The sequence below is a fragment of the Leptolyngbya sp. NK1-12 genome (assembly GCF_032598965.1).
Taxonomy (GTDB): domain Bacteria; phylum Cyanobacteriota; class Cyanobacteriia; order Elainellales; family Elainellaceae; genus Elainella.
On the sequence record NZ_CP053586.1, the window covers coordinates 346,029 to 403,699 of the forward strand.

Below are 57,671 nucleotides of genomic sequence, written 5' to 3' on the forward strand. Positions count from 1 at the left end.
GGAATTACTTCATTGGGGGAACGTGCACCAAGCTGAGCGCATTCTAGATGTGGGCTGTGGGATTGGCGGTAGTTCGCTCTACTTGGCCGAAAAATTCAACGCCAGTGCTGCCGGAATTACCCTCAGTCCAGTCCAGGCGCAGCGAGCGCAGGAACGGGCAACTGCAGCGGGTTTGGCGAATCGCGTGACGTTTCAGGTGGCCGATGCCTTGGCGATGCCGTTTCCCGATGCTGCTTTTGATTTGGTCTGGTCGTTGGAAAGCGGCGAACATATGCCGGATAAGCCGCAGTTCTTGCAGGAGTGCTACCGGGTTTTGCAACCAGGCGGCACCTTGTTGATGGCAACCTGGTGTCACCGTCCTACCGACTCTCAGCCCCTTACCCCAGAAGAACAGCAGCATTTGCAGAAAATCTACGATGTCTACTGTTTACCCTACGTGATCTCGTTGCCCGAATATGCGGAAATTGCTCAAACAATCGGGTTTCAATCGATTCGCACGGCTGACTGGTCAGAGGCGGTAGCCCCCTTTTGGAACGTGGTGATCGACTCAGCCTTAACGCCAACCGCAATTGTGGGACTGATTCAGTCCGGCTGGACTACGATTCAGGCTGCTCTATCGCTGGGGTTAATGAGCCGAGGCTATCAGCGGGGTTTGGTCAAATTTGGTGTCCTCAGGGCCACGAAATCCTAGCAACATCAAACCTTGGCGGGATTGCGGACACGCTCCTCGATGTCTTCCAGGGTTCTCAGCACGAGTCGCTTGGCTTCTAGCTTCCAGCCCCATTTTTGAATCCTGATTGCCAGGGCTGTGCCGATAATAGTGGCGAGGAAGTCAACCGGCTGCATAAAGGAAATTCCTAACAGCAGGCCCAAACCCGCAATGCCCCAAAACGGCAGGGCCACTGTTTGACGCTGGGTTTCTACCAGTTTGGCCAAGCCGCCATCGGGTAATTCAGCCTGCAACTGGGCTTTGATTTGTTTTTGTTCGGCAGCACTGACCGAGAGGCCAATCTTCTGCCGCAGCTTTTCGATTTTGCGGGCATCGGTGCTGTATTGGGTGAGTTCGTCTTCTGCCATTAAAATCAACCGTTCATACTGACCCACTGAATTTTTACCTCCTGGTAATGTGAAATTGCCTGAATTGTCCCCATATCGGTTTTGACGTAACGTTTTGGTGGTTCAGGAGACGTTCTGACAGAACGTCTGTAACAGAACGTCTGTAACAGAACGTCTGTAACAGAACGTCTGTAACAGAATGCGTTTGGGGGGATGATGGGCAATCCGGTGGATGTGCGTTTACTTGCGCTGTTCTTACCATAAACCACTAAGATCAACCCGAAAACCTTAAATAGATTTGCTATGAGCCAATTTTCGTCGTCTCAGCCTTCGCTTGCGCCCAATCACGCTTCACCAGCCAATCTAATTCAGCGTCGCTTTCCGTGGCTCTATGCGTTTTGGAAGTTTTCTCGCCCTCATACAATCATCGGAACCAGTTTGAGCGTCTTGGGACTGGCCTTGATTGCTTGGGCCGAAAGTCGGGGTACTCAGGTTAGCTTCTGGGTGCTGGTTTGGGCTGGTTTGGGAGCATTGGTTACCTGTTTATGCGGCAATATCTACATCGTTGGCTTAAACCAGCTCGAAGATGTGGCAATTGACCGGGTCAACAAGCCCCATCTACCGCTGGCCTCCGGCGAATTTTCCCGCCAGCAAGGATGGACAATTGTCTTGATCACCGGCAGCTTGGCGCTTGTGCTCTCGGCTCTGCAAGGTCAGTTTCTGGTGGCTACCGTCTGGACGAGTGTGTTGATTGGTACGGCCTATTCCCTGCCGCCAATTCGCCTGAAGCGGTTTCCCATCTGGGCCGCGCTTTGCATCTTCTCGGTGCGGGGTGGGATAGTGAATCTGGGCTTGTTTTTGCACTTTAATCAGCAGCTCGGCGGAAATTTTGGTGTTCCAGCTACCGTCTGGGCGCTAACGCTGTTTGTACTGGTCTTTACCTTCGCCATTGCCATTTTCAAAGACATTCCCGACATTGAGGGCGACCGCCGCTATCACATCAGTACCTTTACGATTCGTCTGGGAGCCGCTGCGGTGTTTAAGCTGGCCCGACTGGTGCTGACGCTTTGCTATCTGGGGATGATCGCCGCTGGCTTCTTCTTAACAGGCGTCAATCCGGTGTTCTTAGTGACAAGCCATGCCCTGCTGCTGCTGCTGCTTTGGTGGCGCAGTATGAGGGTTGATCTGCAAGCCAAATCCGAGGTAGCTCGGTTTTATCAGTTCATCTGGAAGCTGTTTTTCTTGGAGTATTTGCTGTTTCCACTGGCTTGTTTACTGCACGGATGAAGCTGGAATTGAGAACATTGCCTGAGGGAGAGGTGTTAGCGGCTCCAACCGCTCACCTTTCCCGCCAACTAACTTGCTTGCCAACTAACTTGCTTGCCAACTAAATCGGGATGAGTTGAAAAATTATCGAATGCTAGCGGTTTTGAACTCAACGCCTCAGACCGCAATGGACATGCATGAAGCTACTTCGCGTTTATAGGCATCATCAGCTTAAATATAAGCTCGTCTTTACAAAACGCAATAACTTTCTAAGCAAAACCAGTAAATGATAAATTGGCAAACTATAGGAGGATAAAGGATTTGAGCTTAAGAGGTAAAAATTTGATCTCCTCATAAATAAAGAATCTAACGAAGAAATGTTGAACGGGCTTTAATAAAAGCAACGATCAGCTAAGCTTCTGAATAGGTTTAGATTTTCTTAAGACTTCTAAAAAGCTGGCAAGCAGCTCGGATGGGCTGTGATGCTGGGCGTCTCTGCTGGATTCATTTCTTTCCTTAACTCTCATTCTCACTTGATAAGCACCTATGTCTATTGTTCCAGGTACTCTTGTTAAGCTTCCCGATGGTCGGAATGGTACGGTGATTCCTGCTCCCATGCGGGCGAAAGGGCGGGTATTGGTCAAAGTGCAAAAGGGCCGCAAGCGCTGGTTTAAGGTTGACGAATGCGTTCCGGTTCTGGTGCGGTATTAGTAAGGGCGAAGCATTTGCTGATAGAATCTGTCCGCTTGCACTCTAGACTACTTAGCAAATGCTTCGCCCTTACAAATCACGCCACATGAAAGACATCTGTCATAGCGTCAGCGCGAGAGTCAGGTGTCTCTTCCGGTGAGGATCTGGCGGCTTGGGCCAGGAAATGGGAAATTTGGCGACAGTATTCGTTAAACAGTGGCGAGGTGCGAAACTCTTCGGTACGGGGGTAGGCGGCCTCAATCGCCACATCCGCCACTACTCGCCCCGGACGGGCCGCCATCACCACGACGCGATTCGACAAATAAACCGCTTCGTAGATATTGTGGGTGACAAACACCACCGTCCATTGCTTTTGCTGCCACAGATCGAGTAAATCGCTGTTGAGCTTGCTGCGAGTCATTTCATCGAGGGCACCAAACGGCTCATCCATCAGCAGCAGTTCAGGCTTGGTGACGAGGGCGCGGGCAATCGAGACTCGCATTTTCATGCCGCCCGACAGTTCGCGGGGGTAGCAGTGTTCAAATTCCTGTAGCTCTACGAGCTGGAGTGTTTCAGCCACCGCTTTTTCGGCATCCCGCTTGGGAACACCTGCCAGCTTCAGCGGCAGCCAAACATTGTCCTGCACCGTGGCCCAGGGCATCAACGCCGCTTCTTGAAACACAAACGCCAAACGCTGCTTGGTTTGACTGTGGCCCCAGTAAAGATTGCCGCTGCTCATTTTGCCTAACCCAGCAATCAGACGCAAGACGGTGCTCTTACCGCAGCCCGAAGGCCCTAACAAGCTGACGAACTGCCCTTCGCCAATCGTCAGGTTCAAGTCTTGCAGCGCTACGGTGCCATTGCGGTAGACTTTGCTGACGTTGCTAAGGGTGATGGCAGGAATCATGCAGACAAGCTCCAACTAGGGTGATCAGGCAATTAGCTCTTGTAGGCGTCAGGTCCTTTGTTGATGAATTGCAGCGTGTAGGCCTGCTTGTAGTCTATGTCTTTGCCAAACACGCCTTGGGCAGACATGGTATCAAAGAAGGACTGCCAGCGTTCGTCGGTCATGGCACCGATACCTTTAGTTTCGGCATCGCCAGAAACCACAATCCCGTACTCTTTCATCTTCTCGATGCCGTATTTGATCTGATCATCGGTCATCTCAGGATTATCTTTTTTGATCAGTTCGTTGCCGGGAGTGGGGTCATCATTCAGGTAGCTATACCAGCCCTTGATCGAGGCATCGACGAAGCGCTGCACCAGATCGGGATCTTGCTCGACCAGTTCTCGCTTGCATTCGATGGTGGTGGAGTACGGCTCATAGCCATAATCAGCAAGCAGAAATACCAGCGGCTCAAAGCCTCCCTCTTTGCGGATGGCCAGCGGCTCGGAGCTAAGGTAGCCTTGCTGTACTGATTCTTTGTCGGCCAGGAACGGACCCGGATTGAAGTTGTAGGGCCGCTTTTGGTCGTCAGTGAAGCCGTATCTCGCCTTTAGGAAGGGCCAGTAGGTGTTGTTGGCGGCTGCCGAGATGAATATGGGCTTGCCCTTCAAATCCTCTAGCGACTTGGCTCCGGTTTCGGGATGGGCCAGCAGTACCTGGGGATCTTTTTGGAAGATAGCGGCCACGGTGATTTTGGGAATCTCCTCCTGGATAGCCTTGATCGCATCGGAGGCGTAGCCCATAAAGAAGTCAACGGCACCACCCATCAGCAATTGGGTGCCATTGACCTGAGGCCCGCCCATTTTGATCGTCACATCGAGGCCATGATCTCTATAGATCCCAGTAGCAACGGCCTGGTAGAAGCCGCCGTGCTCGGCTTGGGCATACCAGTTGGTGCCATAGGTGATTTTGGTGAGTTCGGTAGAAGCGGGGCTGGCTGCTGGGGATGCCTGCTGCTCACCGGACTGGTTAGACTGATTCGCTTGATTAGAAGCACAGGCCGCGAGAAGACCACTACCAACGGCTAACCCACCATACTGGATAAATCGACGGCGATTCATCAGGTCAATTTTCCGCCACAGTTCACGCGACTGACTCATCCGATTTCCTTTAAGCTTAGAGAACTTGACAAATTTAACAATAAATTTAGCTTTTAGTTTACGACATCAAGTCAGCGGATCTGCTGAACCTCTACGAAGCTACTAAAAACCAAACGCCCAGATTGTATTATCTGCTACGAATTAACCGCTACAAAAACCGTTGCAGAATCGCTACAACAGGCTCAGCGAAGGCGATGTGCGCGTTTTGGTTGCCGCTTCGACCCATTGGATCACTCGCTGCCCCAACCGCGCCTGATCGAGGCGATCGATTTCGCGAATCCCGGTTGGGCTGGTGACATTTACCTCGGTCAGGTAGCCGCCAATCACATCGATGCCGACAAAGTACAGCCCATCTCGCTGTAGGGTAGGAGCCACGCGCTCGCAGATCAGCCGGTCCCGTTCGGTGAGTTCGGTTTTGACGGCCTTGCCGCCTACGGCCATGTTGCCGCGAAATTCTTTGCCGGTCGGCACTCGGTTTACCGCTCCAATCGGTTCGCCGTTGAGCAGAATGATGCGCTTGTCGCCTTCTTGGGCCGCCGGTAGAAACGCCTGCACCATAATCGGCGTTCGCCCCTGGGTGCTGATTTCAATCAGCGAGTTGAAGTTGCGATCCTCTGGCGTAATCAGCAGAATCCCTTCGCCCGCTTTGCCGCCCAAGGGCTTGATCACGGCGGCTCCCTGCCGCTCCACAAACTCCCGAATGATCTGCTTGTCTTGCGTAACGATAGTTTCGGGCATCACGTCGGTAAACTGGAGGGCATACATTTTTTCGTTGGCTGCCCGGATGCCGCGGGGGGAGTTGATCACCAGAGTTTTGGCAGGATCAATATAGTCGAGAATATAGGTGGCATAGAGGTAGGGAATTGTGACCGGCGGGTCGGTTCGCATGAAAACCGCGTCCATAGCCTCCAGACACAGCAGAGTTGGGGCCTTGTCTACCCTAAACCACGGGTCTTGGATCACCCAACGCCCCTCGACCAACTCGACTGGCTCTAGATGGACGGGTTCTGCTATAGCCCAAGCTTTGCCCTCAGCCACACTCAACCGATGCGCTTCAGTAATCCAGACTTCATGACCCAACTCCTGAGCCGCTTCCATCAAGGCCACACTGGTATCGTGTCCCGGATCGAGCTTGGCGATCGGATCAATAATGAATGCAAATTTCACCCAGTTTTTCTCCCGCTTTTGCTTGTGCCGCTAAACTTGCTCCAGACTCGCTTCCACTTTGCTTCCACTTTGCTTCAACTGCCTGCCAGCAAGGGATCTAGTCCGCCTCGCGCATTCAGAGCATAGAGATCATCACAGCCGCCAACATGTTGGTCATCAATGAAAATTTGCGGCACCGACCGTCTCCCATTGGCCCGCTTGGCCATTTCCCGCCGACCAGGTTCGTCGCCATCTAGACAGTATTCGGTATATTCAACGCCTTTTTTATCGAGCAGTGCTTTGGCACGAATGCAAAAGGGACAGGTACTCCAGGTGTAAATTTCAACTTTGGCCGCCATAGGTGTTTGGGTAGTAATCTTTCTTAATCTAGTTTAAAGGATTTGGGGGATGGGAGTGGGGAGTGGGGAGTGGGGAGTGGGGAGGTGGAAATCTAAATTCTTCAGGAGTAGGGGCAGGCATGCCAAAATTAATGAGGCATAATTGACGAACGCTTGTTATCCTGACGGGGTACTGCTGTTTCGATATGTGAGGAACCCTTTGGTGTCTAAGTTCAGCTTTCCTTTACTGGCCCCAGCGACCGCGCTGGCAATTGGCTTGGGTGCACTGTCAGCAAATGCCCAATCTCCGCTCTACAACCCGATTCCGCTGCCAGATGGCAACGAGGTATCCGATAGCTTAACAGATAAGGATATCCCAACGGGTAGCGGTGGCTTTGCGAGAGACTATTTAGTCACGTTTGAGGAAGGCGAACAGGTAGTGATGGACCTCACCTCGGAGGAGTTCGATACCATCATTACTCTGATTGCGCCCGATGGAGCAGCAGTTGCTGAAAATGATGATGCACCGGATGGCTCCACGAATTCCATGCTGTTTGCCCGCATTACCCGACCCGGCAGCTATATCATTCGGGTCAGCCCCTATGCAGGACAGGGTATAGGTAGCTTCAAGCTGAAGGTGACTCGGCTCCAGCCCGCGGAGTAGAATCAGATTCGGCCTGAACGGTTTGCCACTTATTTTGCTGATTATCAAGTGATGGGGGAATGGCTAGGAAGTCTTGCAATGGGCAAGGGTTTTGGCTTTCCCCGTTTGGTATTGGTGAATAAATTTGGTGGATGGGCTTCGCCGTGAGCGGCTCAGCCGAACAGTGGATGGGTGATGTGTGCTATGAGGTGCTGTGGCTAAGTTAGGTCAACCGAATGATTTTTGAGTGGGATATCTTGATCGCCCCGGTTGAATTCTTAGTAGGCTGATTTAGAACTCGTAGAAGCAACCTTGTCTATGCTTGAATCAATATCAGTGTAAATATTAACTCTGTCACTAACTTGAATATCTACTAAGCAGTAACTATTTCATTACCGATAGAGCAGTGATGACTCCAGTACCAGACAATGCAATCCACCCCATGACTCGCGCTGAGTGGCGGGCTTGGCTAGAGCAAAACCATACCCGCATGCAAGGGATTTGGCTGATTAGCTACAAGAAAGGTGCTGGCAAACCTCGCTTTGAAACCGATGAAGCTGTGGAAGAGGCACTGTGCTTTGGCTGGATCGATAGTAAACCCAACAAGCTGGATCAGGAGCGCTCGATGCTGTGGTTTGCACCCAGAAAACGGGGAACGGGCTGGTCCAAACTGAATAAAACCAGAGTCGAACGGTTGATGGCGCAAGGGCTGATGATGCCCGCTGGCTTAGCGAAGGTGGAAGCCGCTAAACAGGATGGCTCTTGGCAGGCGCTGGATGCGGTTGAGGCGCTGGAAATTCCGCCGGATCTGACCGCAGCACTGGACGCCTACCCGGCAGCCAAGCAAAATTTTGCGGCGTTTCCCCGCTCGGTGAAGCGAGGCATTTTGGAATGGATTGCGGCTGCAAAGAAGCCAGAGACTCGAGCCAAACGCATTCAGGAAACGGCCCAGTTGGCAGATCAAAATCTGCGGGCGAATCAGTGGCGTTCAAGCAAATAGAGCACTCATGCATACCGTTGCCCTTCGTCTGAAACCGCAGCAAGACCTGAGAGCTGAACTCGATCAGTTTGTCTGTCAGCAGGGTTGGGAGGCAGCCTGTGTTGTCACCTGTGTTGGCAGCCTAACGGAGGCGAGGTTGCGGTTGGCGGGTCAGTCGGAGGCGACAGTCTATACTGGCAAGTTTGAGATTGTCTCGTTGACCGGGGTGATGTCGAAGTATGGTTCCCACTATCACATTGCGCTTGCTGACCGCAGCGGTCAAGTTTGGGGCGGTCATTTGCTGACGGGCTGCCTGATCTACACCACCGCTGAAATTGTGATCGGCGTTCTCCCCCACCTGTGCTTTCAACGCGAATATGATGCAGCAACTGGTTTCAAGGAATTGAGGATTGATACGATTGAGTAAGTAGGTGGGCGCAATGATTGAGAAGACGCATTTCGACTCCGCTCAATGCGCAACGTTTCGGGAAGCAGAGGGTTGAGCGGAGTCGAGACCCGGCATTGTGGAGCGAAGATTAATTTAGCCTACCTACTTAATGACTACTTGCAGACCACTTCGCCTAGAGCAGGCGTTTACTTTACTGGCCAGTATCAATTTGCGGGTGGGAGTAATACCAATTGCTCAAGTAAGAACTACAGAAGATGAAGATGGGTGAGGTTTGAATCTGTAGCCAGACTTTAGTTTCTCACTTCAACTGGTAAATCACCCCTAAATACTCTCGGTAAGCGCAAATCTTGCCATCTTTGACGTCAAAGGCAATAGCTGCCTGATTTTGATAAGCGTGGCTCTGCATCATTCCCTCTGAACGCACCTCGAAGACAACGGTTGTGTCATTGCTAGTCACTTGTTCGATTGTTAGAGTCAGCCCTTGGGGAAAGACTCGTGACACAGAGTGCAGAAATTCGCTCGCTCTGTCTTTGCCCTGATTCCAGCCTTGGTAGGGTCCTGCTGGAAACCAAAAAGTAAAGTCTTCACTCAACCAATTCAAGAAGGCCGACCAATCGCCGTGGGCTATGCCGCTGGCAAATGCCGCAAATGCCTGATTGGCAATGTTAAGTGTCTCAGAGTGGGGAATCATCATTTTTTATTCACCCGTATTTATAAAGATATTGTAAAAAACATTACATCTTCCCTCTACTCAATATTCGCTCCATGCTCTCTACTCAGTAAATAGAGCTGGCTGGGCTGGCTGGGCTGACACATAGTTGCTGGAAACCACAGATTTGTAAAGACTCTGCAATCTGACCAGTTTAAAACAAAACATAATTTCTCAATTTCATCCGGATTTGGCTCAAACAGGGCGCTTGATTCTTATAAGTCAAAGTCTTTTCAGTCTTGTTGCTGTTGCAACTAAGTCACTTATCATCTATGACAAGCTATGTTAGACGGTACTGTATCAGTAAACCCCTATGTTCCTTGGACTGGCTCTGAGACAAATTTAGGAGCCGGCTGGCCAGAAAATCAGACTTTCAAAGGGCTGATCAATGATAGCTCTAAGACAATAGCTCAGACTGGTTTCAGTGAACAAACCAGGATCGTTCGGCTTTTTGAGCAATTGGTGCAACGTTTGGCTTGGTCAGATTCAGACTTTGCTTCCCTGTCTGACCGGCGCACTCGCGCCATTTCAGCACCAACCCATGCTAGACGCTCCCAGAGCCACAAAGATTCACTAACAGGTAATTCTCTGACTGAGGTCTGGGTTAATAAGACGATTGACCGATTGCTAAGCAATCGCAAACTAGCCAATTAATCAATTGGCAGAGCAGTTATTCACAGCACTGTTAGAAAATTCATCTCTAAAAAAATCATCTTCAAAGTCATCAAAATATCATACAAAACCTCAAGCTGCTGGACTTTCCCAATCAACGACTAAATCCAGAACGATTGCCAGGTGGGCCTTCCGAAGCCTATCTCAATCTACTCAATCTCTCCGCCTACCGAGACACGTTCCGTCAGGGAGTGCTGGAACAGCGCCTGTTGCTAGAAGCTTTGGAAAACCTAGTCATTCCCCAATCGGTGTTTACTGGACATAGTGCGCCCCCCTTGCCCATGGGTAAAACGAGCTATCAGCTCCAAATTGAACCCACGGTGGTATTGGGCCAATCGCATGGGGCACAGTATGCCAATATGATGGCGGCTGTAGAGCCAAAGATTCGAGGAGGCGTGCCTACCGGATCACCCGGTTTTTGGTCACTGCTGCTGGCAGAAAATGAGCTTGCTCCTGTGATTGGGTTACTTTTGGGCACCTTGCAACCGTTGAATTTCCTCTATCCTGGATTGCAACTGTTACAGACGGCCTGGGAAGCGGCTGACCCGATTGCCTATGCGCCGCGAGTTGCCAAAAATCCTCTGCCCAATCATCCTGCCCGCTCGGTCTATCAACCCGTTGGCCAAGGCGATACGGAAGTGCCTCAAGCTGTATTTGATGCCCTGGCATTGGCGACCGGCGTGGAACAAGCCGGTCCAATCCTCTGGTCTACCATGCAAACCTCCTTGCCCTTGGAGAACCTGGATGGGATTGTTCCTTACGATGTCTCCCGCAATCGGGTATCTCGTAATGGCAGTCTCTATACCGGAGTGGTAGTGCAGTTTGCTGGGGACGGAATTGCCGACCCCCACACAATTTTTTCTCAACTCGATGCCGTCAAGTACCAATATCGTCAGTTCTTCAAATCACTGTTGAGCACCGGCACTGCCGTTGTCCCCGATCCCCTGACTGCGCAGGAAGATGGGTTCAACTTGTTTGGCTTGTTGGCCTTGAAAAATCCAAATACTCAGTGAACTATCCGACGCTGACCTTACGATACAGCGCGGGCTTCTGTTCTCAACGGAGAGTGCCTTATTGGACTTGCGTCCCACCTTTGGTCTTACCTCCTCTCCAACAGCAGAGACGGCTGTTCCATCCGCCTGTAGCAAATCTAAAGTTTTACGCTAATGAGTAATTGATCGAGTCATGTTAAATATTCCTCCATCGTTTTTCTAAAATCATCTTGAGCTTCATCACTGACGGCTCGATTAAACAGACAGACAAAGTCAATACCGTTATTTTTTGAAACGGCGATACTGGTCGTGCCAGCTAATTTCCCGTATCGCACAGCAGGGCGACGCACATCAAGAATTTCCCCGGTTGGGGTTTCGCTCATCCACACCGCATGGCGGGAGATAAACCGGGCAATTGTGGAAGCCGATGTAACCAATCCACCGCTGCCTTCAATGGTTTCCAATCTGAAATCACCCCCATAGGCCGTGGGAGCCATGATGGTTGTCCCTGGATGGAGCAAAGAGGGGCCAACTGTGGAGGCATCATAGGTAACTTCGCCAGTCAGACGAGCATGAGCAGGCGTATGACCCACCCAGACATCCTGTAACCCTTCGGGGTGGAGTAGGGCTTGATTGAGATAGTCTAGGTAGGGAAGTCCGGCGGCTGTTTCAATCAGTGAGGTGAGCAGGATGTAGCCCAGGTTGGAGTACATCGTTTGGTGTCCAGGTGGAAACGCCAGCGGTTCCCCGTACATGAATCGGATCATCTGGTCACGAGAGACTGGTTCCGTCAGATTGAGGCGATCGCCAATCTCCCAGGGGTTGGCATCTCGCACCAGCCCACTGGTATGCAGGAGTAATTGCCTGACTGTAATGGTAGGCGTAGCGGGGTCAGGAGCCTGGTCAGGCAGGGTGGTGGCGGTGATGCCAAGAAAAGGGTAGGCTGGCGTGTCCCAGTGCAGTTGACCGGACTCCACCAGTCGGGCGAGCGCCGCAGTGGTAAACAGCTTACTCAGGCTGGCAATGCGGAATAGGCTATTGGGTTGGGTGATGGGATAGGTCGATTCTGCCCAGGTGTAGCCACGACTGACTAGAAGCTCACCCTGCCGGACAATTGCCACTGATCCGGCTCGAATGCCCTGTTGCGTCATGAACGCCTGCACTCGGTCGTCCAACTGGGGAAACTCACAAATTGCGTTGCCCACAGCCGTCCATTGGCGAGGCTGGGGCGATCGCGTGTGGGCGAAAAGAGATGCATAGCGGGTGTTCAGGCCTGAGCCTCCAGCTTGCACCCAGAGGGGCATCAGACCGGCTGCAACACGGGTATCAAACTCCGCCTGATATTGATCGGCGGTCAGCCCATGCCGCGCCCACCAAGTGCCAATCTGGTCATCTCGAAACACAGACAGTAGCCAGCCATCCGGAGCAACAGATACCCAAGCGGGACGCACTCCCGCCTCGACCAGGGCATCAAAAAAGCGCTGGTAGGCATCCGGCGAAATCAACCACCACGACCACGCCACTGCCGCCTCATTCTGGAGCCAGATGCCCGCAAATTGTCGTGCTTCTGGAGTGCCATAGATCGTCAAACAGTGCGGCATTAACCCAGCGGTAAATGCCCGGTTATTTTCATGCTGAATTGTGTCAGGATCAGTTTCTGGTCCCCATCGCAAGCTATGACGGGAAAACCAGGGGCGGTTGACGCCCTGCTCAAAGAGAGCCGTGAAACTGGCGTGTTCTGCTGCACCCGTCGCACTGATGAGAACGGGAACGTAGCCTGCCGCCGTGAGTTCGTCAAACTTTGCCTGATACCCACTGGCGGATAAGCCATGCACCGCAACCCAGGCTGAACCCGGTTCCTGAACCCACACAGCGGCATATCGGGCATCTTCGGGCACACCTGACACATTCAATGAGATGGGCCGGAACCCCCGCGAGGATAGGTTATCCACACGGGCTTGGTGGCTTTGGGCTGTCAAGCCATGATAAGCAATAAATTGAGACATAGGGGCAACTCAAGTGCGATCGCATGCAGTGTATCGTATTTACAATCATTGACTCATGTAGAATTGATTATTTTAGATGCTTCTTGGCAAATTGAATTTATTGAGGCTGTTTCCAAGATGACGGAGTTTGCGATGATTCTTTCGGAGATGCTGCGTAGCCATTTGGCTAGGATCACACGAGGTGATTTATGATCAGAGAAGAAGGGCAAGAGGTTCTATGCAGTCTAAAATCACCAATTCAGTTCGCTGGACAATTGCCGATCTAACGATCTTTGAAGGCGATCGTGCCAATCGCTACGAAATCATTGATGGGGAATTGTTTGTGACCAGAGCGCCGGATTGGAAGCATCAGGAAGTGTGTGGCAGAATCATTACACGGTTGATTTTTTGGTCTGATGAAACCAATTTAGGAAGAGCTGCCATCAATCCTGGCATTATTTTCTCAGAATCAGATAATGTCATCCCCGATGTCGTTTGGGCAAGCCACGAACGCCTAGAGCGATTGCTCGATGATGCAGGTCATCTCACGGCGGCCCCTGAACTCGTGGTTGAGGTGCTGTCTCCAGGGAAACCGAACGAAAGACGAGACCGAGAAGCAAAGCTAAAATTATATTCTGTCCGGGGAGTACTTGAATATTGGATTGTGAATTTTAGGGAACAAAGCGTTGAAGTGTATCGCCGTGAGAACGCAATGCTGAAACTCGTCGCAACACTTTATTCTCAAGATGAAATTACCAGCCCAATTTTGCCTGGTTTTAGCTGTTTGGTGAGTAAATTGTTTTAGGTCAACAACTCTAAGCTCTTGAATCCGATCGCTGGCAGAGTGAATTGGCAACGTATACACTGTGCGATTGCTCAAGCTGCCCCATAAACAGGTGCTTCTAATCTCCGGAAATGAGTGGCACTGAGCTGTTGATCGATAAGGAACTGCTCAACTGATCAATTGAACCCTATGAATTCAAAACGAAACCTTTGCTCAACGAGAAGGCTAGGGTTTGGAAATTGTTTGCAAATTATGACAATTACCGGGATCGGTTGAAAATTACGAGTTTGAATAGATGTAGTTTCGAGTTTACGCTGAGCTAAACAATCATGGCACGTAAAATTAGGCATCGCACTGGCCGAGGCACCAAGAATCGCTACGATGGTCGGCTGGATTATGGTCTGCCAGCTCCGTGGAACTTGAACGAAAATAATCTTTATGTTGCTGATGCAGACATTCTAGCTACGGTGGGTGATACCGACACCGCCATTCCGCTGCAAATTCGCGATGATGGTGATCCCACGACGCCCGATCGGGATGACGATAACGATGGCAGCCCCTATGACTTCCTATTTTGGGATATCGACAGCACTGATTCGCTTGGCTTTACTCAGGAAGTGGCTATTTTCCGGGAACAGCCTGCGCCTAATTCGCCCTACACCGCCACAGTTCCACTCAGCGATAGCAGTGAGATCAAATCGTTGGTGATCGTTATCGAGGATGTGAATAGCGCACCAGTCAAGCAGGGAGTTTCAACAGGTCGCCCAATTGCAGAAACCAGTGCTGATGACATCGTGGTTTATAGTGCTGTTGCTGACGATCTGATTGTCGGCTTGGAAGGTGCAGATGCACTGCTGAGCGGTGCTGGAAACGATATGGTAGATGGCGGTTCGGGCAACGACCGAATTATAGGTAACAGCGGCGATGATTTGCTGTATGGCGAAGCGGGAGATGATTCGCTGCATGGTCTGGATGGTCAAGATATCCTCTACGGCGGTTCAGGCAACGACCAGGCGTTTGGTAATGAAGGAGATGATATTCTCTACGGCGGTTCGGGCAACGATAAATTGGCTGGAGATAGCGGAGCCGACATCTTAATTGGCGGTCCAGGCAACGACCTGTATCAACTGATTAGCGACACGTCAGACATCATCATAGAACAGCCTGGTGAAGGCATCGATGTTGTTGAAACCGAGCTGAGCTACACGCTGCCCGATAACGTTGAGCGGTTGATTTTGCGGGGAGTTGATGCCATTGTTGGCAATGGCAATGGGCTAGATAACGTGATTGAAGAAAGGCCCTACAGCGGCAGTACCGGCCCGATTCCTGTGGTCAACAACACAATAGCAGCCGGAGGTGGCAATGATATTGTCAATGCAGGCGAAGGCGATGACCTGATCGATGGCGGAGCGGGGAACGATCAGATCGGCGGATTAGATGGCAACGACACGTTGACCGGCGGTAGTGGTGCCGATCAGTTTGTATTTGATTCGACGAGCGCCAGCTTTAGTGACTACGGCACAGACACCATCACCGATTTCCAGCTAGCTGAAGGTGATAAACTGGTTGCTACTTTACGGGCCTTCAATAATCAATCTGGTTTCTCAAACTTATCAGTGGGCCAATTACCGGCTACTCAGTTTCACCTGGGCACTCAGGCACAAACGCTCGATCATCGGTTTATTTACGATCCGGCTACGGGTGCCTTATTCTATGACCCGGACGGTACCCGCACCTACACTTTTTCTGGCTCAATTCCCAAAACCCAAATTGCCAAACTGGCTCCTGGTTTACCGCTGACCCATACGGCGATTCAGATCGTTGAGCGGTTTGTAATTCCTGAAATTCCCGATGCGGCTAATCCACCGCCAACGGGTACGGTGCCCCCTGCTACCGGAGGCGACGACCGGCTATTTGGCAGTGAAGGCAGCGATATCTTCAATCTGTTGGCAGGCAATGATGTTGGCATTGGACAAGAGGGCGACGATAGTCTCAATGGCGGTAGTGGGCAAGATTTCCTCAACGGCGGTTCTGGCAATGATCAACTAGCAGGACAGGCTGCTAGCGATCGCCTGTTTGGTGAGGCGGGTGACGATCGGCTGGATGGCGGCAGCGAAAATGACACCGTCTACGGCGGCTCTGGCAACGATACGCTGAGCGGCGGTGGCGGTCAGGATCGCTTCAATTTCTACAATCCTGCTAGCGATGGCGTTGATCAAATCACTGACTTTAATGGGGCTGAAGATACCATCGGCCTGTATGTAGGAAATAGTATAGGCAACACTACAGGCAACAGTGGGGTTTCTGGCTTTGCCAATGCGGGATTGGCCGTGAATGCAATCCTTAGCATCGATCAGTTTCATATCGGCCCCAACGCGACCACCAGCAACCATCGCTTGATTTACAATAGCGGCACCGGGGCGCTGCTGTTTGACCCAGACGGTAGTGGAGCTGTCGCCCCCGTTCAAATCGCCGCTCTTTCGCCTGGATTGGCCCTGACTCGTAGCAATTTCTTCGCCTTTGACGACACCCGCGTCTACGCCCTCGAATCGACCACGCCCACCAGCGACAGCATTGATGGCACCGCCGGTCCAGATAACCTGAATGGCGGAGCTGGGAATGATATCCTCAATGGCTATGCCGGCAACGATACGCTCACCGGAGGAGCGGGCAATGATTGGCTGAGGGGTGGCCCTGGTAAAGACACCCTGTTGGGCGTAGGCGGTAGTGATATCCTCAGCGGCGAAGCGGGCAGCGATCGGCTCGAGGGCGGCAATGGTAAGGATACGCTGTTTGGTGGACGCGGAGGCGACAAGCTGATTGGCGGCAAGGGACGTGATATTTTTGTGCTGGAGCCAGGTCCAGGCCGAGACCGGATCGAAGACTTCCGCAACGGGCAAGACCGACTGGGGCTACTGCCAGATTTGCGGTTCCGCCAACTGACAATCCAGCAAAAAGGCGACAACACATTGATCCGCTTGGGGACCGATCCGCTGGCGCTTCTAATTGATGTATCGGCCAGACAAATCACAAAAGCTGATTTTGTCTCGGTGCAGCCGCTTCTGTGAGGTGCAGGATGAGACGCATGGAGTGGCCGTTTCTGCTTTTGAGCCTAGTTGCAATTGGGTACGGTCAGCCGAGTCTGGCCCAAATTCGCGCAGATAGTTCCTTGCCTACCAATTCCAGAGTCCGACGTCAGGGCAACACCACCATCATCACCGAGGGGACACGCACCGGAAACAACCTGTTTCATAGCTTTGAGGACTTTTCGATTCTGCGCAATCAGACCGCTTCGTTTCGCAATATTGACTCAAGTGTGACCCACATTTTCTCGCGGGTGACGGGTGGCTCAGCGTCGCGTATCAACGGTCTACTGGAGGCGCTGCAAGCGAACGGTCAGGTGAGTTCGGCCAACTTTTTCCTGATCAATCCCAGGGGAGTGCTGTTTGGTCGCCATGCCGCTTTGAATTTAGGCGGATCGTTTTTGGCAAGCACAGCAGAGAGTATTCGCTTCGCCGATGGTGTGGAATTTAGCGCCGTCAATCTCCAACAATCGCCGCTGCTGACGGTGAGTGTACCAGTTGGGCTACAGTTTGGTCGGCCTAGATTGCTGCGTAATGAGTCGCGCAGTAATCTGGTGCGGCCGTTTGGCGAACCAATTGCCGGCGGCCTCCAAGTGGCTCCCGGTGAGACGCTGGCTCTGGTTGGCGGACAGGTTGATGTCTCTGGCGGTTATCTAACGGCTCCGGGCGGTCGGGTTGAGTTGGGCAGCGTTGCCAGTGGGGAAGTCGCGATTCGGGAAACTCCGCTAGGGTGGGAACTGAATTATCCTGCGGCAGCACAGTTTGGCACGATTAACTTTTCCAACCAGGCCACGGTGAACGCGACGGATCTAACCGGCAATCGTCCTGGCGGCAGTATCCAGATTCGGGCTGACCAACTGAACATAATGGGCAGCACGGTGATTGTTTCCGATACCCTGGCAGGCAACCGTCCGGGGCAGCCGCTGGTGATCCGAGCCGAGCAGGTTAACCTATCTGAGTTTTCGTTACTTAGCACCGCTACTTTTGCAAACAGCAACACTGGCAACAGTGGCTCGATTCGCCTCCAAACAGAGCGGCTGGCGATGCAGTCTGGAAGTCAGATCACGACGGTGACGGCTGGCGCGGGCAACGCTGGGCACCTCTCGATTGTGGCTGAGGCGATCGAGTTGAATGGTAGAGGTGGAGCTATCATCAGCCCAACGGCCCTCTTGTCAACGGCCCTTGAGGGATCCTCTGGTCGGGGTGGCAATCTCACTCTCTCAACCCGCTCCCTCCGCTTAGCCGCCGGAGCCGAAATTGCAGCCGATACCTCCGGGGCTGGCCGAGCTGGAGCACTGCGCATTCGAGCCACAACTATTGACCTGGATGGGGTATTGCGCAACTCCAGGGGCAGGGTAGTGGTGCGAGAGGGGCGGCCTTTCTCTACTGGCATCTTTGCCGACAGTAACGAAACCGCGACTGGGCGCGGCGGCTCGATTCAGATCAGCACCAAACGGTTGCGCCTCAGCAATGGAGCCGTGATCCAAACCAACTCGGAGGGAGTGGGCGATGCAGGCAATCTGACGATTCGGGCAGCGGAGTCGGTTGAACTGACGGGCGCGGCTGGACCAGGGCTACCACCCACTACAATTTTTGCGGCATCGGGCGGTCTACCAAGCATTCAGGGTGGCGGCGAGCCAACGGCTACGGGGCGGGGCGGTACCCTGACCATTCAAACTCCCAACCTAGAGGTGCAGAATGGAGCGGTGATCGCAGTGAGTAGCCTCAATCCAGATGAACTGGCTGCTGGAGCAGGCAGCCTCAACATCCAAGCCGAACAGATTCGCCTGGACCGGCGCGGTAGACTAGTGGCCGAAAGTGCGTCTGGTCAGGGCGGAGATATTGATCTGCGGATTCAGGAGGCGCTGGTGTTGCGCCGCAACAGTCAGGTCTCAACCAGTGCGGGCGTAGAAAGCCGAGGCGGAGACGGAGGCAATCTCACCATCGACACTGGCTTTATCCTGGCGGCTCCGGTGGAAGATAGCGATATCCGCGCCAATGCGTTTACGGGCAGGGGAGGCCGAGTCACCATTACCGCCGACGCGATCCTGGGAACTACGCCCCAACCCCAGCCCACCAACCTTAGCGATATCACTGCCAGCTCTACCTTTGGCACCCCCGGAGAGGTGATTATCCGCAGTCCCAACGTCAATCCCGGCACGACTACGCCAGCCCTGGCCTCAGTTCCCCTCAGCGATCGTCCGGCGCAAGGCTGTGAGGTGGTGCAATCCAGTTCGAGGGCCGAGTTTTTTACAACGGGCCGCAGTGGGCTATCTCCAACGCCCTACGAACCCTTGAGCGACAGTGAGATTTTGGCCGATCTGCGATTCCCCCAAGCTGAAACTGCACCTGCGGATGCCGCACCCATTGTCGAAGCAGCAGGATGGCAGATGAATGAAGGCATAATCGTTTTAGTTGCAAATACTCCAGTATCTTCCCAGCATTGTCACTTACGTTAACTGGAACGATCCAGTAGCAACGCCATCTCGATTTACCATTCTCAACAAACTGCGTTTACAGAATCTTGTGGCTAACAAAATACTGCCGGTATAGCTCACAGCTAGGAATGACTTGATTACCTTTCAGGGTGACTAAACCGATGCTGTGTAGCTTAAATGTCAATAACTGATCCAATTCAACTGGAATAGTTGCCTGAATCACCTGATTAAAGGCCATTGCCAATTCAGGGTGTTCCTGGAGATGGCGTAGATGTCGATGCAGATGATTATGATAAATCCCAGCGTCAGTAGCAGATGTTTGAAGTAACTCGTCTAGCATTAAATCCTGACGCGCCAAATGATAGAACGCCTGTTGAATCAGGTAAGGATGTCCGCCAATCAAGGCCATTAACTGAGACTGTTCAGATTCAGTCAATTTTAATCCATACCGTTGGGCTAACTCATGTACCTGATCTGGAGTAAATTCGTGCAGATTGATTGCCAATCCCACATTGAAGGGAGACTTGTTGATATCAAGCGGAATATAAACCTCGGTTGAGTGAACAATAATCAGTCGCAGGTTCTGCCAGAGCGGATTGCCACTCTCTCCATAGGCGGCTTCTTCATACCAGGAGCGCAGTAAGGTAAAAAAATCGTCGGCAATTTCGGGATGAAGAAACACTTCATCGACTTGGTCCAGTGCAATTATTAAAGGCCCGTTCAGGCTAGACAAAATGCAGTCTTCGAAGTAGGCCGTACAATTACCTTTGCTGCCAAACGTCTCGCTCCAAAACTGATCGACTTGATGCGAGAGCTGGAGTTTGCGAGTAATCGCCGCGCAAAACCACCGCAATAGTTTATCCAGATTTGTAAATACTGCCTTATCTGCTCGTTGAAAGCTTAAGGCAACAATCTGTACAGTTTCTGCATCCGGAAAACCGGATTGCCGTTTGGCCTGGTCCAAAATCCTCACCATCAGTGAGGTCTTACCCATCTGGCTAGGTGCCTTAATCCGAATCAATGCACCTGGTTTAAGAATCTCCTCATAGCAACACGATTCGACAAAGGGACGCTCTAAATAAAATCTAGATCCCAGCGGCACCAGCCCTACAACTGCCTCCCCAACAGATGGAGCATCGGCAGCTTGAGTAGGAGTGACTGACTGCGTGTCAGGTACACCTTGAAGCCGATCGCTACTATCAGCTTGCTGGGCAATCACCGCTACCAAATTGGTCTTACTCACCTTTTCCCCAAAACTGGACGACAGTAGTTGCCATAGTTTAGGACCGACATCATGTTTGATATATTCAGGAGCATAGCCTTGTGCTTCGGCAATTTGGTCATAGGTTTGCCCTTGCCACGCTCCACGAAGCACCGCAATTTCAATATTTTTCAGGTGTCTTCCAAATTTTGTTAAAACCCCATGATCTGCAACTCTTAAAGCAGCATCAAACGAGATCAGTTGGTCACCTTTGCTTCCATGCATGGGTTTTCTGGGTCTCGAAGGTTACACTCATTAGTCTAGGGCAATGTTTGATTTGATCTCGCTAAAACTACAATTCATTACGTTTTGCCCACCCAAATTTGGGTAGGCAAGTTTGGGTAGGCAAGTTTGGGTAGGCAGGGGATTGAGTTGATCCAGCTTAACTAAACCAATTGCAGTCGATCAGGGAAATACCATCAGACAAATATATCTCGGGTAATTAAGCCAGGATTTACCCCTAAGAGACGGGCTAACTGGTCGCTGCCATCGCTAATGATGGTGTTTCTGCCTTGTCTTGCAATAGTTAGATCATCAAAGTTGGGTGCTCCTCGCAGTTGCAATCGATCCTCTCTTGTAAAGTCTCTAACCGTTACTCGTCCTGGGCCTTTGGATAACACAAACACATCTTCACCTGCACCGCCCACAGCCACATCGTTGCCCCGTCCGCCGTCTAGAGTGTCATTACCATCGCCACCAAACAGACGATCGTTGCCATTGCCACCCAGCAGGCGATCATTGCCCGCTTCGCCAAACAGGCGATCGTTACCACCCAGTCCTCGAATTTGATCATCGCCGGGTCCACCAAACAAGATATCGTTATTGGGAGTTCCTATGAGCCTTTGTCCAGGTACTTCACCAGGCGAGATTTCACCCTGTCGCAGTTGTCCCCGGATTTCTCCACCTGGGTTCCCAACAGTATGAACATTCCAGTAAAGCCCAATATCCTCACCCGGTTCAGCGTTGCGAATTTCGCTGACAAAGCGGCTCAGCGGAGATCCGGTATTATCTGTCTGCTCCCATATACCTGAGAGGGTGATAGAGCCATCTCGATTTTCGATGATCCGAAAATCATCAGCATCTTGATTATTGACTGCTGGTGCAACCAGATCAATCAGTCCAATCGCAACATCACCATTTTCTCCCCGATCGCCCACGTGAATGTGAACTCGAGTCACATCATCAGCGGTTGTGGCAGTTCGAGGTCCTGTGCCCAAAAATTGTCCAAAATCCAGTCCGTAGACCGTCAAATTATAGTCAAGCGCCGTTCCCGTCTCGTTTAGCCTCAGATTCGACAAACCAAACGAAGTTGTTTCAATCGGCTGTGGTACTTCCTGTGCACCAGTTAGCACAGATGACAATGTAACTGGAGGAAGAGTGGGGAAGACGGGATTTTCGGCAAATACACGAATGCGCGCCACTTGGAAGCCAGGAGTCGTAAAGTCTGCGTTAGCAAAACGTGGATCGCTTAAGATATTGCCACCTGGTATAAATCCGTTCGCTAATTGCACTACTCCGTTTTCCGGTGTTCCAGTGTTGGGATTTTGCTGCCCGAAAAAGGCCGTATTCTCCGGAATTTCATCGTTTATCTCTGATCCAGCATCCAGAACACTGCTTCCCATCACAATGAAATCGGCACCAATAAAGTTGCCTTGTTCGTCAAAAATCGGATGAGCCAGTTCATTCCCGTTAGCGATGAAAAAGTCATTACTAGGAATGATCATAGAAGCATAATTGAAAAAACGGCTGGTAGGAGCGCTACCGTCAAGTGTTACAGTAAATCTGGCGGTTTCCCCTGGATCGATCGGTCCGGGTGTGCCGTTAGGTCCAGTAATGGTGCCTTGAATGGTACCAAATCGGGCTAAGTCAAATTCTTGGGAGATGAGTTCAGTTGCTCCATCTTCTGCCAAACTCTCTAAGCCAGGTGAGACAGGTCTACCGCGATCGTAGGTATCAAAACGACCATCGTGAAAACCAAACCAAAGCGGAGTAAGGAATGCTCCATTAGCAGGCGAAAGATTTTCGATACTGACTGTAACTTGATTCGTAGTCATGACAGCTTGTCCTTAAAATTATCAGGAAATTACGAAGAGTTAATGATTGTTGTCTGATCCTTTATAAGCTTTGATTACATCACGGTCGATACAGAAAAGTTAGGATAATTCTTTGTAGCTAAGTCTCTTAACTTAAGTGATTAAAGATGCTGCTATAAATAGTTCGCTGTAAATAGATGAATACTAGAATGGTTGGCAAAGAAAATCTTTAATTTTAATAGATTAATAAGTAGAACAACATAATTAAACATGAAACCCAAAGGGGGTGTTGTCGCCGCCCGAAGGGCGACAACACCCTGATCTTGGTTATTAAGTTGAATTACTTAGATTAATAGATTAATCTATTAATCTATTTGTACTGATGAAGAACCTGTTTGAAAAGCCCCCGTTCGGAGTTCGGTGCAGCTCACTCGAGCCGCACAGCGTTCAACTGATCTCACGTCGAAGTCTCACGTCGCTCGCCGCGAGCGTTCCACGAACGAAGCCTAAGGGCTAATTTGTAAACAACTGTTTCGATCCCCCTAAATCCCCCTTGCTAAGGGGGACTTGAGCATCGGAGTCGAGTTCCCCCCTTGTGAAGGGGGGCTAGGGGGGATCAAGCCGTACCAATGGTTGCGGAGCTTTAGATTCACTTTATAAATTAGCTCTAAATCCCCCATTCTAGAGGATTGCCCCGAATCGTTGCTGTTCAAAGTTCTGTCACTAGTGGGGGATTATAGCCATGCATCCATCTCAGAAAAGGGGATGGATGCGGACGACGAAATCCTTTTGAAATAGCTTCTTATAAGCCAAGGTGTTGCTTATCTTCTCCCAATCAATCGTCTACTTGCCAAGATTTATCAATCGATTAACTCAATCTGAATTGCTGGCATTAAACGTTGTAGATTTTGTAAGGATCGGGTTTGCCAAGAGATGTTTTGATTTCCTCGAATTAAGATTTGAATATCTTCATATTGTCTCGCTTTCATCACGAATTTAGATAACATTTGAAAGCCGGAGCTATTCAACATTCGCAATTGCTGAAGATTTAGCGTCAGTATTGATAATTGCTGCTCAATCAACTGATTGAGTAGTTGGGTAATGGGAGCATATTCTTCTGTCCCGTTTAGGAGGAGTAAGCCTTGAAAATGGACCGTTGCCGTCGTTGCGTCGTATTGAACACTATAGTCTTTCGTCTGAATTTCCATCACTTACCCCTTAGCAAGGACACAAGAGCCTAGATTGTCAGTTGTACCATTGTCATCACGGTAACACTCTCTGGGGAATCCTGAATAGGCTCCAGTTTCCAACCAATTGCGGCTGAGTAGTCATTGATCATGGTAAGAATGCCGAGTCCAGCCGAAGAATTGCTTTCGTCTAGCGCACTTTTTTCTAATTGCTCTGTGTAAAGCTGATTCAAATCTGAGGTGAGCAAACAACGAATAAATTTCTGAAGTTTGTTTTTAGAATCAGCAGAGATACTATTCGTTGAAACAAACACGAGCCGATCGCTTAGGAGGTAGAGCGTCAGGCTAATCGGTAGATGCAGCGCGTCATCTGTGAATTTCATGGCATTTTCCAATAATTCATTAGCAATATAGCAAATGGTGCTTTGAATCTCCTCTTGCCGTTTGGTGATGTCAATTTCGCAATTGTCATTAGGAAAAAAAGATAGCAAAAAATCTGCCATAAAGTTGGCTGACAGACCGTTGTTGCGCCAGCGCTGTTTAAGCGGCACTGAACTCGGTGAAAATTGAATGCGCAAGTATTCCTGGCTGGGAGGAAGATTATCTTCAAAGTCTCCAAAGATTTCGGACATACCTATTTAGGATTTTAAATCGATTTTTATTAACTCATGGATGTCGTTCTATCACGATTGGTTTTTACCTTCTGGTTATTTTTGTTTTAGAACTAGCAGGGTAATGTCATCGTGAACAATTTGGTTGCCAATGTGACGCTTCACATCGCGAATGACGGCCTGTTGAATTTCCTGAACCGATTGCTGCCAGTGCTGTTGTACCACGGTACAGAGCCTCTCTATTCCGTAACATTCTTTTTCGTCATTCAGGGCTTCGGTAATACCGTCAGTGTAGAGAACGATGCCATCGCCAGGATTGAGGTAAATATTAGTTTGAGCGATCAAGTCAGTAATGTCAGCTTCTAAGCCCAATGGAAAGCCCAAGGAAAGGGTATCAATCCGCTCAATCTTGCCATTATCTCGCACTACGATCACTTCTTCGTGCTGTCCACTGAGCTGAATCATGCCATCCTGGTAATCGAGCAGGGCAAGCGTGAGGGATTTATCACACCCCATACGCTGGATATTACTATGAATTGTCTGATTCAGCGTGTTCAAAAACTTGACTGGATCCGATTCGTTGTGAGTCAAGAGGGTGCGAGTTGCCGTTTGAGCCATCAACATCACAACGCCGCTCTCTAATCCGTGACCTGTGACGTCTCCGACACTGATTTTGACGGCATCATCATGGCTGAGGATATCATAATAGTCTCCTCCAACTTCTGCGGCTGGTTCCATAAAGCCCGCAATTGCCAATCCCGGAATTTGATTCAGTTCCTGTTCTTTGGGCAACAGCATTTGCTGAAGTTTACGGCTAACGGCGAGTTCGGCACTCATGCGCAGATTTTCAGTCGTTAATTTTTGATTCAGCATCATAATTTCTTGATTGGCTTCTGCTAACTCCCGTTCCGCTTGCTTGCGATCACTCATCGCCTGCCAAATCTGCTTGAACATTTGGTAGAAAGCGGCAATGACATCTCCGAGTTCATCGCGACGGTTTACGACAGCGGAGTAGAACCTAGGCATTGGCTGATCGGCGCTGACAGCGTCTCCCGCTGCAATCAAATCTTGCCGCAGACGCAAAATTGGTGTGATCACAGTAGCGCCTAGCACAGCCAACGTGGTCAACGTTACGACCACAGCAATGATCAGCACCAGCCCTGCGATGCGAACCACAAACGCAGAAACCTCTGCACCTACACTAGCGGCATCGTGTCGCAGGATCAGCAGGTAAGGTCCGCCAAAGTGGGGAATTGACCAAGCGGCATCATAATGGGTGCTCTTGGGAAAGAACCGATCGCTAATCTCAAAATCCATCGGATTGCCAGTCATTGCCTCGGCAAAGGACAGCTCAGGTTGTTCCCCGAAGCTGCCAACCAATTGTCCATTCTGCCTGTATAACGCGCCGCCCTGAATCATACGTAGCATCGGATCTTGCTGGAGTTTCTTGACTTCCGCTAGGAACCTATCTGCAGATGCCTGGGAATAGGTGGTAGCAATCCAGAGTACCTTACCAGACGAAACCTGTCGGATTTGGGTCAGCATCTCCCGCTCTCGTCGTTGCACCGAAGGAATTAGGATGATGGCTTCAATCAAAATCAAGCTGAGAAACACCCAAAACACGATATGCCTAGAGAGCCGTGCAGTCAGTAAATTGGATAGATCATGGAGATTGCTGGAGGTCATTGATCAACTGTTGCGCAAAAGCAAGCTATGGTGATTAGTGATTAGTGATTAGTGATTAGTGATTAGTGATTAGTGATTAGTGATTAGTGATTGCAACATTCCGATTCTGTATCTAGGCATTCAGGTCATGGTCCGTTCATGATCTGGGTTGCTACCTGATGCAGCGTTTGTGTGAAGGGGTGATTCGCATGTTGCAAGTAGAATAATCCACTGCTGCCCAACTCAATCATGTCCTCTGATAACGGAAAAATACCGGCTACAGTGGCGTTATACGTGGTCTCAACTTTTTGCTGCAACGCTGCTCGATCAAGCTTACTCAAGACTTTGTTGATCACCAATGACAGCTTGCGCACCTTCAGTTGGCGTGCCACATCGATGGTGACAGCTGTTCCCTGAAAGTCTTGCTGATCGGGTCGGAGAATCAGGATTAGCAGATTGGAAACGGCAATTGAGAGTAGCGTCTCTCGACTCAATCCTGGATGGGTATCGATAAACAGGTAATCCAGCTCCAGTTCTTTAATCAACTGCCGAAATCCGTCATTTAACAAGCTGACGTTGTAGCCTTCGCTGAGAATTCGTGCAATCTCCTCGGCATTGACGCTAGCAGGCACCAGAAACAGTCGTCCGGTTGTCTCAATTTCTAACTTAGAACTGACATCATAGGCGGTGTCCTGAATCGGACAGCGATCCCATAAATAATCGTTCAGTGTCTGATCAGTCGAGTGCTCGTCAATGCTAAACAGCGTGTGAATGCCTGGAGATTGCAGATCGGTATCTACCACCGCGACCCGATTTCCTTGCAGGGCAATTGCAGCGGCCAAATTGGCTGTCAAGTTTGACTTACCTGTGCCGCCCCGATAGGAGTGGATGGCGATGATTTTTGGCATACTACCAATCCTCGTCCGGATATCGCAACTGTTCTACCTCGGCCTGCAATTGTTGAAAATAATCAGTTTGGATAATTTCAGCCACCTGTCGCGCCCGTTTAGCGTGATCGATCTCGATTTGCATATCTCGGACCTGTTGCTTCAACGCCTCTTCTGCTAATTTGCGTTCAGTAATATCGTGCAGGGCTGTCAGGAGGGTTGGCTCTTGATTGAAGGTGAGCTGCCGCAGAGATGCCGCCACCCAGAACAGGTTGCCATCCGCTCGTCTACACTGCAGCTCAAAATTTTGCACCGAGCCATCCTGTTTAACCGCTTCTAGCAACCTGTAGCGTTCGTTCGGGTCATGGTAAAACTCTAGCGATCGCTGGTGCAGCAACTCCTCGGCTGTCCGGCCAAACATCACACCAGCCGCCGTATTAGCATACAAGATAGTACTATCCTCGACGCGGCAGATCATAACAGGGACAGGCGTTGCCTCCGCAATCGTGCGAAACCATTCTTCGCTCTGTCGTAGCGCTTCAATTGCCGTATGGTGCAGTTCAGCTTCAACCGAATCCGAATGTTCTGCCGTCGCTTCCAACAGAATTTCTAGGTCAGTTTTCTCTTGCTTGAGAGCAGACAATTCGCGCCTCAAGGCGGCAACTTCAGCCCGTAATTCAGTCAGCTCAGGCTCAGCTCCAGAAAGCTGAAAGCCAAATGGAAATGCTTCTGATCCGCCATTAACGCTCAAGCAGTTTAAAGGTGGGGGGCTTACCAGTAGAGACAGTGATTCAGTATTAATTGAAGTGATCAGCCGAGCAGTTGCAGGGAGGCTTTGAGGCATAATCGGCTCCAGTAGATGTGGGCGTAAGCGATCGTGACTTGATTTTGAGACTAGGGCAGTTAAAGCAGCATGGAATTGAACTTCCATTTATCCTTACTCTCTCAAGCTTGCACAATGGCGATCGATTTTGAAAGATCAGTGTGAATTGATCAGGGGCAGACAAAACTGATCTTGACAAAATCAACAGAATCGGGGTTGCCCTCTAAGCGCTCAGCCAATAGTCAACCAACATTTGAGTTGAGGCTAATTTTCCGCAAACCAAGATCAGCGTAGGATCAGTTGGACCGAGTAAAACTGATCTTGGCAAGCCCAAGCAGATTATGGTATTGCAAATAACTCCAAAATTTGGCAGATCTATTTAAAACAGAAGGTGTCACAGAAGCAGCCTAGCGCTCCTGCGCTTATCAGCCAAACCTACCGATATTCTCAGTTCAAACTCCAAAATCAAGATCCAAAATCAAGATCCAAAATCTAACTATCGTCGTGACCACACTCAAAGCTTCCTCTCAAGGACTCGCGAAAATTAAGCAAGCCAGAAGCGAAAAAGGTTGGGCAGTCAACGATTTTCGTTGGATTGAAGCAGCAAGTGAAATCTTGGGTTCGTCCTGGATAAAGGATGGCGTTTTAGCAGCCGGCATCTCAGAAGGTACCTGGAAGCGATTCTTGGCTGGAAAGTCACCCATCAATGCAGAGGCATTCAAGGCATATTGTCAAGTGCTAGGGATCGCCTGGGAAGAGGTGGTGGAGCAGGGGAGTCCTGAGGACCATAAGGTGGAAGACGGAGAAGACAAGAATTCCCCCTTTTCCCTATCTCCCCCATCCTTGCTTCAAGACTGGAACGAAGCTCCCGATGTCTCAATCTTCTACGGTCGTCAAGCAGAGCTGGATACGATGGCTCAATGGGTGATGCAAGAGAACTGTCGCCTAGTAACGCTGCTGGGCATGGGAGGGATTGGCAAAACCTCGTTGGCCGTGAAATTGGCAAAAGCGGTGGTAGAGGGTGGGGCAGGCAGAAAATATAATCATCCATCCACTCAACTGCTCCGCAGAAATCAGCTCCCACCCATCGCCCCAACTGCTCCGCAGAAGCAAGCTACGCCCCATTCCCCCATGCAAGCCATCATCTGGCGCGCTCTCCGCAATGCACCTCTGGCTGAAGAACTGCTGGCGGATCTGCTCCAAGTGCTATCACACCAGCAGGAGACGGATTTGCCCACGCATCTGGAGGGCAGGCTGACGCGATTGTTGCACTATTTGCGGGCGTCGCGCTGTTTGCTGATTCTGGACAATGCTGAATCGATTTTGCAAGCAGGCGATCGCAGTGGGCGCTACCGTCCTGGATATGAGGGCTATGGGCAACTGTTACGCTGTGTGGCAGAAACCCCTCATCAAAGTTGCTTGATTCTCACCTCACGGGAAAAGCCCTATGGCCTCAGTGCCTTTGAGGGAGAAGCGCTACCCGTGCGTTCACTCCAGCTTTCCGGTCTGCCAGACACCGATGGACGAGAGCTATTTAGCGACAAGGGCAGCTTTACGGCAACGGCAACCGAATGGCAGACGCTGATCACTCGTTACGCTGGAAATCCGCTGGCGCTGAAGATCGTTGCTTCTTCGATTCACGATTATTTTGATAGCAATATTTCGTACTTTTTAGAGACTACAAAGCAAGGTACCTTTCTATTTGATGATATTCGAGATCTGTTACATCAACAATTCCAGCGATTGACCAAGTTGGAGCAATCAATTATGTATTGGCTGGCAATCGATCGCGAACCTGTGACGTTGCCAGAACTGCAGGCTGATTTTGTCACACCAGTTCCAATTCGCGAATTGCTAGAATCGCTCAATTCGTTACAGCGGCGTTCACTAATTGAGAAAAATGACACTCGCTTCACGCAGCAGCCCGTTGTGATGGAGTATGGGATCAATCAGTTGATTGAGCAGGTCTGTAGGGAGTTGATTGATCAGAATGGAGATCTGTTCATCAGCCACGCTCTCATCCAAGCTCAGGCAAAAGACTATGTGAGAGAAACTCAGTCGAGCTTAATTCTGCAACCTTTGATCGATCGGCTCATCGCAGAACTAGGAAGCACGGCAGCTATGGCAGCTCGTTTGAGCCAAATGCTCACTCAACTGCGGGGCAAACCTGCCAAAGCAACCGGATATGCTGCTGGCAATGCCCTGAATCTACTGCATCAAGCAGGCGTGGATTTAACAGGCTTTGATGCCTCTTATCTGACGGTTTGGCAGGCTTATTTGCAAGGGATTCCGCTCCATGATGTCAATCTAACAGGCTCTAATATATCCCGCTGCGTGTTTACAGAAACACTGGGAAATGTATTATGGGCAGCGTTTAGCCCTGATGGGCAACTGCTAGCAACCTGCGGCACGGATTGTGAGGTGCGGGTTTGGGAGGTGGCATCAGGCAAACTGTTGCTGATTTGTCACGGACACGCCAACTGGGTTCGCTTTGTGGTATTTAGCCCTGATAGCAAAACGTTAGCGAGTTGTGGAGCTGATCGCACTGTCAAACTCTGGACAGTGCAAGACGGCGTTTGCATTAAAACGTTGATTGGACATGAGCATGAAGTGTTTGCGGTGGCGTTTAGTGCCGATGGAGAAACCTTAGCGAGTGTAAGCGGCGACCAAACGGTGAAACTGTGGGATGTTCGCAATGGCTATTGTCTGAAAACCTTCACAGGACATACGGATTGGGTGCGTTCGGTTGCTTTTAGTCCAGATGGAGGAACTCTAGCCAGCAGTGGAGCTGATCATACGATTAAACTCTGGGACGTGAAAACCGGAACCTGCCTAAGAACTTTAACTGAACATACAGGCTGGGTACGATCCATCGTTTTTAGTCCTAATGGGCAATACTTAGCAAGTGCTAGCAGCGATCGAACGATTAAACTGTGGAGTTATCATGCTGGTGAATGTTTGAAGACCTACACTGGGCATCAAGGTAGCATTTACTCGATTGCCTTTAGTGCTGATGGCAACCTATTAGTGAGTGGTAGTGGTGATCGCACTGTAAAATTGTGGGACTGCAACACAAATACTTGTATTAGAACGCTGTATGGACAAACCAATGAAGTTTGCTCTGTAGCATTTAGTTCAGATCAAAAAACGATTGCCTGTGTTAGCCTCGATCAAACGTTGCGATTGTGGAATTACCACAGCGGACAATGCTTGAGAACCTGGTATGGGCATACCGATTGGGCGCTTCCAGTTGCCTTTAGTCCAAATGGAACGCTTTTAGCAAGCGGCAGTAACGATAAAACAGTGCAGCTCTGGGATTGGCAAAGTGGAACTTACCTCAAGACACTGCGGGGGCACACTGATCTCATTTACGCTGTTGCCTTTAGTCCAGATGGTCAAACCCTAGCCAGCGGCAGCACTGATTGCACGGTGCGGTTGTGGAACACTACAACAGGAGAATGCTTTCAGGTCTTGCAGGGACATACCGATTGGATTGATGTTGTTGCCTTTCATCCGGATGGACAAAGGCTTGCCAGCGGGAGTGCAGATTGTACGGTACGGCTATGGGATGCTCAAACCGGACAATGCCTCAAAACATTGACTGGGCATACTGAGAAACTACTGGGAACGGCATTTAGTCCCGATGGGCAGCACCTTGCTAGCTGTGGGGTTGATCAAACAATCAAGCTTTGGGATGTGGAGTCAGGCAGTTGTCTTAAAACACTACAAGGACACGGCAGTCGAATTTGGTGGGTGACGTTTAGCCCCGATGGAAAGCTGCTAGCCAGTTGCAGCACCGACGAAACGATAAAACTATGGGCTATCCCCACCGAAAAATGTCTCAAAACCCTAACCGGACATACCAATTGGGTGTTTGCAGTAGCATTTAGCCCTGATGGTGCTCAGCTTGCCAGTGCGTCCCATGATCAAACCATAAGAATTTGGGATACTCAAACAGGAGAATGCTTACAGATATGTAATGGGCATAATCATCTTGTATCGTCGGTTGCTTTTAATCAAGATAATCAAACAATTGCTAGTGGTTCTCAGGATCAAACCGTAAGAATTTGGAATGTTAAAACAGGAGAATGCCTTCAAGTACTAATTGCGAAGCGGTTGTATGAAGGAATGAAGCTGACAGGCATAAGTGGATTAACAGAAGCTACAATCGCAACCTTACAAACACTTGGAGCAATTGTTGAGTGATCCCGCTCCAGGTCTGCCAAATTAACACCCCAGATATCCCCCCTAAAATCAGAAGCATCAGAGCAAGCACCGTTAGCCCAATGGCACCCCATCGAATCATTCGATTCGCGCGAGCTTGGGCAGCGATGAGAGCTTGATTCGCCTGTTTTAGGGCAGCCAGTTCCCACTGCATCCGCTGCTGTTCCAGTGCTTGACTGGCGGTAAAAAACCGATATTCCTGATTACTTAAGCTCCTGCCTTCTATCCAGTGTTGAGCGGCCTGAAGGACTTGCCCCCGGAGCAGGTGAACTTCATCCTGGTAGCCAGACGCGACCCATGCTTCCAATTGAGCAGCATAGGGGCGTAATGTCTGTAATTGCTTGCTTACCCACTCCAGATTGAACACCTCTGCATAGATGCGGCTAAACACGCGCAATTGCCCCTGTTGCTTCACTACTAATCCCGACAGCAGCAATTCAATCGTTTCAGGAGAATCATCCGCAGGAATGCTGCCACATTGCAAGATCTGACGGTAGAGTCCCAGCAGTCGGCTAGCTCGTTGTTCATTGCTGAGTAATCGATCGCGAATTGTCCTTAGATGTGGCGGTTCATCTTGGGTCGCCCAGTTCTCGATGATCCGCGATTCCACAATGGCAGCCACCCGATCGGCAATCGCTCCATGCTGCGTCAATATCTCCCGCACCAGTTTTTTTAGAAATGGAGCATCTACTTCAGGTATCATCCTCTTATCTTCTGAGTCCTGCAGTTCCCTATCTCCAGCTTGTGCCACCAGTTGGCACAATTTCTGTGTCAAGAACGGTTGCCCCCCTGTCCAATTGAGAATTTCTTGAAGAATTGCTTGAGGATTCTCAAACTTATCTACAAATCCTACCTCTAATGGCTGTACTTCCGATAGGTGAAATCCAGTTAGCTCGATTGCTCGACCGATATTAAACGGAGTACGCTGACGATCGGCGATCAAATCAGATGGTGACGCAACGCCCAACAAAGCAAAGGTGAGACGATGGTGTTGATGGCACGAGCGAATCAAGGCAAAAAAGTCGTCCGTGTCAAATGGCAAACTGAGGATGCTGTCAATTTCATCGAAAAAGATGACAATTGGCTTTTGAATCAATGCTGGCAGTACCGTCTCCAGTAACTCACCCAATCGCCCTACTGGGGAAAAGTCTTGGCGTTCTGCCAACCATTGCCGCACATTGATGTTCAGTTGAAATCCCCGCATCAGCCGCATGATCATATCTGCATACCACTGGTCTGGGGTAATGCTGCGGTTGCCGATGCCGGAGAGATCAATCGTTGCACAGACAATACCCTCGCCTTGAAGCCGTTTCGCTACCTGTGCCCGTAGGCTTGACTTTCCCATTTGCCGACAGTTTAAGACATAGCAAAATTCACCAGATCTGAGAGCGCTGAACAGTTCATCGTCGGCTCGCCGTACTACATAACTGGGAGCATCAACCGGAAGACGACCACCTACTTGATAGTGGCAAGGGGAGATTGGCGTTTGCATAGGTTGATCGTTGAAGGAACGCAGATAAAGAGGAAGGCAGAGATAAATACTATCCCTCTAGATGACTATTCCTCTAGATTAACGAATCAAGCAGATCCAGGATAAGCTATGTCCGGATGGGTGTGATACTAAGGAGAGCAGTAGGTGAGGGGGTGAGGGGGAGAGAGGTGAGGGGTGAGGGTGTTGACTCTAAAGCGCTCGGGTTAGTAGCACCAACTAGGGGTAATCAATACTTGATATAAAATTGTGCTTGATAGGTCACCTACTATGATCAAACCTATCAGCCCCAGCAAAGACACACAGATCTGATCAAAATGCTGATATCTCCATTTCATGATTGTTAGCCCTGTTTAAATAGCTGTGGTGCGTCTGAGACATATTCATTGGTAGGGTTGACTGCGATGTTGATTGTGATGTTGACTGTGATGTTGAGCAAGGCACCCAGATCGATAGCACCAATCCCAACAAAACCAGCGTGAATGCCACTTCTAGTAGATAGACTTTGCGGCTATGATGAGTGCTAGCTTGATAGTCAGCGTGATGAGTCTGGGTTAAATAGTCTTGCTCCAGCAATGCCCAAGGTTCGCCGCCCGTTGACCATAAGTTGAGCAGTCGATCTGGAGTATACGATTGGTTTAATCCCCAATGTGAAGGCTTCATGACAAAAACTCCTTGCCTATTCATACGTCTGTGCTGAGATGAAGGTGATTTAGCGAAACCCAGCATAAGGAACGCCGCGATACTGAAGTTGAATCACAGTCTGAAAATTTTGTTCAACCTTGGGCAATCGAATCAAACAACTAGCTCCGCGATATATACCATTCGCCTGCTTCGTTTCAATGGCAGGGATAATCGCTTCATATTGATTCATTTCATATTGAGCAGAGCGATAAGTGAGTTGCATGGTGTTCTCCTGCAGATCAATGGGTTGTTCATGCCTCAGTTATAGGACTAGAAGCAGAACCTAGTCGATACAGAAAAGTTAAGGACTTGCGAAGGAACCTATTAGCCTACCCTAAGTTTCTAAATCTCCTTAACTTTTCTGTATCGACCCTGAGCGATTCAATTTCTATAACAGGACTATGTATGATGCGAGTTCACAAACCAAGATGCACTCGCGGAAAGCTTTAAATCCTGTGGATACAGAGGCGATTTAGAGCGATCGAAACCTGTAAAACCTACATAGAGGAATTTCCCATGCATACCACAAATTCTGCTTCATCTCGTGCCCTTGCCGTTTTACGGCGCAATAGCACTGGCGATGATGTTCGCTTTTTGCAAGAGCAGCTGAATACCGTTAAATTCTTTCGTCCTGATTCCAAGCTCCCTCTGTTGGCAAATGACGGCATATTTGGTCCAATTACTGAATCTGCGGTTAAGTCTTTTCAAACCACAGAGCGTATTCTGGTGGATGGCATAGTTGGAATTCAAACATGGTCAGCCTTATTTCGGATCGTGGTTCCCATTACAAAATACGCATTTAATGTCCACCCATTTCGCGTTAATTTTGCACCTGGTACAAGCTCAGCGGTTTTGGGAAATGCGGTGATACGGGGTGATCGAGACGTTTATATCCTATGGGCTAGGACTGGGCAAAGAATGCAACTCCAGATGAGTTCTCCTGAGAACAATGCCGTTTATGACCTTTCTGATCCCGTTGGAGGTGTGCTGCAACAAGAGGCAAGACAGGGAGACATCATTTTGCCCATGTCCCATGATTTCCAAACCGGTTACTACTATATCTCAGTTGGCGGAACCCGCGGAAATGCCAGTTATCAGTTGCGGGTCGAGATAAGTAGAACAACATAATTAAACATAAACCCAAAGGAGGTGTTGTCGCCCGAAGAGCGACAACACCCTGATCTTGGTTTTAATTAAGTTGAATTACTTAGTTTAGGTTCTAACTGACACTGGACAAACGGAAGAAGCGGTCGTGTCTGCGCCATTGCTGGATGAGCAACATCAGCGAATGACCGGATCGTACCAGTGAGCAAATCGCAAATTTAGGCCACCTGGATAGGTGGCCTAAATTTGTGGAACTAGCGCAATATTCAAAAGGTGTTCTGTACGCGAGTGCGTTATCCGACGGGATCAACCAACCGGCTGAGCCGCATCATGCTGAGGATGCAGCACCTTACCGCTTTGCAGACTAGCCGAGAGGCGATTCAGCGCACTCATGTAGGCCATTGCCGACGCCACAATAATATCCGTATTGGCGGCATGACCTGAGAAAATCCGGTCGTTGTGCTTGAGCCGAATCGTCACTTCTCCTAACGCATCAATCCCGGCTGTGACTGACTGCACCGAGTATTCAATCAACTGATTTGGCACGTTCACCACTCGGTTGATCGCTTTGTAGACCGCATCCACCGGACCCGTACCAATTGCGGCATCCATCAGTTCTTCACCATTTGGGGTGCGGATGATTACGGTGGCGGTAGGACGGGCATGATCACCGCAAGACACCTGCACATGCTCCAGCTTAAACAGTTCTGGGGCCTGTTGGGTTTCGTCGTTCACAATCGCTTCCAGATCGCGGTCGGTGATTTCTTTCTTCTTGTCGGCCATTTCTTTAAACCGAAGAAAAGCCCGGTTCAGCTCTTGTTCGCTTAGCTCAAAGCCCAGTTCCTTCAAACGAGTGCGGAAAGCGTTACGGCCCGAATGTTTGCCCAGCACGATCTGGTTATCGTTCAAGCCAATCGATTGGGCATCCATGATTTCGTAGGTCAGCTTGTGCTTCAGCACCCCATCCTGGTGAATGCCAGACTCATGGGCAAAGGCATTGGCTCCGACAATTGCTTTGTTGGGCTGCACCAACATGCCGGTCAGGTTCGACACCAAACGCGAGGTTTTGTAGATCTGGCGGGTATCGATCCGAGTCAGGGGTGCTTCCGATTCAGGCGGACGGCCCAAGAAGGGATTGAAGTATTGCCGCCGCACATGCAATGCCATCACCAGTTCCTCTAACGCCGCATTGCCAGCCCGCTCGCCAATGCCGTTGATGGTGCACTCAAGCTGCCGTGCTCCGTTTTTAATCGCCTCTAAAAAGTTGGCGACGGCCAAGCCCAAATCGTTGTGGCCGTGGACGGAAATAATCGCCCGATCAATATTGGGCACATTGTCCTTAATGCCTTTGATCAGCGCTCCAAATTCAGCCGGAGTGGTGTAGCCGACCGTATCCGGAATGTTGACTGTGGTAGCTCCAGCCGCGATCGCCGCTTCTAGCACCTGATAGAGAAATTCAGGGTCCGAGCGTCCGGCATCTTCGGGCGAAAACTCGACATCATCGACAAAGGATTTGGCATAGGCTACCATTTCGGGGGCAATTTGCAGCACCTCCTGGCGCGTCTTCTTCAGCTTATATTCCAGGTGAATATCCGAGGTGGCAATAAAAGTATGAATCCGGGGTTTGGCAGCTGGAGCCAGGGCCTTGGCAGCGGCTTCGATGTCTTGCTTGGTAGCTCGCGCCAATCCACAAATCGTAGGGCCATCGGGCGTACCAACCTGTTGAGCAATTTTAGTAACGGCTTCAAAGTCACCGGGGCTAGCAAAGGGAAAGCCCGCCTCGATCACATCCACTCCTAGTCGGGCGAGCTGCCGCGCAATCGTCAGTTTTTCTTCCACGTTCAGGGTGGCTCCGGGCGACTGTTCGCCATCGCGGAGGGTGGTATCGAAAATGATGATGCGGTCGCTTGCCTGGGTGTTCATAGCTATTAAGTGAAGTGAGTGTTAAGTGAAGTAATATCAAATCCGGTCGGTCCGCCTTACGTAGAGGCGTGTTGGCAACACGCCTGTACAATCCAGTTTGCCAACACGCCTGTACAATCCAGTTTGCCAACACGCCTGTACAATAGAGCGCCTGAATCTAGGAGATTCAGTCGGATTTGGTATGAGTACGAGAAATCATCACAATAATAGCTATTTTATGGCCTGTGCTGTCGATTGGTGGCGAGCAGATCCGGTTTCTTTGATTGAACCTGACTACAGCGGTTCTGATGCCGGGGCTTCTGGAGGTGGAGCCGCTTCTGGTTCATAGACTGGCTCAGGTGGCGGAGCTGCTTCTGGCTCATAGACTGGCTCAGGCGGCGGTGCCTCGTAAGCCGGTTCCGGCGGAATATATTCTGGTTCGGGCGGCGGAACGTAGGCTGGTTCGGGCGGCGGTTCTACCGGAGCTTCTATAGGATCGGGGACTGCTTCGGGTACGGTAGTTGGCGGCAGCAGGTCCGTCGTCGTCGGGTCGGTGAGCGTTTCAGTAGGTGGTTCGCTAGGAGCCGCGGCCTCTTGCGGAGTTGGCGCTTCAGGCTGGGCTGGTGCGGTGGTGGGAGCGGGTGATCCAGTTGGTTGCACCAAGGGTTCGGGTTGATCAATCGGTTCGGCGGCGGTATTGCTGGGGGCCGAGGGTTGTTCGACGGGTGGTTCCCCAGGTTGCTCCACAATCGGTGCAGGGGGTGGAACATTCACCTCGCGGCGATCGCCCCGCTCTTCGGCCTGACGGTTAAAGTCGGAGCCTCGGATCGTCATATCGATACTGAGAACCGTACTGCCAGCACCACCACTGTCATCCAAACGATATTTTTCTCGTACTGTTTCGAGAACTGCTTCATCCAATACGGTATGTCCGCTGGAATCTACAAGAGTAGCGCTGACTACATTCCCATTTTCGTCATAATCCACCAGCACCTTGACGGTACCTTCCTGTCTGGCTCGTAGAGCTTCTTCAGGATAATTGACATCGGGACAGTTGCGACAGGCAATCCGCCGACCGCTGCCTGCGGATGGCGTGTCTGTGCTGTTGCCCCTGTTATTGCCGGTACCTGAACCCGTTCCTGAACCTGAACCTGAACCCGTGCCGCTGCCTGTTCCAGTCCCTGTTCCAGTACCTGTTCCAGTCCCTGTGCCTGTGCCCGTACCTTCTGGATTTGTGCCGGTTCCCACAGCCGCAGGATTACCTTCACCGGGATCACCCGCTGGTTGCTGCTGGGCTTCCCGGTTGCGCCGCAGTTGTTCTAACAGATCGCGGAAATTGCGCTGGGGCTGGGTAGCTGCCTGCTCAACCGGAGGTTGGGGCGTTTCGGTCGCGGTTGGCTCTGGAGACGGGCTGGGCGACACTTCTGGCTTGACTTCTGGAGGCAGCTCAGTTTGCGGGGTTTCGGTTGTTAGGGTTTCCGGTGGGGGAATGGTCGGCAGCGGCTCAGGCGGAATTGGCTCGGCTAAAGCCACGGCGGCTGGGGGAGCGGGTTCGGGGATGCCACCACTGCCACCACTGCCGGTTAAAACCTCCGCTTCCTCTTCTGGCGGGGGAGATTCTTCAATTTCTGGCTCTTCGGTATCAGTCACCACAATGGCAATTTCTTCCGGTTCGGGTTGGGTCGCCGTCCACAGCGGTTTTAAGTTGAGCAGCAACAGTCCGGCATGAAGCCCTAGGGAAGCGACCAAAGTGCGGGTTAGCAACACCTTGAGGGCGTTTCGCTCCTGCTCTCGTTTTAGATCTGCTAATTCGGGAAGCGCCATTTTGCCTTTGGGTGAAGATGAACTATGTCCTAATCTACAACAGTTGTTGCAAGTAATAGCGGTTAACTTGTAACCATTTTCATCATTTGATGATAGATGATGATAGCTAGAAGTCGGATCATCGAACGATTGCCGTGTTGGAATCTTGCTTGAACAAATTGTTACAACTTTATTTTTAGAGTGAGAGCGCGGCATTGCTGGATTGAACCAACCACAGATGCCTCTCCAATCAAGCTGATCTCCAGCGCTGATTTTCCGGAAATCTTCTTGCAAGTAACTCGCAACATTATAGAATGATTGGAACTTGGCAGATTGCTTTGCTGCGGCAGCCAGGGACCGCAGGTCGATTGAATGTCGATTGAATGTCGATCAAATACAGTTGAGTTGATTATGTTTTTAGTTGATTTATTTGTTGCGGGTGGGTTCGTGATGTACCCCCTGTTGGGGTTCTCGATTTTGGCGATTGCGCTGATTATTGAACGCTGCCTGTTTTGGAGAAAGGTAAACCGGCAGCAGCGGCGAGTGGTGCGGGATGTGTTGGCCGATTATCAAATGGGAGCCGACACGGTGATGCCCAAGCTAAGACAGCATAGCGATTTGCCGATTGCCCGCATCTTCATGGAAGCAATGGAAGTAGATTACGCACCACCCCAAGCGTTCCACAATTTCCTAGAAGGGGCGATTCAAGCCGAATTGCCAATTTTGCGACGGTTTAATACCATCTTCGACACAATTGTGACAGCGGCTCCGCTGCTGGGTTTGCTGGGAACGGTAACGGGTTTGATTCGCTCGTTTGCCAATCTGGATCTGGGCAGCGTGGGCCAAGAAGGAACGGCCAGAGTCACCGGCGGGATCAGTGAAGCGCTGATTTCAACCGCAACGGGCTTGATTGTGGCCGTGCTGGTGCTGCTGTTTGCAAATGCCTTTCGTGGGTTTTACCGTCGGCAGCTCGCTTTGATTCAGGAATATACCAACCAGCTTGAGGCGCTGCATTTCTGTCGCTATCAGGAAGGACGGTCTGGACAAGTGATGGTGAGTAAGGAGTAGAACGAATGACAATCCGCGACGACGACTTAGATACCGCTCCCCAGATCAACATCGTGCCGATGATCGATGTGATCTTTGCAATTCTGACGTTCTTTATCATGGCGACGCTATTTCTGACTCGCTCGGAGGGGCTGCCGGTGAATCTGCCCAATGCCGAAACCGCAACGCAGCAAAATACCAAACAAAAGCGAGTCACGGTCACAATTGATCCGCAAGGCCAGCTATTTCTCGATCGTCAACCGATTGCAGCCAAAGACTTGAAATCCGCGATTCAAACGGCTAAAGGTAAGCAAGATAAAGTTTTGGTGATCATCAACGCCGATCGCCAGGTGGATCATGGCCAAGTGATTGAGGTCATGGATCAAGTCAGAACCATCGAGGGTGCTCAGTTAGGAATTGCCACAAAGAGAAAGTAGCCTGAGATGAAACATGCAGCAACAAAGCCTAGTCCACCTTCAGCACCCCCCTCGGCCCACTCCGCTCACGTGAATCTGCTGCGATTGATTGGCTTGGGGATCGGCATTCTGCTCTTGTTTGGCTGCCTGATCGCCAGTTTGCTATTAGGGGCAGCCGATCTTGATCCCCGCACCATTTGGCAGGCGCTATTTGCCTTTGACGGTTCCACCGAGCACTTGATTATCACCACCGTGCGTCTACCGCGTTCGCTGATCGCTCTGACGGTGGGCGCAGCTTTGGCAGTTGCGGGAGCGATTACCCAGGGGTTGACGCGCAATCCCTTAGCCGCACCGGACATTGTCGGCATCAATGCGGGAGCCGCCTTGGCGGTGGTAGGAGCTACGTTTCTGTTCGGCAGCGCCTCGTCCCACACCTACGTTTGGTTTGCCTTCCTGGGCGGAACCCTGGCGGCCATTGCGGTCTATGTGCTGGGATCGATCGGACGCAGCGGTCTGACGCCTTTGAAGCTGATTCTGGCTGGAGCCGCCCTCACCTACTTGCTTTCATCCTTGACCACCGGAATGCTGATCCTGAGCCAACGCACCTTAGATGAAATTCGCTTTTGGCTGGCGGGATCGGTGGCAGGGCGAGATTTTGCCACGTTCACTTCGGTGTTACCCTACATGGGGATCGGGTTATTGGTGGCCCTGATCCTGAGTCGCCAAATCACGATGTTAACCTTGGGAGACGATGTTGCCAAAGGGCTGGGATTGCGCACCGCTTGGGTGAAAGCCACTGCCACGGTTGTGGTGATTCTGCTGGCTGGCAGCTCGGTAGCGTTAGCTGGTCCGATTGGCTTTGTGGGTTTGGTGGTGCCCCATTTGGTTCGCTTTTTCGCCGGAGTCGATTATCGTTGGCTCTTACCCTACGCGGCGATTGCGGGGGGCATGCTGCTGCTGCTAGCCGATATTGGTGCCCGGATCATTATCAAACCTCAAGAACTCCCCGTTGGTATTATGACTGCCATCGTCGGTGCACCTTTCTTCATCTATCTGGCCAAACAAAAGGTAAAGCGATGAATGGGCATCACAAAAACGAAATGTTCCAAAAACAATGACAAAAAGCTGGTTAGTGATTCGATCACAAAAATCACCGTTCTCGATCCGTCTGGATCGACGAGTTCCCTGGGCCATGCTGACTCTGGCAATTGCCATAGCAGCCGTAATGATTCTCAGCATCGGCTACGGTGAATATCCGATTTCGCCGCTGGATGTGGTGAAAACGCTGCTCGGAATTGATACCGGCAATCCAGATCATGCATTTGTGATCTATGTGCTGCGCTTACCTCGCGCCATTACCGCCCTGTTGGTCGGAACTGGGCTAGCTGTATCGGGTGCGATTTTGCAAGGACTGACGCGCAACCCACTGGCGGCTCCAGAAATCATTGGTGTGAATGCCGGGGCTAGTTTAGTAGCCGTTGCCATGATTGTGTTGTTGCCTAGCTTTCCGCTGGTTGCTCTGCCGGTGGCAGCATTTACCGGAGCATTAGTGGCAGCATTGCTCATTTATTTCCTGGCCTGGGACAATGGCAGTGCCCCGATTCGTCTGATTCTAGTCGGCGTTGGCGTCGATGCGCTGGCGGGTGCTTTTACTAGCTTGATGATCACCTTCGGCAATATTTACGATGTTAGTCAGGCGTTGGTTTGGCTAACGGGTAGCGTATATGGACGCAACTGGGAGCATATTCAGGCGTTACTCCCGTGGCTACTGGTGTTTTTGCCGCTGAGTTTTCTGCTGTCGCGGGATTTGAACACGTTAGCGTTGGGAGACGATATTGCCAAAGGCTTAGGCAGCAAAGTGGAATGGCAGCGGGGATGGTTGCTGCTTACCAGCGTCGCTTTAGCTGGAGCAACAGTAGCCACGGCGGGCACGATTGGCTTTGTAGGCCTGATGGCTCCCCATCTTTCGCGGCAGTTGGTGGGTGCCTCCCATGAAGGATTGCTGCCGGTCGCGGCCTTGGTGGGGGGATTAATTGTTGTCCTGGCCGATTTGTTAGGCCGATCGCTGTTTGCCCCCATCGAACTGCCCTGCGGCGTGATTACGGCTGCCGTTGGTGCCCCCTATTTCCTCTATTTGCTCTATTCCAATCGCAATGCTTAATCCTATGAGTGTAACGATATCTTCCACTGAACCCGCCTTAACCACTCGTCAACTCACTCTAGCCTATGATAGGGCGATTGTGATCCGCGATTTGGATTTAGTGATTCCAGCCGGACAGATTACGGCACTGGTTGGCCCGAATGGCTGCGGCAAATCCACCCTGTTGCGGGGACTAGCCCGCTTACTGAAGCCGCTGAAGGGAACGGTCTATCTCGATAGCGCTTCTATCTTTCGACTTTCCACCAAAGAAGTCGCCAAACAACTCGGAATTTTGCCCCAAAGCCCCACTGCACCCGAAGGCTTGACAGTCCGCGAGCTGGTGGCCCAAGGCCGCTATCCTCACCAAAGCTGGCTGCAACAGTGGTCTGCCGAAGACGATCGGTTTTTGGAGCAGGCCCTCGCCATCACCGGCATGGTTGAGTTAGCCAATCGCCCCCTCGATACCCTCTCTGGCGGACAGCGACAGCGAGCCTGGATTGCCATGACCTTGGCCCAAAATACGCCAATTCTGCTATTGGATGAACCGACCACGTTTCTAGATCTAGCGCATCAAATTGAGATTCTAGATTTGCTCTACGAATTGAATCAAACCGAAGGCCGCACAATTGTCATGGTACTGCATGATTTGAATCAAGCCTGCCGCTATGCCGATCATTTAATCGCTGTTAGGAACGGTGGTGTATATGTGCAAGGTATTCCAAGCAACATCATGACTGAAACAATGGTTCAAGAAGTATTTGGCATCGAGAGCCGCATTGTTCATGATCCGGTAACGCATACGCCCATGTGTATTCCCATTAGCCGCAAAGCACGATTAGCTGAACTGCGATGACAAGCCTACTGAATGAGCAGGAACTGTTGGAGCTACGACAGAGTAGTTCACATCGAGAAGTTAGCCATAATACGAATGGCTTTGATTACACGGAGCGCATTGAATTCCAGTTTGCAAAGGAACACTATCAGCTTGCCCATCTGCGACCTGGCTTATGTCTAGAAATCATTGATGATCACTACTACAAAGATTTCAGCCTCCAACCAGACCATAGTGAATTTAATTGTCTAGTTGCCAAATTTTATATCTCAGGCCGTTATAAAGTTTTGACGCCTAATGTTCCTAATATTCCAGAAGAGTATATCGAGCAGGCCGGTTATAATTACCTCCTCTTTTTACCCGATATTCAAGAGACAGAACTATATTTTGCCAATCAGCACTGCCAAATGATCCGGATCGAGATTGATCCCAAGCTTTTAGCCACTCACACCCTTGAGAACAGTCGTCTTCCCTGGACACTTCAGCAGTTACTCAAAGGTAATTTAGAACACTGCTTTCACCAGACTCTTGGGCGCACTACTGCCGCGATGGAACTGACATTGCGACAGCTATTGAATTGCCCCTATCAAGGAATGACAAAACGAATTTATCTGGAAAGCAAAATTCTAGAACTTTTAGCACTCCAAATCCATCAGTGGACAGAACACAATACAGAACATTCGAGCTATTCTTGCCGCTCGCTGCATCCAGGCGACATTGAACGCTTGCATCACGCCAAAGAGATTTTGCTGCAAAACTTTGACAATCCGCCCTCGTTACTCGATCTAGCCCGACAGGTGGGGTTGAACGACTACAAACTCAAGCAGGGCTTTCGGCAGGTGTTTGGCACCACTGTGTTTGGATACTTGCAGATGCATCGGATGAAATATGCTCAACAGCTTTTAACCCAACGGGAATTGAGTGTAGCGGGAGTGGCCCAACTCGTCGGCTATGCCAGCCAGAGTCGCTTCTGTGACGCCTTTAAGCGCCAGTTCGGCGTCAGTCCGAGGGAGTATCGGACGCGGCTGCGGGGATGACTCTCGCCCATCCCGATCCGGATCGGGCAAATAAAAATCCGTTTTGGGCAAACTCTGATTGCCCGATTCCTCTATTCTGATTTAACTGAGAAATATTCCTATCAAATGCTCATCTCCATTGTGGCAGGTGGGCTAGAGAATTTGGTGTGAGGCAATATGGGGAAATCAGAACTGCTGCTGAGTTTGTCTTTGCTTGGGTTGGTGACGGCCCACCCGGTGCAAGCGGTTGAATCTGCTCTAACGCGACAGGTACGACAAGTTCAACCAGCTCAATCGACCAATTTGTCAGAAGCCGTCAGGGAAACTAACGGTAGAGTCAGCGGTGCAGTAATTCGGGAAACTGCCCCGCCTCGCTTGCAGGAACTAGAACAACCGGCCACAACCGTGGAGGAATGGCTGGCACAGTCGATTGTTCAAGTCACCGGGGTGCAACTGAACTCAGCGGATGACGGATTGGAGATCATTCTCGAAACTTCGGGCAATCTAGCGCCAGTGACGCCGACGGTGGTGGGGAATGCCTTAATCGCCGATATTCCCGATGCGGTGCTGGCTTTGCCAGATGCAGATGACTATCAAGCCGCAAATCCAGCCGCGGGCATTGCCTTGGTATCGGCGACAAATTTGCCCAACAATCGGGTTCGTGTGGCAATTACCGGCACCGAGGTTCCTCCCACGGCTGCGATCAGAACCGATGCTGAAGCCTTCGTGCTGAGTGTGACGCCGGGAACCGCTACGGCAGATACTGCAGACGACGCCATTCAAGTAATTGTGACTGGCGAGCAAGAGGAAGGCTATAACCCATCAGAAGCCACTACCGGAACTCGGATTGAAGCACCGCTGCGAGATCTGCCCCTGGCGATTCAGGTGATTCCCGAACAGGTGATCGAGGATCAGCGAGTGGTTCGATTCAACGAATTAGCAAATACGGTGCCGGGTGTGGAGCCGCAAATCGGCTATGGCGGGATTTCTTCCACCGGATTTTTGATTCGCGGGTTTTCAACCGAGTTCGAGAGTTTTCGGGATGGATTCCGGGATTTTGGCTTTATCAGTCCGCGGGATGTAGCCAATGTAGAACGGGTGGAATTCTTGCGGGGACCAGCCTCGGTGCTCTATGGAGGGGGCTTTTCCTTTAGTGGTGCGGTGAATACCGTAACGAAACGCCCGTTGCCCGAACCGCGCTATCAAGTCGAAGGCATTGTTGGCAGCTATGATTTCTACCGCTCCACGCTGGATTTCACCGGACCGCTCAACGACGATGCAACGGTATTGTATCGGTTAAATGTCGCCTACGAAAACGCCGATAGTTTTCGCGATTTCAACCGTAACGAAAGCATTCTTGTGGCCCCAGTGATTAGTTGGGATTCCAATACCGGCACGCGGCTGACCGTTGGGCTTGAATATCAAGACTACAAATATGCCTACGATCGCGGCTTACCGCCAATTGAGGCATCCTTTGACGTACCGATTAGCCGCACCATTATTGAGCCGGATTTTAACGACGCTGAATTTGATTCAGTGCGCTTATTCTATGACTTTGAGCATGAATTTAGCGACCAGTGGCGCATCCGCAATGGATTGAATGTTTTGAGCGTGCAAGGTGGGATTGAAGAAGTTTCGCTTGGCAACTTTGATACGATTCTGGAGCCAGATGGCCGCACGTTAACCCGCAGTTCTAACCGCACGGACGAATCCCAATTCAACATTGCCATGCAGACTGAACTGATCGGGGAATTTCAAACCGGATCGATCGAGCATAATCTGCTGTTTGGGGTTGAACTGGCACGTTACCGTTTTGCCTATGATTTCTTCAGCGCCCCTATTGATCCAATCGACTTTTTTGACCCAGACTATGGTATAGAGCCAGGAGAATTTGAGCCGAACTTTAACGAGGAATACGGCTCAGATAACGTTGGCATCTATCTGCAAGACCTGATCTACCTCACGCCTAATTTGATTTTGCTAGCAGGCGGACGATTCGATTGGAGTGACACTATCTACCGCGATCGCAACACTAACACGATTAATAACGAACAATCCGAAACCAACTTTGCACCACGCTTGGGTCTTGTTTATCAACCAACCGATACCACCTCGCTGTACTTCAACTGGTCCAACTCCTTCAATCCCGAAGTCTTCAGCCGCAGTCGCACCGGAGAAGCCTTTGAACCTCAGCGAGGCGAGCAGTTTGAAGTCGGCATCAAGCAGGACATCACTGACGATCTCTCTACCACCTTAGCGCTCTATCATTTGTCGCGGCAGAATGTATTGACCACCGATCCGGAAGATGCAAACTTTAGTGTGCAAACCGGAGAACAAGTAAGCCGTGGTGTTGAATTTGATGTTACAGGTGAAATTCTGCCGGGTTGGAACATCATTGCTAGCTATGCCTATACCGATGCCTTTGTGAGCGAAGACAACAGCATTCCCGAAGGCGATCGGTTGGTGGGAGTGCCGCGAAATAGCGCCAGTTTATGGACGACCTATGAAATTCAATCCGGCAGCTTGGAAGGGCTGGGCTTCGGCTTAGGACTCGTCTATGTGGACGAACGAGAAGCTCTCTTGCCCAATACAGGGTTGACGTTGCCCTCCTACTTCCGCACCGATGCCAGCATTTTTTATCGCCGGGATCGCTACCGATTCGCCATCAATATCAAAAATTTATTTGACACCGAATACTACAATAGCCAGGGCTACTTCATTGTGCCCGGTGCACCTCTGACGATTCTAGGTTCAGTTGCGGTGGAATTTTAGGGAGGAATGCGATGCTTCACCGGATCAGGTCTCACCGATGTACGGTTCGATATCGAATTGCTTCTCTAAAATACATACTCATATTTCTGCTGATTTTGGTATTTAGCGCGGCATGCGCTAGCATGTCTCCTTCTGGGACGGGCAGCAGCCGTTCTGATTGCCGCATGATCCAGCATGCGCTTGGCCAAACCTGTGTTCCAAATCAGCCGCAGCGAGTCATTGCATTGAGTGTGCCTACATTAGGCAATGCGCTGGCGCTAGGGGTTCAACCCATTGCGTCCATTGTCTACTTTGACGATCCGCCTCCCTATCTGGCAAAACATCTAGAATCGATTCAGATACTTGGCAAAGAAGAACAGCCCAATATTGAAAAAGTATTGGCATTGAAGCCCGATCTGATTATTGGCATCAAATATGCAACGGAAGCGATTTATCCTCAACTTTCTCGGATCGCACCCACGGTAGTCGATGATTGGGAGGGATATCCCTCTTGGCGAGACCATTTTGATTTTGTGGCTAAAGTGCTGGGCAAAACCGAGGCGGCGAAACAGGTTTGGGCCAATTACTACCAACGCATTGAGGCTTTGAAGTCAGCCCTGGGAGATCGACTGCAAGACCTGGAAGTTTCATTTGTACATATCTGCTGTGGCACGATTGATATTGATGCAAAAAATTCATTCAATGGCAGCATCCTTGCCGATGTCGGAGTACAGCGACCTCCCTCCCAAGCAGCTCCCATCGCTGGCGGAATCACTTCCCTTTCAGAAGAAAGGTTGATGGATATTAATGGAGACGTTCTATTTGTGGCAACCGAGGGGGAAGCATCGCTGCGAAAATTGGCAGAGCTGAAACAAAAACCTTTGTGGAAACAACTGAGGGCTGTTCAGCAGAATCGGGTCTATCCGGTCAATTACCCAACCTGGAGAGGTGGAAATCCTTTGGCCGCAGATGCCGTGCTTGATGATTTGTTCAAATATTTAGTGAACAATCCGGAATAAAATCCGGAATAAAATATTGCCAACACGTTTACATGCGCATCTTTACCGTCATTTGGTTCGGTCAACTGGTTTCGACAATCGGCAGTTACATGACCGAATTCGCGCTGGTTCTATGGGCTTGGGAGGTCACAGGTTCTGCTACTGCACTGACGTTAGTTGGATTTTTTTCTCAGTTGCCGCGGGCAGTGATTACATTATTTGCCGGCGTGATTGTTGATCGCTGCAATCGTAAGCACCTGATGATGTTAGGGGATGCGATCGCTGTTCTCTCTACAGTTGCATTGCTCCTATTGTATGCAACCGAAAACCTCCAAATCTGGCATCTTTACCTCACGAGTGCGGTCAACAGCAGCTTTGGTCAAATCCAGCAGCTAGCCTATTCCACTTCCGTCAGCTTGATGGTGCCATCGTCGCACTACACGCGGGCAAACAGTATGGAATCAGTAGTTCATTATGGCTCTGCTATTTTTGCACCTGCGTTGGCAGGTAGTTTCTATCCTTTCATCGGTTTAATTGGAATATTCTTGATTGATATGGTCACCTTCGGAGTCGCGATTGTCACCTTGTTAGCTGTCACTATTCCACAGCCATCGCGTATAACCGAATCATCCCGCCTCAGCGCCATTTGGCATGATCTAACCTTTGGCTTTAAGTATTTCTTCAAAAATTCTAGTTTACGTCTCCTGGTTTTGATCACTGCCCTGTTTTGGTTTGTGCATGACCTGGGTGGCGCAATCTACGATCCAATGATTTTGGCTCGCAGTAATGGCAGTGCTCAGGTGTTGGCCAGTACAAGCGTTGCTGCTGGGATTGGCGGTGTGGTCGGAGCGATCGGGGTGAGCATTTGGGGTGGGTTTAAGCGTCGCCTGCGGGGATTACTAGTCGGCATGGTTGGGGCCGGTATCAGCAAAACGGTGTTTGGGCTGGGGCGAACAGTCTCGATTTGGATTCCAGCTCAATTCTGTTCATCATTGAACTTTCCGCTGTTGGGCAGTTCCGAGACGGCGATTTGGATGGCAAATGTCGCTCCCAATCTTCAAGGACGAGTATTCGCGGCTAGCTCACTGATAGTGCAGATCGTTTCAGCCTTTGCTACTTTCTTGGCTGGACCACTAGCCGATCGGGTATTGGAGCCTGCCATGATGTCTAATCATGTTGTCACCATTGCATTGACTCGAATTTTTGGTACAGGGCCAGGAGCAGGGATGGCCGTGCTCTATGTTCTTTGTTCTTTAGGCATGGTGCTGGCTGGCTTATGGGGATGCACACTCCCAAAGTTGCAACAGCTTGAGGCCACTCAATCAGATCCACCCATGTAGTAGAGAGGTAATTACCCATCCCTTCATCATTCAACGCGTCGTAAACCCGATCATTGATGTTCTATAGAAACAATAGTGCCGTTCTCCAGCACAATCACCTGATCGGCAGCTTGCAAGAGGGCAGGTCTGTGGGAGACAACCAGACATGTTGGAGTCCAGCCCTGTGAACCGCGAGATTGACGTAGCTCCAGCAGGTGGGACCAGAGACGACGTTCGGTTTCCACATCCAACGCACTAGAGAGGTCGTCAAATACCAGTAATTCAGGCTGATGTAGGAACATACGAGCCGCCGCCACCCGCTGGATTTGCCCTCCCGAAAGCCGCACTCCCCGCGTTCCCACCTCGGTGTTTAATCCCTCTGGCATGGCTGCAATGTCTTGGACCAAAATTGACCGGCTAATCGCTTGGGCTAGTTCTTGATTAGAACGGTCCAATCCTAATTGCAGGTTTTCTTGCAGCGTGGTGCTGAATAAGGTCGGCACTTGTGGAGTATAGGCACTACGAGGTGGAATGAAGAAACTAGCAGGCTGTTGAATCGGGCGCTCATTCCAGTAGATTTCACCGGCCTGACGGGGCAGTAAGCCTAACAGAGTTCGTAGTAGAGTAGTTTTGCCGGAACCGATGCGTCCTGTAATGACCGTGAGATGACCGCGCTGAACCTGAAAATTCATATCAGAGATACCACAATTTGTATCAGGATATCGATAGGTTAAATCAACAATAGATAATGTATTTAGGCTATCCTCAGGATGACGGATGGTTGATTCAATAGCGGGCAAGGGAGAAGCTTGATTTTTTAGATTTGGAATATACAGCGGGGCATGAACAACCAGAGATAAGGGTGCGCTTTCAGCAGGCAATGGTTCGGCATCTTGCAGCAAGTCTGCCATCCGATCGAATGAGACTTCAGTCTGCTTTGAGAGGCTCAAAAAACCACCCAAAAACCAGAAAAAATCGGTTACAAAAGCAAGGTAGTAGACAAATAAAGCAAAATCTCCAACACTGAGCGCTTGGGCAGGACGCATGGTTTGGGAGGCTAGCAGCAGGATCAGTCCCGTACCCAAGTTGACCATATTTTGCAAAATAGATTCCAGAATGGCAAGGAAAACCTGATCGCGGATAATTGCCTGCTGGCGCTGTTGACTGACCTGCCGAAATCGCTCTAGCACAGGAGATTCTGCGCCTGCCACCTGAATTGCCTGCACCGCCGTAAAGATTTCGCCTATTAGCCCTGTCACCTGCTGGGTGGCCTGACGACTGGCACGACGATAGCGCTTAATCCGAGTTTCGGCCTGCTGAACGATCGCAGCAATCGCAACCAAGGGTAAAAATACAAAAATCGTCAAATGGACATTAACACTAAGAAGAATAATCAAGGATACAGCCGCAAACACCCCTGCTCCTAAAATTTCGTTTGTGCCGACCACATTATCTTCAATCTGAGCGACATCTTCGCGAAAATAACTCAGCACTTCCCCAGAAGATAGGTTTTTTTCATCGGCAACTAACGGCAAAGCACCTGGGCGGCACAAAATGCCAGCTAATAGATTTCGTTGGAGCAGCCCACTGATGGTAAACCGATGTTGAGTTTTGGTAATTCGCCCCATGAAGATAGCAACAATCCGAGCGGCTCCGGTAGCCAGCAACAGCACAATCAGGGTTGCAGATGAGAAATCAGCAGATGACGAATCAGTGAGGTGATTAAAAAATTCCCGAATGATCAGTCCAGGTACAGCCGGCAGCCCCATAATAAACATCCACAGCAAGCTGTCAAGCAAATACAGCCGCGGGGCATACAACAGCAGTTGATAGAGGAGGTGCCAGGTAGAGATTTGATTCACAGGGCCATTCATAAATTCATTTTTTATACAGCGTTTTTCACTCATGTGAGGTATAAGGGCTGTGGGGGCTTCGCTTCAGACGTTCGTTGTAAATCAGCAGAAACCGAGTCTGGAAGCGGTCGTAATCATCGTAGATGGTTTCTCCTAGTTCGCGCAGGTTGTCTGGAATTCCTTTCGACTCTAGATCGTAGGATGTCCACGACGGCGGGCACTCGATGGCTACATAGAGCTGATGCTCCGAGGCAGAACCAATGATGTCTACGCCAGATTGCTGCGACTGCTCCGCACAGAAAACGTTTTCCATAAGTTAATTTGACCTGCTTTTGCGGCTGTTCTGACTGAACCCAGTGGGTTGCAACGGGAATTTCAATATAAGTAATAGATGCAAATATTATCATTTATTAGCGATTCCTCGTCAATTGCCATTACTTGGTAACGCATAGGGACAAGCAATCGACAATGGAAAAGTTTCTGAGGCAGGCTTAGACAGAAGTTTTGAAACTATCATCACAAAAGATGATGGTTTTCCAGAGAAGCCAAACCCAGAATCATTTATATCTATAATTGGAAAATCGGATACTTCACAAGAGCTTTTTTACTGTATAGGAGATAGAGATCTGGATATTGAAGCGGGAAAAAATGCTGGAATCAAAGCTATATTCTTCAACACAGATGGCGGAATGCGAGAAAAAGCAGATTTTAATATTTCAGATCACAAGCAGCTTGGGAAGATCTTGGCAATTAGCAATGGCTGACGATTCTAATGCACCCAAACAAAGTCAAGCGATCAGTGAGTTGCAGAGGATGTCTATGTCCGATGATTGGGAACGACTATGAAGCCGTTTCCCATATCAAGGGGGTTGGGCTGATTGAGAGAATGGTTGAGAAGTTATTTAATCGACTAGGCGACCATCTTCCATGTAAATAATCCGATCGGCAAGATCAAGAATACGGTTATCGTGCGTCACCAGCAAAATGGTACAGCCCTGTTCCTTTGCTAATTGTTCCATGAGTTCCACTACACCGCGCCCTGATTTTTTATCCAGTGCAGCCGTCGGTTCATCGGCTAGAATAATGCTGGGACGGCTCACTAGCGCGCGTGCGATCGCCACTCGTTGCTTTTGCCCTCCGGAAAGATGATCGGCGTAGTAATCTACTCGATTTCCTAAGCCCACGGTTGTGAGCATTTCTGCTGCAACTGTATTTATGTTTTCATTTAGGTACGAATCGTGTAATTCTAACGCCATGCGAACGTTCTGCTGAGCGGTGAGAAAGGTTAACAAATTGTGTGCCTGAAAAATGTATCCAATTTGCTGCCGAATCTGCGTCAGTTGCTTCTTGTTTGCACCATTCATCTCTTGCCCTAAAATCTTCAAACTGCCTTCTTGTGCCAATCGCAAGCCCCCCATCAAACTCAGAAGCGTGGTTTTTCCAGAACCAGAAGGTCCTGTTAGAATCACAATTTCGCCAGAATAAATCTCTAGATTGATGCTAAATAGTACTTGTTTTTGTAAGTCTCCTTTGCCGAAGTAGTGATTGAGGTTGTGGATTGAGATGACGGAGGGCATGGGGAGTAGGAGGGTGAGGGGGTGAGGAGGTAGGGACTAATGACTAGTGGCAACTAAAAAATATCGGCTGGGTCGGCTGCTTGGAGTTTTCGCATGGCGATCGCCCCTGAAACCACACACATGACCAGAGTCATCATCAGGACAAGGGTAGTGCGATTGAGCGTCATGTGGACGGGTAGCAATGTGGCTTGAGCAATTAGTCCATATAGCCCTAATGAAATGGCAAATCCTGGGATAAAGCCTAAGATGGCGAGAATAAATGCTTCTTGTAGCACGACACCTACGAGATAGCGATCGCTATATCCCATCGCTTTCAGAGTGGCGTATTCAGGTAAATGATCAGACACATCTGAATAAAGAATCTGGTAAACAATTACCGTACCTACTAGAAAGCCAACAATCGTGCCAAAGCCAAAAATCACGCCAATCGGTCGGTTTTGCCCCCAGTAGGCTTTCTCGCGATCGATCAACTCCTGCTTCGTCAGTACCAGCACATCGTTGGGTAAAATGGCTCTGAGTCGAGCCTGCACTTGTTCAAGGCTGGCATCTGCTGCTAGAGAAACTAAGCCAATATCGATTTGATCGGGTTGACGATTGGGAAAAACTCGCAGAAAGCTAGAATCGCTCATCAGCAGATTGCCATCAGATGCAAAGGAAACGCCTAAAGCAAACAGCCCTGCAATCTGAATTTGACGATCATTGAGCTGTGCGGATAGAACAGGGGCGTGTTGCAATTGGGATCCGACATTACCCAAAGTTGGACGAGCTGTGCGGTCGTAGAGTGCGTAGTTGAGGAGTTTCAGCTTGTTGAATTGCGGACTGGCATCTGGAATATCCAGGGCTGGATGGCTGGGATTGAAGGCATAGGCTTGAACCTGCCAGGATGTGCGATTGTCAGGATTACGCCAGGTGGCAATTCCGGTGTAGAGCGTATTGATTGAAGCGACACCATTGGCTTCTGAAATTTGAAACAGCCGCGAACGAGAAAACGGTTTAATCGTCTGCATATTATCTGAAAGGGCGTTAAGTAGAAACAAATCGCCTCGCAGTCGATAGTGAATTGAGGTTGCTGCATCAAAGGCGGCGGCCATCAAGCCAAGCTGAAAAAACATTAGAATATCGGCAAAGGCGATACCCGATAGCGCCACGAGCAGCCGTGTTTTTTCGCGTTTGACCTGTAGCCAGGCGATTGGCGTTTTTCGTAAAAGTTTACCTAACATAATCCGATTGAATCGCAACTTGCACCTGTAAGTTAGTCAAATTTGCCACACGCTGACTGTCGGTTGCATTCAGGCGAATTCTCACTTCCACGATGCGCCGATCGAGGTTTTCTCCAGGCTGACGGCTAAACACCTTCTGTTGATTCACCTGTTGTCCAAGTTGATGCACGGTTCCCTGCAATTCTCCGGTAAAGGCATCGCTGGTAATCGTAGCAACTTGACCATTGCGAACTTGGTGGATATCGCTCTGATACACTTCTGCAACGACTTCCATCTGATTGGTGTTACCTAAATCAACGATACCCGCTTCGGCAATCGCTTCGCCGGATTGAGTGTGAACTTCCAAAATCTTGCCGCTGATTGGGGCACGAATGATAGCTTCGTTTAGCTCTGCCTGGGCGCGTTGCACAGCGGCGGCAGCTTGCCTCACCTCTGCCTGGGCAGTTTGCACATCCACTGGACGCACTTCTGCAATTTGATTGAGTGTAGACTGGGCTTGCCTGATCTGAGTTTGCAAGGTTTCTGCGGTGCGATTGCGGTTGGCTTGCACTTCATTGAACTGAGCCTGGGCTGTTGCTAGCGTTAATCGCCGCTGGTCAAGCGTGGAAGCGGCAACAGCGCCCTGCTGGTAGAGGGTCAGATAGCGATCGTATTCCGTTTGGGCTACCTCAACTTCAGCCTGTCGTCTGGCTAGAGTTGCCGCTTGAGTCGTTACCTCTCCCTGAAGCTGTTGCTGTAGCCGTGCCACTTCAGCTTGCTGCGCTGCGATCTCTCCAGACTTGGCTCCTGCTCTGACCTGCGCCAATCTTGACTCGGCGACCCAAACTTGCTCTTGTGCTTCTAGCAAAGCTGCTTGCAGCCGATCATAGCTTTCTAAAATCGCAATCACCTGATTTGCTTGAACTCGATCGCCACGCTGAACCAAGAGTTGCTTCACCCGATCATTTCTGAGCGTGGTAGAAACTGATAGGCTGACGACCTCCGAAACTGGCTCTAACCGTCCTAGTGCCGCAATTGGCTCTTGAGCTGGAGAAGACGGCACCGTTTCAGCCGGATTACGTCCAAATTGACTGACGCTGTAGTAGAACGAGCTACCTGCAACAGCAATGGCAGCAGCGAGCAGGGCAATCGTACTTCGATTCAGTCTTCCGAGCTGTTGTAGCCGCATTACGCTTCACCCTCATCTGCTTTGGGGAATAGAAATCGACTGACACGGTGAACCAATGTTGTCGAAGCAGAAAACAGAGCAAACCCATTCAGCGGATGCAGAATCGCTAACGGAATTGGGGTTTTGAGGTGAATAGTTAGATATTGTAATCCTAACGTTAGCGGCAAGCTGATAGTCAAGCTACGGATACGACGAGGTACAGTGATGCAATGCACCCAAAACAATAGAACTAGGGACAGACCACTATAGCTTCGCACCAGCCAAACATGGGCTTTCCACCACACTGGATTATAGAAATAGGCTAGTCCCACCGTCAGCACTTGAGCATTCAGGCAGATGTTGAAACACACGACGAGCAGGAAAAAGCCCATCAGTGTCCACGATACTGAAGTTCGGGTTACAGCGGTATGAGCTGGTTCAGAAGCAAGCGGTAATTCAGAATGCTGCAATTGACTGGAAAATCCAGCTTCTGTCAAAAGCTGCGCTAGCTTTCCGCCATCGACATTTGCTTGGCAAACGACTGTGGCTGTTTCAGTCTCTAGGTCTACTGTTGCTGACAATACGCCAACTTGTTGCAGCAGAGCTTTTTCAACGGCTTGCACACAGCTATCACAGTGCATTCCTTTTACATCGAGCTTCACCGTCACTGAGTCATCAATAGAAAATGCTGTTGTTGAATCAGAAGAGAGATTGCTATTCATATCTCGTAAAGAAACATTTGGATACAAGCACTACAGCAAAGCCATGAGCTAATTTGTTGTACTCCATATACAGCCTTTTCAGGCTAGTGAAGTACGAAAAACGGTGTGTGTGGGCACTGCCCCTGCGTGGGGGCGAAGCCCCCTATACCTCACATGAGTGAAAAACGCTGTAAATGAGACATTTGAATGAGACATTTGAATGAGAAATGCTATTCAGCGCTGATAAAACTTAGGTTAACGTCAAACTATTGCCCTCGCATAGACCCCATTTGGGTACACTCTGCGGCGATGACAAAAAGGAGCAGCAAGAATTATGGAAATCTCTTTGCAAACTTTGTTTGAGGCAATTGCCCAAGCCCAAGACGAAGCAGAACTGCGACAGTCTGTGATGAAGAAAGTAGGTGAATATTTTGTCGCAACCCGTTGGGGACTCAGCTTTCTGAGTGAGTTTCCCTCTATCGATGACAACACTCCCGGCATGATCAAACTGGCGTTGTCGCTCGATCATAATCCGATTCTGCGCTACCTGATGGAACGTCATGCTCCTGTACATGAGGAGGTGCTGCTACCTCCCGGAGTTTGGCAAACCATCTGCCCTCGCGCCGATCATGGGCATGTGATGATTGGGCCAATCGTCTTTAATGCCCTGCTTGTTGGCGGCATTGCTTTTACTCGTCATCGAGATTGTTCAGCGTTCAATCAACAAAATTTGCTCGACTTAAGCGCCGTTTGTCTACATCTATCGACACGGCTTGCCACCTTGAGACTGCAACCTATCGTTGCTTTACCGACCCTGAATGATGCTCGCCTCACGCCGCGTGAAGCTCAGATCGCTGAACTGGTAGCACAGGGATTGACAGGCGCAGAGATTGGGGCAGCACTCTGGATTACCGAAAATACTGTCAAGCAAGCCCTGAAGCGAATGTTTCGTAAGCTGAAGGTGTCATCTCGGGCTGAGATGATCGCTAAACTATCTCGCAGCAGGCCATCAAGATTGTCGTAATCAAGCAGGGTTGTTCTCACTTCTTGAATCGCTATGGATGTTCTATATTACGTTGAATCTGCAAAATTAGCATGATTGGTTAAAATGCTGCTGTGCCCATAGCGCAGCTTGCGTGCGGTCGCCCACATCGAGTTTGGTGCTTATAGTCGTTTGAACCTACCTGTCTCGCCAGCTCCAGCAACGAAGGAACGCAAATGAATTGCTTCATTATCATCATCCGTAAAGTGGGAGTATCGGAGACTCAATCCCCTTGCGATATACTGAAACCAATCGCTAGTGATTGAGTGCTGAGGGACGCCTATGACTCAACAGACTCGACAACTGATCAATTCAGGAGGCCATACGTTTGAGATCTCAGATGAGTATCCCGAAGGGATCGTCATTGCACTCGACACCAGCCATCTTGTGATTGAAGACGATACACCCGTGGACAATTTCCAATCTGCCCAGCAACAGCGGTTGCTGATCGATGCGCTCTACAGTTCTAAACCGATTCCGCTGCCGTTCCTTGCCGAAGCGGATGTTGGAGTATTTTACAAACTCAAGGGCGATCCAATTGTTCCCGATGTTTTACTGAGTCTGGGGGTGCAACGGGCTGAAGACCTATCCCAACGGGACAACCGCACCTACTTTGTCTGGCAATTTGGCAAAGTGCCGGATGTCTGTATCGAGATTGTCTCAAATCAAGAAGGGAATGAGCTGGCTCTGAGCCAAACGTCGC

The 57,671-nt window shown here is 50.2% G+C and carries 48 protein-coding genes (2 of these 48 cut by a window edge); 24 read left to right on the plus strand and 24 right to left on the minus strand.

All coding sequences use genetic code 11. The features are described from left to right. Positions 1-691, plus strand: the 3' portion of a protein-coding gene (locus HJG54_RS01065; protein ID WP_316432853.1) for a methyltransferase domain-containing protein. 155 nt of this gene lie to the left of the window's left edge; 691 of the gene's 846 nt are visible here — the last part of the coding sequence; the start codon falls outside the window, past its left edge; the stop codon is at positions 689-691. Between the two features lie 5 nt (positions 692-696). Here the strand turns inward: HJG54_RS01065 and HJG54_RS01070 are convergent, their stop codons facing one another. Further along, positions 697-1,104 (minus strand): hypothetical protein, encoded by a 408-nt coding sequence (locus HJG54_RS01070; protein ID WP_316432854.1) that lies wholly within the window; start codon positions 1,102-1,104, stop codon positions 697-699. 255 nt (positions 1,105-1,359) lie between these two features. On the opposite strand from HJG54_RS01070, the gene HJG54_RS01075 reads away from it, so the two are divergent. Both HJG54_RS01075 and HJG54_RS01080 read left to right on the plus strand, forming a co-directional pair. Then, positions 1,360-2,343 (plus strand): homogentisate phytyltransferase, encoded by a 984-nt coding sequence (locus tag HJG54_RS01075; protein WP_316432855.1) that lies wholly within the window; start codon positions 1,360-1,362, stop codon positions 2,341-2,343. Positions 2,344-2,868: 525 nt separating this feature from the next. Then, entirely contained in the window at positions 2,869-3,033 is a 165-nt protein-coding gene (locus HJG54_RS01080) for a hypothetical protein (RefSeq protein ID WP_316432856.1), read from the plus strand. Positions 3,034-3,109: 76 nt separating this feature from the next. On the opposite strand, the gene HJG54_RS01085 is transcribed toward HJG54_RS01080, so the two are convergent. The 4 genes from HJG54_RS01085 to grxC form a co-directional block, all read right to left on the minus strand. Beyond that, the gene (locus tag HJG54_RS01085) at positions 3,110-3,919 is read right to left on the minus strand and encodes an ABC transporter ATP-binding protein (RefSeq protein ID WP_316432857.1); all 810 of its coding nucleotides are present in this window, start codon (positions 3,917-3,919) and stop codon (positions 3,110-3,112) included. A gap of 32 nt (positions 3,920-3,951) precedes the next feature. Continuing rightward, the gene (locus HJG54_RS01090) at positions 3,952-5,058 is read right to left on the minus strand and encodes an ABC transporter substrate-binding protein (RefSeq protein ID WP_316432858.1); all 1,107 of its coding nucleotides are present in this window, start codon (positions 5,056-5,058) and stop codon (positions 3,952-3,954) included. A gap of 171 nt (positions 5,059-5,229) precedes the next feature. Further along, a complete protein-coding gene (gene gshB / locus HJG54_RS01095) occupies positions 5,230-6,225 on the minus strand; it encodes a glutathione synthase (RefSeq protein ID WP_316432859.1) in 996 nt (331 codons plus the stop codon). 74 nt (positions 6,226-6,299) lie between these two features. Beyond that, a complete protein-coding gene (grxC, locus tag HJG54_RS01100) occupies positions 6,300-6,563 on the minus strand; it encodes a glutaredoxin 3 (RefSeq protein ID WP_316432860.1) in 264 nt (87 codons plus the stop codon). Between the two features lie 202 nt (positions 6,564-6,765). Between grxC and HJG54_RS01105 the strand changes: the two genes are divergently transcribed. From HJG54_RS01105 to HJG54_RS01115, 3 genes are all read left to right on the plus strand, one after another. Continuing rightward, positions 6,766-7,206 (plus strand): peptidase, encoded by a 441-nt coding sequence (locus tag HJG54_RS01105; RefSeq protein WP_316435679.1) that lies wholly within the window; start codon positions 6,766-6,768, stop codon positions 7,204-7,206. Positions 7,207-7,594: 388 nt separating this feature from the next. Next, a complete protein-coding gene (locus HJG54_RS01110; protein ID WP_316432861.1) occupies positions 7,595-8,185 on the plus strand; it encodes a YdeI/OmpD-associated family protein in 591 nt (196 codons plus the stop codon). Positions 8,186-8,192: 7 nt separating this feature from the next. Next, positions 8,193-8,591 (plus strand): PPC domain-containing DNA-binding protein, encoded by a 399-nt coding sequence (locus HJG54_RS01115; RefSeq protein WP_316432862.1) that lies wholly within the window; start codon positions 8,193-8,195, stop codon positions 8,589-8,591. 280 nt (positions 8,592-8,871) lie between these two features. Here the strand turns inward: HJG54_RS01115 and HJG54_RS01120 are convergent, their stop codons facing one another. Beyond that, positions 8,872-9,267: a nuclear transport factor 2 family protein gene (locus HJG54_RS01120; RefSeq protein ID WP_316432863.1), complete on the minus strand. Its 396-nt coding sequence runs from the start codon at positions 9,265-9,267 to the stop codon at positions 8,872-8,874. 803 nt (positions 9,268-10,070) lie between these two features. Here HJG54_RS01120 and HJG54_RS01125 point away from each other — a divergent pair. Beyond that, on the plus strand, positions 10,071-10,967 hold the full coding sequence (locus tag HJG54_RS01125; RefSeq protein WP_316432865.1) for a hypothetical protein: 897 nt from the start codon (positions 10,071-10,073) through the stop codon (positions 10,965-10,967). 170 nt (positions 10,968-11,137) lie between these two features. On the opposite strand, the gene HJG54_RS01130 is transcribed toward HJG54_RS01125, so the two are convergent. Next, positions 11,138-12,952 (minus strand): serine hydrolase, encoded by a 1,815-nt coding sequence (locus HJG54_RS01130; protein ID WP_316432867.1) that lies wholly within the window; start codon positions 12,950-12,952, stop codon positions 11,138-11,140. A 217-nt stretch (positions 12,953-13,169) separates the two neighbouring features. Here HJG54_RS01130 and HJG54_RS01135 point away from each other — a divergent pair, with 217 nt between their 5' ends. From HJG54_RS01135 to HJG54_RS01145, 3 genes are all read left to right on the plus strand, one after another. Further along, on the plus strand, positions 13,170-13,736 hold the full coding sequence (locus HJG54_RS01135; RefSeq protein ID WP_316432869.1) for a Uma2 family endonuclease: 567 nt from the start codon (positions 13,170-13,172) through the stop codon (positions 13,734-13,736). Between the two features lie 308 nt (positions 13,737-14,044). Then, the gene (locus HJG54_RS01140) at positions 14,045-16,783 is read left to right on the plus strand and encodes a calcium-binding protein (protein ID WP_316432871.1); all 2,739 of its coding nucleotides are present in this window, start codon (positions 14,045-14,047) and stop codon (positions 16,781-16,783) included. Between the two features lie 17 nt (positions 16,784-16,800). Beyond that, positions 16,801-19,257, plus strand: coding sequence for a filamentous hemagglutinin N-terminal domain-containing protein (locus HJG54_RS01145; RefSeq protein WP_316432873.1), 2,457 nt, complete (start codon positions 16,801-16,803; stop codon positions 19,255-19,257). 55 nt (positions 19,258-19,312) lie between these two features. On the opposite strand, the gene HJG54_RS01150 is transcribed toward HJG54_RS01145, so the two are convergent. The 7 genes from HJG54_RS01150 to HJG54_RS01180 all read right to left on the minus strand — a co-directional run bounded on the left by HJG54_RS01150 (position 19,313) and on the right by HJG54_RS01180 (position 27,724). After that, the gene (locus tag HJG54_RS01150; RefSeq protein ID WP_316432875.1) at positions 19,313-20,722 is read right to left on the minus strand and encodes an AAA-like domain-containing protein; all 1,410 of its coding nucleotides are present in this window, start codon (positions 20,720-20,722) and stop codon (positions 19,313-19,315) included. A 194-nt stretch (positions 20,723-20,916) separates the two neighbouring features. Next, complete coding sequence (locus HJG54_RS01155) at positions 20,917-22,551, minus strand: spondin domain-containing protein (protein WP_316432876.1); 1,635 nt, start codon at positions 22,549-22,551, stop codon at positions 20,917-20,919. A gap of 839 nt (positions 22,552-23,390) precedes the next feature. Then, the gene (locus tag HJG54_RS01160; protein ID WP_036000984.1) at positions 23,391-23,738 is read right to left on the minus strand and encodes a slr1659 superfamily regulator; all 348 of its coding nucleotides are present in this window, start codon (positions 23,736-23,738) and stop codon (positions 23,391-23,393) included. Positions 23,739-23,767: 29 nt separating this feature from the next. Further along, entirely contained in the window at positions 23,768-24,349 is a 582-nt protein-coding gene (locus HJG54_RS01165; protein WP_316432877.1) for a DUF6272 family protein, read from the minus strand. A 75-nt stretch (positions 24,350-24,424) separates the two neighbouring features. After that, positions 24,425-26,014, minus strand: a complete 1,590-nt coding sequence (locus HJG54_RS01170; protein ID WP_316432878.1) for a PP2C family protein-serine/threonine phosphatase — start codon at positions 26,012-26,014, stop codon at positions 24,425-24,427. Between the two features lie 125 nt (positions 26,015-26,139). Next, positions 26,140-26,901: a MinD/ParA family ATP-binding protein gene (locus tag HJG54_RS01175; RefSeq protein WP_316432879.1), complete on the minus strand. Its 762-nt coding sequence runs from the start codon at positions 26,899-26,901 to the stop codon at positions 26,140-26,142. A gap of 1 nt (position 26,902) precedes the next feature. Continuing rightward, entirely contained in the window at positions 26,903-27,724 is an 822-nt protein-coding gene (locus HJG54_RS01180) for a PAS domain-containing protein (protein ID WP_316432880.1), read from the minus strand. A gap of 483 nt (positions 27,725-28,207) precedes the next feature. On the opposite strand from HJG54_RS01180, the gene HJG54_RS01185 reads away from it, so the two are divergent. Next, on the plus strand, positions 28,208-31,909 hold the full coding sequence (locus HJG54_RS01185; RefSeq protein WP_316432881.1) for an NB-ARC domain-containing protein: 3,702 nt from the start codon (positions 28,208-28,210) through the stop codon (positions 31,907-31,909). Here HJG54_RS01185 and HJG54_RS01190 read toward each other — a convergent pair. Beyond that, positions 31,866-33,419, minus strand: coding sequence for an AAA-like domain-containing protein (locus tag HJG54_RS01190; protein WP_316432882.1), 1,554 nt, complete (start codon positions 33,417-33,419; stop codon positions 31,866-31,868). The two genes, HJG54_RS01185 and HJG54_RS01190, sit on opposite strands and share 44 nt — an antisense overlap. 709 nt (positions 33,420-34,128) lie before the next feature. Beyond that, entirely contained in the window at positions 34,129-34,323 is a 195-nt protein-coding gene (locus tag HJG54_RS01195) for a DUF4278 domain-containing protein (RefSeq protein WP_316432883.1), read from the minus strand. A gap of 293 nt (positions 34,324-34,616) precedes the next feature. On the opposite strand from HJG54_RS01195, the gene HJG54_RS01200 reads away from it, so the two are divergent. Next, positions 34,617-35,228: a peptidoglycan-binding domain-containing protein gene (locus tag HJG54_RS01200; RefSeq protein WP_316432884.1), complete on the plus strand. Its 612-nt coding sequence runs from the start codon at positions 34,617-34,619 to the stop codon at positions 35,226-35,228. A 282-nt stretch (positions 35,229-35,510) separates the two neighbouring features. On the opposite strand, the gene HJG54_RS01205 is transcribed toward HJG54_RS01200, so the two are convergent. Both HJG54_RS01205 and HJG54_RS01210 read right to left on the minus strand, forming a co-directional pair. Next, entirely contained in the window at positions 35,511-37,127 is a 1,617-nt protein-coding gene (locus HJG54_RS01205) for a 2-isopropylmalate synthase (protein ID WP_316432885.1), read from the minus strand. Positions 37,128-37,400: 273 nt separating this feature from the next. Next, entirely contained in the window at positions 37,401-38,930 is a 1,530-nt protein-coding gene (locus tag HJG54_RS01210) for an energy transducer TonB (RefSeq protein ID WP_316432886.1), read from the minus strand. 390 nt (positions 38,931-39,320) lie between these two features. Here HJG54_RS01210 and HJG54_RS01215 point away from each other — a divergent pair, with 390 nt between their 5' ends. From HJG54_RS01215 to HJG54_RS01255, 9 genes are all read left to right on the plus strand, one after another. After that, entirely contained in the window at positions 39,321-39,977 is a 657-nt protein-coding gene (locus tag HJG54_RS01215; RefSeq protein WP_316432887.1) for a MotA/TolQ/ExbB proton channel family protein, read from the plus strand. 5 nt (positions 39,978-39,982) lie between these two features. Then, positions 39,983-40,393 carry an ExbD/TolR family protein gene (locus HJG54_RS01220; protein ID WP_316432888.1) on the plus strand — a complete coding sequence of 137 codons (411 nt, stop codon included), beginning with the start codon at positions 39,983-39,985 and terminating at the stop codon, positions 40,391-40,393. A gap of 6 nt (positions 40,394-40,399) precedes the next feature. Continuing rightward, positions 40,400-41,452, plus strand: coding sequence for a FecCD family ABC transporter permease (locus HJG54_RS01225; protein ID WP_316432890.1), 1,053 nt, complete (start codon positions 40,400-40,402; stop codon positions 41,450-41,452). 34 nt (positions 41,453-41,486) lie between these two features. Beyond that, positions 41,487-42,533: a FecCD family ABC transporter permease gene (locus HJG54_RS01230; protein WP_316432891.1), complete on the plus strand. Its 1,047-nt coding sequence runs from the start codon at positions 41,487-41,489 to the stop codon at positions 42,531-42,533. Positions 42,534-42,537: 4 nt separating this feature from the next. Next, positions 42,538-43,365 carry an ABC transporter ATP-binding protein gene (locus HJG54_RS01235; protein WP_316432892.1) on the plus strand — a complete coding sequence of 276 codons (828 nt, stop codon included), beginning with the start codon at positions 42,538-42,540 and terminating at the stop codon, positions 43,363-43,365. After that, positions 43,362-44,381, plus strand: a complete 1,020-nt coding sequence (locus HJG54_RS01240; protein WP_316432893.1) for a helix-turn-helix transcriptional regulator — start codon at positions 43,362-43,364, stop codon at positions 44,379-44,381. Before HJG54_RS01235 ends, HJG54_RS01240 begins: the two co-directional genes overlap by 4 nt. A gap of 156 nt (positions 44,382-44,537) precedes the next feature. After that, positions 44,538-47,132 (plus strand): TonB-dependent siderophore receptor, encoded by a 2,595-nt coding sequence (locus HJG54_RS01245; RefSeq protein ID WP_316432894.1) that lies wholly within the window; start codon positions 44,538-44,540, stop codon positions 47,130-47,132. 122 nt (positions 47,133-47,254) lie between these two features. Further along, the gene (locus HJG54_RS01250; protein WP_316432895.1) at positions 47,255-48,130 is read left to right on the plus strand and encodes an iron-siderophore ABC transporter substrate-binding protein; all 876 of its coding nucleotides are present in this window, start codon (positions 47,255-47,257) and stop codon (positions 48,128-48,130) included. A gap of 32 nt (positions 48,131-48,162) precedes the next feature. Beyond that, positions 48,163-49,449 (plus strand): MFS transporter, encoded by a 1,287-nt coding sequence (locus tag HJG54_RS01255; RefSeq protein ID WP_316432896.1) that lies wholly within the window; start codon positions 48,163-48,165, stop codon positions 49,447-49,449. 50 nt (positions 49,450-49,499) lie between these two features. Here the strand turns inward: HJG54_RS01255 and HJG54_RS01260 are convergent, their stop codons facing one another. Together HJG54_RS01260 and HJG54_RS01265 are read right to left on the minus strand one after the other, a co-directional pair. Next, positions 49,500-51,290, minus strand: coding sequence for an ABC transporter ATP-binding protein (locus HJG54_RS01260; protein ID WP_316432897.1), 1,791 nt, complete (start codon positions 51,288-51,290; stop codon positions 49,500-49,502). 37 nt (positions 51,291-51,327) lie between these two features. Next, entirely contained in the window at positions 51,328-51,594 is a 267-nt protein-coding gene (locus HJG54_RS01265; protein WP_316432898.1) for a hypothetical protein, read from the minus strand. 148 nt (positions 51,595-51,742) lie between these two features. Between HJG54_RS01265 and HJG54_RS35325 the strand changes: the two genes are divergently transcribed. Continuing rightward, positions 51,743-52,045 carry an HAD-IA family hydrolase gene (locus HJG54_RS35325; protein WP_420717405.1) on the plus strand — a complete coding sequence of 101 codons (303 nt, stop codon included), beginning with the start codon at positions 51,743-51,745 and terminating at the stop codon, positions 52,043-52,045. Between the two features lie 138 nt (positions 52,046-52,183). On the opposite strand, the gene HJG54_RS01270 is transcribed toward HJG54_RS35325, so the two are convergent. From HJG54_RS01270 to HJG54_RS01285, 4 genes are read right to left on the minus strand one after another with little or no spacing between them, the layout of a single operon-like run. Then, positions 52,184-52,858 (minus strand): DevA family ABC transporter ATP-binding protein, encoded by a 675-nt coding sequence (locus tag HJG54_RS01270; RefSeq protein ID WP_316432899.1) that lies wholly within the window; start codon positions 52,856-52,858, stop codon positions 52,184-52,186. Positions 52,859-52,911: 53 nt separating this feature from the next. Next, positions 52,912-54,078 carry an ABC transporter permease DevC gene (devC, locus tag HJG54_RS01275; protein WP_316432900.1) on the minus strand — a complete coding sequence of 389 codons (1,167 nt, stop codon included), beginning with the start codon at positions 54,076-54,078 and terminating at the stop codon, positions 52,912-52,914. Next, on the minus strand, positions 54,068-55,246 hold the full coding sequence (locus tag HJG54_RS01280) for an HlyD family efflux transporter periplasmic adaptor subunit (protein ID WP_316432901.1): 1,179 nt from the start codon (positions 55,244-55,246) through the stop codon (positions 54,068-54,070). The genes devC and HJG54_RS01280 overlap by 11 nt, the downstream gene beginning before the upstream one ends. After that, positions 55,246-55,947, minus strand: a complete 702-nt coding sequence (locus HJG54_RS01285) for a DUF6220 domain-containing protein (protein WP_316432903.1) — start codon at positions 55,945-55,947, stop codon at positions 55,246-55,248. Before HJG54_RS01285 ends, HJG54_RS01280 begins: the two co-directional genes overlap by 1 nt. Positions 55,948-56,260: 313 nt before the next feature. On the opposite strand from HJG54_RS01285, the gene HJG54_RS01290 reads away from it, so the two are divergent. Together HJG54_RS01290 and HJG54_RS01295 are read left to right on the plus strand one after the other, a co-directional pair. Beyond that, positions 56,261-56,950 (plus strand): helix-turn-helix transcriptional regulator, encoded by a 690-nt coding sequence (locus tag HJG54_RS01290; RefSeq protein ID WP_316432904.1) that lies wholly within the window; start codon positions 56,261-56,263, stop codon positions 56,948-56,950. 300 nt (positions 56,951-57,250) lie between these two features. Next, a protein-coding gene (locus tag HJG54_RS01295) for a Uma2 family endonuclease (protein WP_316432905.1) crosses the window boundary here: on the plus strand, positions 57,251-57,671 show its beginning. 464 nt of this gene lie beyond the right edge of the window; only the first 421 of its 885 coding nucleotides appear in the window; its start codon is at positions 57,251-57,253; its stop codon lies beyond the right edge, outside the window.

Bases quoted from the DNA above. Each gene is read 5' to 3' on its own strand.
- HJG54_RS01075 (WP_316432855.1), top strand. From the start codon at position 1,360: ATGAGCCAATTTTCGTCGTCTCAGCCTTCGCTTGCGCCCAATCACGCT.
- HJG54_RS01255 (WP_316432896.1), top strand. From the start codon at position 48,163: ATGCGCATCTTTACCGTCATTTGGTTCGGTCAACTGGTTTCGACAATC.
- HJG54_RS01205 (WP_316432885.1), bottom strand. From the start codon at position 37,127: ATGAACACCCAGGCAAGCGACCGCATCATCATTTTCGATACCACCCTC.
- HJG54_RS01165 (WP_316432877.1), bottom strand. From the start codon at position 24,349: ATGTCCGAAATCTTTGGAGACTTTGAAGATAATCTTCCTCCCAGCCAG.
- HJG54_RS01085 (WP_316432857.1), bottom strand. From the start codon at position 3,919: ATGATTCCTGCCATCACCCTTAGCAACGTCAGCAAAGTCTACCGCAAT.
- HJG54_RS01180 (WP_316432880.1), bottom strand. From the start codon at position 27,724: ATGCCTCAAAGCCTCCCTGCAACTGCTCGGCTGATCACTTCAATTAAT.
- HJG54_RS01170 (WP_316432878.1), bottom strand. From the start codon at position 26,014: ATGACCTCCAGCAATCTCCATGATCTATCCAATTTACTGACTGCACGG.
- HJG54_RS01285 (WP_316432903.1), bottom strand. From the start codon at position 55,947: ATGAATAGCAATCTCTCTTCTGATTCAACAACAGCATTTTCTATTGAT.
- HJG54_RS01265 (WP_316432898.1), bottom strand. From the start codon at position 51,594: ATGGAAAACGTTTTCTGTGCGGAGCAGTCGCAGCAATCTGGCGTAGAC.
- HJG54_RS01210 (WP_316432886.1), bottom strand. From the start codon at position 38,930: ATGGCGCTTCCCGAATTAGCAGATCTAAAACGAGAGCAGGAGCGAAAC.
- HJG54_RS01190 (WP_316432882.1), bottom strand. From the start codon at position 33,419: ATGCAAACGCCAATCTCCCCTTGCCACTATCAAGTAGGTGGTCGTCTT.
- HJG54_RS01150 (WP_316432875.1), bottom strand. From the start codon at position 20,722: ATGCATGGAAGCAAAGGTGACCAACTGATCTCGTTTGATGCTGCTTTA.
- HJG54_RS01230 (WP_316432891.1), top strand. From the start codon at position 41,487: ATGACAAAAAGCTGGTTAGTGATTCGATCACAAAAATCACCGTTCTCG.
- HJG54_RS01115 (WP_316432862.1), top strand. From the start codon at position 8,193: ATGCATACCGTTGCCCTTCGTCTGAAACCGCAGCAAGACCTGAGAGCT.
- HJG54_RS01200 (WP_316432884.1), top strand. From the start codon at position 34,617: ATGCATACCACAAATTCTGCTTCATCTCGTGCCCTTGCCGTTTTACGG.
- HJG54_RS01225 (WP_316432890.1), top strand. From the start codon at position 40,400: ATGAAACATGCAGCAACAAAGCCTAGTCCACCTTCAGCACCCCCCTCG.
- HJG54_RS01140 (WP_316432871.1), top strand. From the start codon at position 14,045: ATGGCACGTAAAATTAGGCATCGCACTGGCCGAGGCACCAAGAATCGC.
- HJG54_RS01160 (WP_036000984.1), bottom strand. From the start codon at position 23,738: ATGGAAATTCAGACGAAAGACTATAGTGTTCAATACGACGCAACGACG.
- HJG54_RS01245 (WP_316432894.1), top strand. From the start codon at position 44,538: ATGGGGAAATCAGAACTGCTGCTGAGTTTGTCTTTGCTTGGGTTGGTG.
- HJG54_RS01250 (WP_316432895.1), top strand. From the start codon at position 47,255: ATGTCTCCTTCTGGGACGGGCAGCAGCCGTTCTGATTGCCGCATGATC.
- HJG54_RS01290 (WP_316432904.1), top strand. From the start codon at position 56,261: ATGGAAATCTCTTTGCAAACTTTGTTTGAGGCAATTGCCCAAGCCCAA.
- HJG54_RS01215 (WP_316432887.1), top strand. From the start codon at position 39,321: ATGTTTTTAGTTGATTTATTTGTTGCGGGTGGGTTCGTGATGTACCCC.
- HJG54_RS01240 (WP_316432893.1), top strand. From the start codon at position 43,362: ATGACAAGCCTACTGAATGAGCAGGAACTGTTGGAGCTACGACAGAGT.
- HJG54_RS01130 (WP_316432867.1), bottom strand. From the start codon at position 12,952: ATGTCTCAATTTATTGCTTATCATGGCTTGACAGCCCAAAGCCACCAA.
- HJG54_RS01195 (WP_316432883.1), bottom strand. From the start codon at position 34,323: ATGCAACTCACTTATCGCTCTGCTCAATATGAAATGAATCAATATGAA.
- HJG54_RS01135 (WP_316432869.1), top strand. From the start codon at position 13,170: ATGCAGTCTAAAATCACCAATTCAGTTCGCTGGACAATTGCCGATCTA.
- HJG54_RS01110 (WP_316432861.1), top strand. From the start codon at position 7,595: ATGACTCCAGTACCAGACAATGCAATCCACCCCATGACTCGCGCTGAG.
- HJG54_RS01155 (WP_316432876.1), bottom strand. From the start codon at position 22,551: ATGACTACGAATCAAGTTACAGTCAGTATCGAAAATCTTTCGCCTGCT.
- HJG54_RS01145 (WP_316432873.1), top strand. From the start codon at position 16,801: ATGGAGTGGCCGTTTCTGCTTTTGAGCCTAGTTGCAATTGGGTACGGT.
- HJG54_RS01270 (WP_316432899.1), bottom strand. From the start codon at position 52,858: ATGCCCTCCGTCATCTCAATCCACAACCTCAATCACTACTTCGGCAAA.
- HJG54_RS01220 (WP_316432888.1), top strand. From the start codon at position 39,983: ATGACAATCCGCGACGACGACTTAGATACCGCTCCCCAGATCAACATC.
- grxC (WP_316432860.1), bottom strand. From the start codon at position 6,563: ATGGCGGCCAAAGTTGAAATTTACACCTGGAGTACCTGTCCCTTTTGC.
- HJG54_RS01175 (WP_316432879.1), bottom strand. From the start codon at position 26,901: ATGCCAAAAATCATCGCCATCCACTCCTATCGGGGCGGCACAGGTAAG.
- HJG54_RS01280 (WP_316432901.1), bottom strand. From the start codon at position 55,246: ATGCGGCTACAACAGCTCGGAAGACTGAATCGAAGTACGATTGCCCTG.
- HJG54_RS01120 (WP_316432863.1), bottom strand. From the start codon at position 9,267: ATGATGATTCCCCACTCTGAGACACTTAACATTGCCAATCAGGCATTT.
- devC (WP_316432900.1), bottom strand. From the start codon at position 54,078: ATGTTAGGTAAACTTTTACGAAAAACGCCAATCGCCTGGCTACAGGTC.
- HJG54_RS01080 (WP_316432856.1), top strand. From the start codon at position 2,869: ATGTCTATTGTTCCAGGTACTCTTGTTAAGCTTCCCGATGGTCGGAAT.
- HJG54_RS01090 (WP_316432858.1), bottom strand. From the start codon at position 5,058: ATGAGTCAGTCGCGTGAACTGTGGCGGAAAATTGACCTGATGAATCGC.
- HJG54_RS01235 (WP_316432892.1), top strand. From the start codon at position 42,538: ATGAGTGTAACGATATCTTCCACTGAACCCGCCTTAACCACTCGTCAA.